General features: G+C 46.1%; 58 protein-coding genes and 1 tRNA gene (2 of these 59 running past the window's edge). 13 read left to right on the forward strand and 46 right to left on the reverse strand.

Features of this window, described 5'->3' with window-relative positions; all coding sequences use genetic code 11:
• The 10 genes from BUQ91_RS11595 to BUQ91_RS11640 all read right to left on the reverse strand — a co-directional run.
• A protein-coding gene (locus BUQ91_RS11595; RefSeq protein ID WP_074209397.1) for a DUF5131 family protein crosses the window boundary here: on the reverse strand, window positions 1–154 show its start. 575 nt of this gene lie to the left of the window's left edge; only the first 154 of its 729 coding nucleotides appear in the window; its start codon is at window positions 152–154; the stop codon falls past the left edge of the window.
• Window positions 155–1,255: a three-Cys-motif partner protein TcmP gene (gene tcmP, locus BUQ91_RS11600; RefSeq protein WP_074209398.1), complete on the reverse strand. Its 1,101-nt coding sequence runs from the start codon at window positions 1,253–1,255 to the stop codon at window positions 155–157. It lies immediately after the preceding gene.
• Between the two features lie 6 nt (window positions 1,256–1,261).
• Window positions 1,262–2,284 (reverse strand): HNH endonuclease family protein, encoded by a 1,023-nt coding sequence (locus BUQ91_RS11605; RefSeq protein ID WP_074209399.1) that lies wholly within the window; start codon window positions 2,282–2,284, stop codon window positions 1,262–1,264.
• A 4-nt stretch (window positions 2,285–2,288) separates the two neighbouring features.
• Window positions 2,289–4,127, reverse strand: a complete 1,839-nt coding sequence (locus tag BUQ91_RS11610) for an AAA family ATPase (RefSeq protein ID WP_074209400.1) — start codon at window positions 4,125–4,127, stop codon at window positions 2,289–2,291.
• Between the two features lie 17 nt (window positions 4,128–4,144).
• Window positions 4,145–7,846 (reverse strand): NACHT domain-containing protein, encoded by a 3,702-nt coding sequence (locus tag BUQ91_RS11615; RefSeq protein ID WP_074209401.1) that lies wholly within the window; start codon window positions 7,844–7,846, stop codon window positions 4,145–4,147.
• 14 nt (window positions 7,847–7,860) lie between these two features.
• On the reverse strand, window positions 7,861–9,051 hold the full coding sequence (locus BUQ91_RS15740) for a restriction endonuclease subunit S (RefSeq protein ID WP_175566634.1): 1,191 nt from the start codon (window positions 9,049–9,051) through the stop codon (window positions 7,861–7,863).
• A 95-nt stretch (window positions 9,052–9,146) separates the two neighbouring features.
• Window positions 9,147–9,458 (reverse strand): hypothetical protein, encoded by a 312-nt coding sequence (locus BUQ91_RS11625; protein ID WP_074209402.1) that lies wholly within the window; start codon window positions 9,456–9,458, stop codon window positions 9,147–9,149.
• Window positions 9,459–9,520: 62 nt separating this feature from the next.
• Window positions 9,521–9,754 carry a hypothetical protein gene (locus tag BUQ91_RS11630; protein WP_074209403.1) on the reverse strand — a complete coding sequence of 78 codons (234 nt, stop codon included), beginning with the start codon at window positions 9,752–9,754 and terminating at the stop codon, window positions 9,521–9,523.
• Window positions 9,755–9,775: 21 nt separating this feature from the next.
• Window positions 9,776–11,425: an HsdM family class I SAM-dependent methyltransferase gene (locus tag BUQ91_RS11635; protein ID WP_074209404.1), complete on the reverse strand. Its 1,650-nt coding sequence runs from the start codon at window positions 11,423–11,425 to the stop codon at window positions 9,776–9,778.
• On the reverse strand, window positions 11,426–14,605 hold the full coding sequence (locus BUQ91_RS11640) for a type I restriction endonuclease subunit R (protein WP_074209405.1): 3,180 nt from the start codon (window positions 14,603–14,605) through the stop codon (window positions 11,426–11,428). It lies immediately after the preceding gene.
• Window positions 14,606–14,817: 212 nt separating this feature from the next.
• Between BUQ91_RS11640 and BUQ91_RS15745 the strand changes: the two genes are divergently transcribed.
• The 3 genes from BUQ91_RS15745 to BUQ91_RS11650 all read left to right on the forward strand — a co-directional run bounded on the left by BUQ91_RS15745 (window position 14,818) and on the right by BUQ91_RS11650 (window position 15,659).
• The gene (locus BUQ91_RS15745) at window positions 14,818–14,982 is read left to right on the forward strand and encodes a hypothetical protein (RefSeq protein WP_175566635.1); all 165 of its coding nucleotides are present in this window, start codon (window positions 14,818–14,820) and stop codon (window positions 14,980–14,982) included.
• 72 nt (window positions 14,983–15,054) lie between these two features.
• Window positions 15,055–15,231 carry a type II toxin-antitoxin system HicA family toxin gene (locus tag BUQ91_RS11645; protein WP_083579805.1) on the forward strand — a complete coding sequence of 59 codons (177 nt, stop codon included), beginning with the start codon at window positions 15,055–15,057 and terminating at the stop codon, window positions 15,229–15,231.
• A gap of 8 nt (window positions 15,232–15,239) precedes the next feature.
• Window positions 15,240–15,659, forward strand: coding sequence for a type II toxin-antitoxin system HicB family antitoxin (locus BUQ91_RS11650; RefSeq protein ID WP_072830610.1), 420 nt, complete (start codon window positions 15,240–15,242; stop codon window positions 15,657–15,659).
• Between the two features lie 32 nt (window positions 15,660–15,691).
• Here the strand turns inward: BUQ91_RS11650 and BUQ91_RS11655 are convergent, their stop codons facing one another.
• Window positions 15,692–16,597 carry a LysR family transcriptional regulator gene (locus tag BUQ91_RS11655; protein ID WP_074209406.1) on the reverse strand — a complete coding sequence of 302 codons (906 nt, stop codon included), beginning with the start codon at window positions 16,595–16,597 and terminating at the stop codon, window positions 15,692–15,694.
• A 140-nt stretch (window positions 16,598–16,737) separates the two neighbouring features.
• On the opposite strand from BUQ91_RS11655, the gene metE reads away from it, so the two are divergent.
• The 4 genes from metE to BUQ91_RS11675 all read left to right on the forward strand — a co-directional run bounded on the left by metE (window position 16,738) and on the right by BUQ91_RS11675 (window position 22,200).
• The gene (gene metE / locus BUQ91_RS11660) at window positions 16,738–19,005 is read left to right on the forward strand and encodes a 5-methyltetrahydropteroyltriglutamate--homocysteine S-methyltransferase (RefSeq protein ID WP_175566636.1); all 2,268 of its coding nucleotides are present in this window, start codon (window positions 16,738–16,740) and stop codon (window positions 19,003–19,005) included.
• Window positions 19,006–19,470: 465 nt separating this feature from the next.
• Window positions 19,471–20,670, forward strand: coding sequence for a cytosine permease (locus tag BUQ91_RS11665; protein ID WP_074209407.1), 1,200 nt, complete (start codon window positions 19,471–19,473; stop codon window positions 20,668–20,670).
• A gap of 38 nt (window positions 20,671–20,708) precedes the next feature.
• Window positions 20,709–21,539 (forward strand): pyridoxamine kinase, encoded by an 831-nt coding sequence (locus BUQ91_RS11670; RefSeq protein ID WP_072830697.1) that lies wholly within the window; start codon window positions 20,709–20,711, stop codon window positions 21,537–21,539.
• A gap of 1 nt (window position 21,540) precedes the next feature.
• Entirely contained in the window at window positions 21,541–22,200 is a 660-nt protein-coding gene (locus BUQ91_RS11675) for a TatD family nuclease-associated radical SAM protein (protein WP_074209408.1), read from the forward strand.
• 58 nt (window positions 22,201–22,258) lie between these two features.
• Here BUQ91_RS11675 and BUQ91_RS11680 read toward each other — a convergent pair whose 3' ends face one another.
• From BUQ91_RS11680 to BUQ91_RS11695, 4 genes are all read right to left on the reverse strand, one after another.
• Window positions 22,259–23,080, reverse strand: a complete 822-nt coding sequence (locus tag BUQ91_RS11680) for a hypothetical protein (RefSeq protein WP_074209409.1) — start codon at window positions 23,078–23,080, stop codon at window positions 22,259–22,261.
• A gap of 3 nt (window positions 23,081–23,083) precedes the next feature.
• A complete protein-coding gene (locus BUQ91_RS11685; protein ID WP_072830600.1) occupies window positions 23,084–23,944 on the reverse strand; it encodes a hypothetical protein in 861 nt (286 codons plus the stop codon).
• 10 nt (window positions 23,945–23,954) lie between these two features.
• Complete coding sequence (locus tag BUQ91_RS11690; protein WP_072830598.1) at window positions 23,955–24,362, reverse strand: hypothetical protein; 408 nt, start codon at window positions 24,360–24,362, stop codon at window positions 23,955–23,957.
• A gap of 155 nt (window positions 24,363–24,517) precedes the next feature.
• Complete coding sequence (locus BUQ91_RS11695) at window positions 24,518–25,837, reverse strand: aspartate kinase (RefSeq protein ID WP_072830594.1); 1,320 nt, start codon at window positions 25,835–25,837, stop codon at window positions 24,518–24,520.
• A 353-nt stretch (window positions 25,838–26,190) separates the two neighbouring features.
• Between BUQ91_RS11695 and BUQ91_RS11705 the strand changes: the two genes are divergently transcribed.
• Entirely contained in the window at window positions 26,191–27,135 is a 945-nt protein-coding gene (locus tag BUQ91_RS11705; protein WP_072830592.1) for a sigma 54-interacting transcriptional regulator, read from the forward strand.
• On the opposite strand, the gene BUQ91_RS11710 is transcribed toward BUQ91_RS11705, so the two are convergent.
• The 3 genes from BUQ91_RS11710 to BUQ91_RS11720 all read right to left on the reverse strand — a co-directional run bounded on the left by BUQ91_RS11710 (window position 27,132) and on the right by BUQ91_RS11720 (window position 30,816).
• Window positions 27,132–28,046, reverse strand: coding sequence for a PorV/PorQ family protein (locus BUQ91_RS11710; protein WP_074209486.1), 915 nt, complete (start codon window positions 28,044–28,046; stop codon window positions 27,132–27,134). The two genes, BUQ91_RS11705 and BUQ91_RS11710, sit on opposite strands and share 4 nt — an antisense overlap.
• 41 nt (window positions 28,047–28,087) lie before the next feature.
• Entirely contained in the window at window positions 28,088–29,620 is a 1,533-nt protein-coding gene (locus BUQ91_RS11715) for a phosphomannomutase (protein WP_074209411.1), read from the reverse strand.
• 128 nt (window positions 29,621–29,748) lie between these two features.
• The gene (locus BUQ91_RS11720) at window positions 29,749–30,816 is read right to left on the reverse strand and encodes a sialate O-acetylesterase (RefSeq protein ID WP_074209412.1); all 1,068 of its coding nucleotides are present in this window, start codon (window positions 30,814–30,816) and stop codon (window positions 29,749–29,751) included.
• A gap of 93 nt (window positions 30,817–30,909) precedes the next feature.
• Here BUQ91_RS11720 and rsmA point away from each other — a divergent pair, with 93 nt between their 5' ends.
• The 3 genes from rsmA to BUQ91_RS11735 all read left to right on the forward strand — a co-directional run bounded on the left by rsmA (window position 30,910) and on the right by BUQ91_RS11735 (window position 33,206).
• A complete protein-coding gene (gene rsmA / locus BUQ91_RS11725; protein WP_074209413.1) occupies window positions 30,910–31,692 on the forward strand; it encodes a 16S rRNA (adenine(1518)-N(6)/adenine(1519)-N(6))-dimethyltransferase RsmA in 783 nt (260 codons plus the stop codon).
• A 62-nt stretch (window positions 31,693–31,754) separates the two neighbouring features.
• A complete protein-coding gene (locus tag BUQ91_RS11730; protein ID WP_074209414.1) occupies window positions 31,755–32,633 on the forward strand; it encodes an MBL fold metallo-hydrolase in 879 nt (292 codons plus the stop codon).
• Between the two features lie 162 nt (window positions 32,634–32,795).
• Window positions 32,796–33,206, forward strand: a complete 411-nt coding sequence (locus BUQ91_RS11735) for a hypothetical protein (RefSeq protein ID WP_254842343.1) — start codon at window positions 32,796–32,798, stop codon at window positions 33,204–33,206.
• 102 nt (window positions 33,207–33,308) lie between these two features.
• Here the strand turns inward: BUQ91_RS11735 and BUQ91_RS11740 are convergent, their stop codons facing one another.
• The 3 genes from BUQ91_RS11740 to BUQ91_RS11750 form a co-directional block, all read right to left on the reverse strand.
• On the reverse strand, window positions 33,309–34,100 hold the full coding sequence (locus BUQ91_RS11740; RefSeq protein WP_074209416.1) for a YggS family pyridoxal phosphate-dependent enzyme: 792 nt from the start codon (window positions 34,098–34,100) through the stop codon (window positions 33,309–33,311).
• A gap of 103 nt (window positions 34,101–34,203) precedes the next feature.
• Window positions 34,204–34,731, reverse strand: coding sequence for a hypothetical protein (locus tag BUQ91_RS11745; protein WP_074209417.1), 528 nt, complete (start codon window positions 34,729–34,731; stop codon window positions 34,204–34,206).
• A gap of 1 nt (window position 34,732) precedes the next feature.
• Window positions 34,733–35,191 carry a hypothetical protein gene (locus BUQ91_RS11750; protein WP_074209418.1) on the reverse strand — a complete coding sequence of 153 codons (459 nt, stop codon included), beginning with the start codon at window positions 35,189–35,191 and terminating at the stop codon, window positions 34,733–34,735.
• 95 nt (window positions 35,192–35,286) lie between these two features.
• On the opposite strand from BUQ91_RS11750, the gene BUQ91_RS11755 reads away from it, so the two are divergent.
• Window positions 35,287–35,901 (forward strand): hypothetical protein, encoded by a 615-nt coding sequence (locus BUQ91_RS11755; protein ID WP_074209419.1) that lies wholly within the window; start codon window positions 35,287–35,289, stop codon window positions 35,899–35,901.
• Between the two features lie 47 nt (window positions 35,902–35,948).
• Here the strand turns inward: BUQ91_RS11755 and lon are convergent, their stop codons facing one another.
• The 6 genes from lon to BUQ91_RS11785 form a co-directional block, all read right to left on the reverse strand.
• Window positions 35,949–38,291, reverse strand: coding sequence for an endopeptidase La (gene lon, locus BUQ91_RS11760; protein ID WP_074209420.1), 2,343 nt, complete (start codon window positions 38,289–38,291; stop codon window positions 35,949–35,951).
• 47 nt (window positions 38,292–38,338) lie between these two features.
• On the reverse strand, window positions 38,339–39,628 hold the full coding sequence (gene clpX / locus BUQ91_RS11765; RefSeq protein WP_072830577.1) for an ATP-dependent Clp protease ATP-binding subunit ClpX: 1,290 nt from the start codon (window positions 39,626–39,628) through the stop codon (window positions 38,339–38,341).
• Window positions 39,628–40,218, reverse strand: coding sequence for an ATP-dependent Clp protease proteolytic subunit (locus BUQ91_RS11770; protein WP_072830575.1), 591 nt, complete (start codon window positions 40,216–40,218; stop codon window positions 39,628–39,630). Before BUQ91_RS11770 ends, clpX begins: the two co-directional genes overlap by 1 nt.
• Before the next feature lie 12 nt (window positions 40,219–40,230).
• On the reverse strand, window positions 40,231–41,490 hold the full coding sequence (tig, locus tag BUQ91_RS11775; RefSeq protein ID WP_074209421.1) for a trigger factor: 1,260 nt from the start codon (window positions 41,488–41,490) through the stop codon (window positions 40,231–40,233).
• Window positions 41,491–41,535: 45 nt separating this feature from the next.
• Window positions 41,536–41,615: transfer RNA gene (locus BUQ91_RS11780), tRNA-Leu, on the reverse strand.
• Between the two features lie 81 nt (window positions 41,616–41,696).
• Window positions 41,697–42,386: a class I SAM-dependent methyltransferase gene (locus BUQ91_RS11785; protein WP_072830571.1), complete on the reverse strand. Its 690-nt coding sequence runs from the start codon at window positions 42,384–42,386 to the stop codon at window positions 41,697–41,699.
• On the opposite strand from BUQ91_RS11785, the gene BUQ91_RS11790 reads away from it, so the two are divergent.
• Window positions 42,385–43,665 carry an oligosaccharide flippase family protein gene (locus tag BUQ91_RS11790; RefSeq protein ID WP_083601253.1) on the forward strand — a complete coding sequence of 427 codons (1,281 nt, stop codon included), beginning with the start codon at window positions 42,385–42,387 and terminating at the stop codon, window positions 43,663–43,665. The two genes, BUQ91_RS11785 and BUQ91_RS11790, sit on opposite strands and share 2 nt — an antisense overlap.
• 151 nt (window positions 43,666–43,816) lie before the next feature.
• Here the strand turns inward: BUQ91_RS11790 and BUQ91_RS11795 are convergent, their stop codons facing one another.
• The 19 genes from BUQ91_RS11795 to rplX all read right to left on the reverse strand — a co-directional run.
• Window positions 43,817–45,178, reverse strand: a complete 1,362-nt coding sequence (locus tag BUQ91_RS11795; RefSeq protein ID WP_074209423.1) for an O-antigen polymerase — start codon at window positions 45,176–45,178, stop codon at window positions 43,817–43,819.
• Window positions 45,179–45,196: 18 nt separating this feature from the next.
• Window positions 45,197–46,396 carry a GumC family protein gene (locus BUQ91_RS11800; RefSeq protein WP_072830565.1) on the reverse strand — a complete coding sequence of 400 codons (1,200 nt, stop codon included), beginning with the start codon at window positions 46,394–46,396 and terminating at the stop codon, window positions 45,197–45,199.
• A 3-nt stretch (window positions 46,397–46,399) separates the two neighbouring features.
• Complete coding sequence (locus tag BUQ91_RS11805) at window positions 46,400–47,581, reverse strand: polysaccharide biosynthesis/export family protein (RefSeq protein WP_074209424.1); 1,182 nt, start codon at window positions 47,579–47,581, stop codon at window positions 46,400–46,402.
• Between the two features lie 80 nt (window positions 47,582–47,661).
• Window positions 47,662–48,135, reverse strand: a complete 474-nt coding sequence (gene rplQ, locus BUQ91_RS11810; protein ID WP_072830561.1) for a 50S ribosomal protein L17 — start codon at window positions 48,133–48,135, stop codon at window positions 47,662–47,664.
• Window positions 48,136–48,137: 2 nt separating this feature from the next.
• Window positions 48,138–49,112 carry a DNA-directed RNA polymerase subunit alpha gene (locus BUQ91_RS11815; protein WP_015732009.1) on the reverse strand — a complete coding sequence of 325 codons (975 nt, stop codon included), beginning with the start codon at window positions 49,110–49,112 and terminating at the stop codon, window positions 48,138–48,140.
• Window positions 49,113–49,130: 18 nt separating this feature from the next.
• Window positions 49,131–49,556 (reverse strand): 30S ribosomal protein S11, encoded by a 426-nt coding sequence (gene rpsK, locus BUQ91_RS11820; protein WP_072830693.1) that lies wholly within the window; start codon window positions 49,554–49,556, stop codon window positions 49,131–49,133.
• Window positions 49,557–49,582: 26 nt separating this feature from the next.
• Window positions 49,583–49,951 carry a 30S ribosomal protein S13 gene (gene rpsM / locus BUQ91_RS11825; protein WP_014546096.1) on the reverse strand — a complete coding sequence of 123 codons (369 nt, stop codon included), beginning with the start codon at window positions 49,949–49,951 and terminating at the stop codon, window positions 49,583–49,585.
• A gap of 9 nt (window positions 49,952–49,960) precedes the next feature.
• The gene (gene rpmJ, locus BUQ91_RS11830) at window positions 49,961–50,077 is read right to left on the reverse strand and encodes a 50S ribosomal protein L36 (RefSeq protein ID WP_014546097.1); all 117 of its coding nucleotides are present in this window, start codon (window positions 50,075–50,077) and stop codon (window positions 49,961–49,963) included.
• Between the two features lie 27 nt (window positions 50,078–50,104).
• Window positions 50,105–50,323: a translation initiation factor IF-1 gene (gene infA, locus BUQ91_RS11835; RefSeq protein ID WP_014546098.1), complete on the reverse strand. Its 219-nt coding sequence runs from the start codon at window positions 50,321–50,323 to the stop codon at window positions 50,105–50,107.
• Complete coding sequence (gene secY / locus BUQ91_RS11840) at window positions 50,323–51,684, reverse strand: preprotein translocase subunit SecY (RefSeq protein ID WP_072830559.1); 1,362 nt, start codon at window positions 51,682–51,684, stop codon at window positions 50,323–50,325. Before secY ends, infA begins: the two co-directional genes overlap by 1 nt.
• A complete protein-coding gene (rplO, locus tag BUQ91_RS11845) occupies window positions 51,684–52,124 on the reverse strand; it encodes a 50S ribosomal protein L15 (protein WP_072830557.1) in 441 nt (146 codons plus the stop codon). Before rplO ends, secY begins: the two co-directional genes overlap by 1 nt.
• A 1-nt stretch (window position 52,125) precedes the next feature.
• Window positions 52,126–52,305: a 50S ribosomal protein L30 gene (gene rpmD, locus BUQ91_RS11850; protein WP_073442653.1), complete on the reverse strand. Its 180-nt coding sequence runs from the start codon at window positions 52,303–52,305 to the stop codon at window positions 52,126–52,128.
• Between the two features lie 13 nt (window positions 52,306–52,318).
• Complete coding sequence (rpsE, locus tag BUQ91_RS11855; RefSeq protein WP_015732010.1) at window positions 52,319–52,801, reverse strand: 30S ribosomal protein S5; 483 nt, start codon at window positions 52,799–52,801, stop codon at window positions 52,319–52,321.
• An 11-nt stretch (window positions 52,802–52,812) separates the two neighbouring features.
• Complete coding sequence (gene rplR, locus BUQ91_RS11860) at window positions 52,813–53,184, reverse strand: 50S ribosomal protein L18 (protein ID WP_072830555.1); 372 nt, start codon at window positions 53,182–53,184, stop codon at window positions 52,813–52,815.
• A gap of 9 nt (window positions 53,185–53,193) precedes the next feature.
• A complete protein-coding gene (gene rplF / locus BUQ91_RS11865; RefSeq protein ID WP_072830691.1) occupies window positions 53,194–53,733 on the reverse strand; it encodes a 50S ribosomal protein L6 in 540 nt (179 codons plus the stop codon).
• Window positions 53,734–53,735: 2 nt separating this feature from the next.
• Entirely contained in the window at window positions 53,736–54,131 is a 396-nt protein-coding gene (rpsH, locus tag BUQ91_RS11870) for a 30S ribosomal protein S8 (protein WP_072830553.1), read from the reverse strand.
• Window positions 54,132–54,144: 13 nt separating this feature from the next.
• Window positions 54,145–54,330 carry a type Z 30S ribosomal protein S14 gene (locus BUQ91_RS11875; RefSeq protein ID WP_014546106.1) on the reverse strand — a complete coding sequence of 62 codons (186 nt, stop codon included), beginning with the start codon at window positions 54,328–54,330 and terminating at the stop codon, window positions 54,145–54,147.
• A 9-nt stretch (window positions 54,331–54,339) separates the two neighbouring features.
• Window positions 54,340–54,879 (reverse strand): 50S ribosomal protein L5, encoded by a 540-nt coding sequence (gene rplE, locus BUQ91_RS11880; RefSeq protein ID WP_014546107.1) that lies wholly within the window; start codon window positions 54,877–54,879, stop codon window positions 54,340–54,342.
• A 9-nt stretch (window positions 54,880–54,888) separates the two neighbouring features.
• Window positions 54,889–55,144, reverse strand: the 3' portion of a protein-coding gene (gene rplX, locus BUQ91_RS11885) for a 50S ribosomal protein L24 (protein ID WP_072830551.1). 41 nt of this gene lie beyond the right edge of the window; 256 of the gene's 297 nt are visible here — the last part of the coding sequence; its start codon lies off the right edge, out of view; its stop codon occupies window positions 54,889–54,891.

Raw genomic sequence — 55,144 nt, forward strand, 5'->3', positions numbered from 1 at the left:
CATCAAAGCCGTTTTTATATTTCACCAGCCCCATATTCTGCAAACGCAAAGACATGGTTGCCGCATAACAATTTGCACAACCTTCAGATAAGCGGTCACATCCAGTAACCGGATTCCAAGTCTGATCGGTCCATTCAATCTTTGTAGTTTTCATTTAAACAGCCTTAATATAAATTCTTTCGGTTTTATCATCATCAAGATAGAACGCGTTCTTTCTAGGTTGTTTCGTTTCATCGCATAAACGAACCTGAATTTTTCCCTGCTCACTAAATTTTTTCAATGCAGCATTACCATGCTTAGGCAAGGAACCATGTTCATAACAAAAATTGCGAACTTCTATATTCGTCTTATGCCCTGTTTCCAAAAAAGTCATTAACTTTTCTTCTAGAGACTCATAAAAAAAAGATTCAAGGAATGAAACCTGGTCGCCTTGGTTCTTGTTATATCCTGAACCTTCTTCCTTATCTATGTTCCATTTCGTTTCAACGAATTTTTCCAATCCTTTACGATTGCTGGAAAAATAAATCAAACAATTATGTCCTTTACCAGAATTGTCTTGAATGATAAAACTATCAACAAACAAGCCCAACTTTTCTCGAAGCGTATCAAGAATACTGCGAACAAACGCAACATCACTTCCTATCGTAGATGGATCTGGTACAGATATAAAATCATCTAAAAACATTCTTATAGCTTTATAATCTTCGTCCTTACTCTTAAAACGATAAATAAAGGATACTGGCAAAAAGAGCAAGAGTTCTGTATTTCCATCATTCAAAATGGCCTTTATGTCATCCAAATGAATACCTTTATAACCGAAGGGATCTATAAAGAAAAATCTCTTGAAATAATTATGATTTTTGTGTTTTGCTATTATTTTAGGAAGTATCTCCGAATAATCCTGATTTTGGACATTCACTTCTACCCAGGATTGTCTGGGAGCCTTATGTTCAGACACAAGCTGTTTGAGTTTTTGAAAATTTTCAGGATTCATTTCATTGAAGCATATCTTTACCTGCAAGTCATCCAAATATGTTTGGGAAAGATAGTCCAATAATATCAAGGGACTTCCGGGATTGCCCAATTCATCTTGTCCAGGACCAGCGAATAAATCTGCTATATAGACGGAATTCTTTGTATTCCACGATTGCTTATACGCCTTACTTAATACCTTAAGGTATTTTGTTATATAGGCCTTATAGATGCCAAGTTTAGCCTTGGTAGAATCGTTAAATTTGTCAAAGAATTCGGGCATATAAATCTATTTATGAAATTTCTTCCAAAAATCCTCTTTTAACTTTTTAAAAAGATAGTTTTTCATTTCTGCACCTAATGGAATACCTAAAATCAGACTTTTAAATTCCTTTTCTGTTCCTAATATTTTGCGATTATTTTGCACTTTGATTTTGTTATTCTTTTGAATTCTTTTTATCAAATCAATCAACTCAATTTGATAGCAGTTGTAAGAATCTTCCAATTTAAAAATCATTTTTGAATTTTTCACTTGATTTTTTATAGATGAGCTTTCTTTTGCTTTTAAACAAATTTCAATATCTTTATTTAAATCAACTTTTTCAACGTTAGATAATGTACGACTTCCCATCTTAATACCAAAAGTAGCATCATCATAAAAACCACGAACATAAGGACTTAAAATACTTTTTTCTTTATCGCTTTTTGTATGATTACAATTATAACAAGAAGGAACCATATTATAGATTGAGCATGAAAAAATAGGGTACTCGGCTTTAGGGAAAAAATGATCTATTTGCGGTTTAATTCCATCATCTCCTGAGGAGACATATATATATTGAGCATTACAATATGGGCAAACAGATTCGTGAAGCTTTAATAAAAATCGTCTTGCCCCCCAATTAGTTTCTTCCGATTTATTAAAGGTATCGTAGTCTAAGAATTTTCTAATTCTAACACCAAGGTCATACAAATCTTTTTCATATTTATTAAGATTACGTACTTTTTCATCTTTGTGAATGATTTGATATTTAATATGCAAACAAGAGTATTTTCTTTTCATTTTTAAAAGATCTGTAAATTCCCCACATGTAATAATTTCCAAATCATCAAAGAATGATTTTCCCAAATTTTTAGGAATCCGATATTGAGAGCTATATTGTTTTTCAAAAGCATCCAAATGATTAATTAAACATTGTTTTCTATTTTGTTTTCGTCCTCGTTCAATAGATGAACATCTATTTTGAATATAATTCCAATGGAGAGCTTTAATATCAACTTTAGTTTTTTGAGGAATGTCTATGTACATCATATCATTAATCTCTAAGATTGGAAACCAATTCTTTCAAAATAGGATCGCCAATTTGTGATATCAACATTTCTGCATATTCGCTATTTTTGTTCTCTTTTATCAAATCAATACATTCCTTTATTTTATTTTCAGCAAAATTTCCTATTGTATTTTCTACAAAAAAACCAGAATTTAATATATCAAACATATTGCCAGCAAAGAATGTTGATGGTTTATCTTCTACCAAATAATCCCTAACTTCCACATTTTGCCAAAAACCATTCTCTTCGTTATACACCCTTTTCAAAAAGACAACGTTATCACGCAGTAACTCCGTAAGAACAAATGGAGAATGTGTTGTCAGGAATATTTGACAATGCAGACCATTCGAAATATATCCATTCTCTCTAAGAGAGTCGCTTATCATTTTTAGTCCCGAAACAAATCTTTCAACCCAATGATATTGCCAGTCTGGATGTAAACAAGTGTCTGCTTCATCAATAAACAGGTATACATTTCCACAACAATCTTTTTTCAGCGCAGAATACAAACGGTAATAAAACTTCACCAAATATCTTTCTCCAGAACTAAACGGTCTAGATAAAGAAAACTCAAAAAATGGTGTATCCAGCAATAGGCTGTTGTAAAGCCTATTAATAATTTTCAACGAATCCTTGCTTCGAGCAACATTAAATTCATAGCCATCTTTTTGCGCCTTCCCAACTTTTTTACATTCATTAAGGATTTTTTTCATTTTATCACGTACTTCAAAAAATGAATCCCGATTCCATAATTTTAGATTGGATACATCGTCAAAATAAATCAATTCATTTAAATCCTCGTCCGATTCAAATTTTTCATGACAGCAGTAATTCAGCAACAATGAGTAACGAAATTTATCATCTAAACTTAAAGTTTCAAATTTGCTTGCAAAATCTGTTCTTGATTGTTCTAATATTTTTTGTTTTGAAATATGGTCTAAGGACTGATATCCTTTTGTTTCACCCTTATTTTGTAATTCAAAAATAAAATGCTGATTTATAAAAGCTTTTTCATTGCGCGACACAAGAATATTTATACATGCCAAAACATTTTCCAACATTGGTTTAAAGAACAACCTATTTGGAATATTAAAAAATTTTGAAATATATTCACCATTTTCAATTAAAAAATCATTCAATCTTTGATGTTCCATTTGAAGATATGCACTAAGTCGATCAAAGTCTTTGTACTTTTTATCCATCTCTTCACGGAGCATTGTTAAAGCACTCAAATCATAAGCCAATAAAGCATCTGTTGAAATGTTTTTCAAATTCAATGTCATAGGTGCATAAGACTTCGTTTCCCATCTATAATCCACATCATTGAAAATAGGCGAATAATACAGATATAATCCTTCAAGTAATGATTCTTCAGAAACATCCGCTAGATCATAACGTTTTTCGTTATATTCAACAAATGTATTTTCGGCTATGGAACATTTTATTTCAGATTCAACATTTGTAATATAACCATACTCTTTTTTCTCATCATCAACACATAACAACACATACTTCTCTTCACATTTATTATATCCAGCAGTAATCTTTGCTATTTTTTTTAAAAGTTGCGTTTTACCAGCACCATTATCACCGATAAATACTTTCAAATCAGAAATATTTTCCGAAAAGAATGATGAAGGATTATATCCTCCCTTTTTGCAAATACTTTTATTTATTGTAAATACAAGTTGTTGTTCATCTTTTTGAACACAATATTCAGATGAGAGATTAACAAAAAAATTTTCAAATAAACAGGAGCCACTAGAATCAAACTCGTCTAATGGAATATATTTATCAATCCAAAATGCAATATATTTTTTCATAATTACCGCTCTTTCTCTTATTGATTCATAAAATGGTTCATTTTAACATAAGGTTTCCCTGACCTCATATATCCAACTCCAGACAATGTCATCCAGTCATCACTTTCTTCTTCTTTTAAAGAAGAAACAGCAATCCTTTTTTCTCCAAGAATCGTCCATGCAATTTTAAGTCCACGTTTTTTTAACGCAATTAAAAATTCATTTTTTCTAACCATCAAACATGAGGGATGGTTTTCATTAACAGAAGGATCTTTACAAACAACATGACCTGTTTCATCAGCAAACTCACCATCTTTGATTCCCTGATGTAAACCCATTAATTCGCATAATTCTTTTGAGGGTTTCATAAATGAAAAAAGATCTTTTTTAGAATGATCATACTCATTTTCCCAATAATAACAGTAGGTTGTCAACGCAACTGATGCTACGTTTTTCTCATTCAAGTCACCAATCGTATCCCAATCATAATCATTACCATATTCAGCTTCATAAGCTCTAGACCAACAATACTCTCTAGAATAAGTCCTATAACATTGCTGTTTTTCAGGCAATTGCATTCCATAAAAATTACTTCCTTTTGACCAGTGCAAAAAAGAATTGAAATCGCGATCAGTCATAATGTAACTTTTTATCTCACACTCAAACTGTTTTCCGATATTAAATGTTTTACGCAATTGATTAGGCTGAATCAAAATTATTGATTGCTCTAAAATAATCCAATCATTATTGTTAGCATCTTTCTCTAAAAGAAAGTTTTCTATAGAAGGATAGTTATTTTTCTTTGAAATCCATTTTTTATTTTTTTGGTTCCAACGCCATTCTTTCTTGAACCGAGAATAAAATACGTCATCTGCATTATAAATAGATTTTGTTATAGTTGTCGGATCAAAATCTCTTACAAAGGGTTCAAAGCTCCCCTTATACGAACCTTTTTTCATTTGGCAATTATCAGACACTCTTGCAAGCAAATCATAGAAAGCAATCCACTGATATTTTTTTCCTATCCGTTCACATATATTTCCAAAACGTTCGCCATGAGACACACTCATATCAAATTCACCGTGAATATTATAGTCATACCCACTATCTTTTAGAATCCACATTATGGCGTAATTACTCAATAAATTGGTATCAATATTCCAATCATCAAAAGCACTATCCCAAACATATCTTCCAAAATCTCCATAATGCGATGTTCCTCGACCATATTCTGTTGTCATGGAATGTAGAATTATATTTATTGCATATTCTGGAGAACTAACAACCTTTTTTCCATAAGGAATCAAGTTTGCATCAACATCACTATTTGTGGGGAAATGCGTCGGCATTACACTTCTATATGGTGGATAAATTTTCCTTATGTCAAAATCAAATTTTATACCTAAATATTTCCCATATTCAATTGTATTCATTGCATAATCACGTAATAAAATATCAGGAATAACATTTACAGGCTCAAAAATATTTTTATACACGCATTCGCACAATCTTTTTATACAATCTCTATCAAAATTGTTTGTCACACATCCAAAAGCAACTGCGTACATTCTCTGCAAAACATATGGATCATTCACATTCTTAAACTTATCTAACAAGAAAATCAAAACATCTATTTTATTTTTCAGCAAATTTACAAGAGCTGCTGATGATTCATCTCGTACTTCTCTATTCATTGATGTCAAAAACCAAATCAACATTTGGCCTAATAACCGAGTTGATTCATCAGATAATAATTCTAAATCATCGTTATGCCAAGTCCAATCAATTATTCGTTTAACATTATTTATATCAGAGTCATCTTGTGTACTTATAAAAATAGACCATTCAGCATCCCGGTTTCCCATACTTAATGGGAATAAATATTCATGAAGATAATCGCTATTTAATGCACATTCAGGCTTTGAGCACAAAAGTAGAAGCGTGTCTAGCCATTTATTTTTATAATATTTTTCTGGCAAAATATATGTAATTATGTAATTATGAATTTTTCTTATATCTATTTTCTTACGCCACAACAGCCCTTCAATAAAAGGCTCTTGCGTTGCTATGATATCTTCATCCGCAATTATTTCGAAAAGTTCCAAATCATAATTATCTGGTAAAAGAATTGCCCACGCATTCAAAAGCCCAACATAATTGAAAAAACCAAATTCAGATGTAACATACTCATGCAATGAACCACCATCTTTAAACATTAATTTAATATTTTCAGGATTATGTTCTGTTCCGAGCAAAGCTTTCGCGACCAATAAATCATAATATCTTTCATAAGCAAACAATATACTTACTTTTTTTTCTTTATCATAAGATTTTATTAGAATTCCCTCAGACACTAATTCACTAAAAATATCTACAGCTCTAATTCCTGAACTACAGAATGATTCATCTAGTGATTTGAGAGCGCATTCGCTAGATATCAGTTCTTTTTTTTGTTTCAACATTTCTAAAGCAATATTTTCTATAGATGTTCTTATTAAATACAGTGAAGGATCTATATTATATTTTCTTGAAATTCTTTCATTAACATCTTCAATATAGTTTTTGAAAATATCAAGAAGACTATTGAACCCACTAGGAATTTCGTGCAATCCTCTTTTTTTTAACAATTCACAAAAAAGTTTTAAAAATAAAGGGTTAGAAAATTCAGGATTCAGCATGGGCGTATTTGGAAGATTTATTTCATAATATTCAAAAAAGTGTTTAACAGCCTCAAAAGAAGCCATGTTAAATCCTTTATGCGTAACAAGGCAAAGTAAAGATTGTACCCGCTCAGATATAACATAATCTTTATATTCTGAACGAACACTTAAAACAACCCCAACATTGGGATATTTGCGAATATCGTTCAGAAACATTTCCAAATTTTGCGCCCAGAAATTCGGAACATCACATTCATTTAACGCGTCTATAAAAATCAAACATCGACAACGCTTTAACCAACCATATAGATTAAGGCAACGCAAAAAGATTATCTCATCCCATTTTACCGACATCTTTTCTAAAAATTGTTTCCAAAGACTTCCCCTTTCAAAGGTATTCCCCAAAAAAAGACAAGTCCATTTTTTACACTGAAGTCTTTTCGTAGCTATATCAGCAAGCAAATGCGATTTGCCAGAACCAGCTTTACCTACAATTAACATTATTTGATTTTGTATGAAACGCCCTGATTCATTAAAAAATTTCTGCAGTTTCCTTAATTCGTTTCCAGCATCATTTATTTTTACTTCATTATATTGTATCTGATTTTTGATTTCTTTTGGTACCGTTTGTTTTTTTAGGTTCAATCCACACATATAAATATTCACCAACATTTTGTTGGCTTTTTCGATTTCGTTTTTTAAAGAATCAAGATCAACAGGCTTTCTTCTATTTTTTTCAAAAGAAAAATAAAAATTCGCTATAAAATCTACACTTTGTTTAAAATTATCAACTAAGTTATCGTATTGAGAATTTCCAACCAATCCTACACCATTGCTTTTTTCACTAAATCCCTTAAAATAGGGAAACATACAGCTAAGGCTATCTTCATCTTTAGCTAACATTTTAAAATTTTCTTCAATTGGCAAATTCACATGCAATTCAGGCGTATAACGAGGGCCTAACTTGAAAATACTATCATCAAGTTTTCTTTTTAAAACATCTAATGAAAAAATTTTCCGAAAATCCAATATTATAGGTATAATTTTTGGTATTGAATTCAGTATAGTTAAAATAGACATATATTGTACCTTTTTCAATGTACCACTACTTGGCCGTTCATGAGGAGTGGGAGGAGTTTGTCGCGGAGGGTGGTGAGTTTTTGATTTTCAGCAATCAACCTTTCTTTCTTTTTCATGAATGATTGATACATTTCATCAAATTTATACATCAACTCTTTTGGTGGATGAGCCCAAGGGGTTGCTATAAAAGAGTCTGTCTGAAAATTCTTTATACCACTTGTCTTTCCTTCAAAGTTGAAGAAAATATCACTTGCATAGAATTTCTGCCACATTTCAAAGAAATAAGAAGCGCATTTGGCATCTTTCAATCGAATAATTTGACAGAAATTTGAGCACGTCATGGGAGAATCAAAACGATTTAATGTATTCCGCGTTACAAAAGTGGCTCTTCCCGTAGATTGCGTTGGGCTACCTCCAGATATTTCAACAATGATGTCATTCGGATTCAGAATACGATCTTTCTTTTTTGTTGAAATATAACGGACGGGCATATCTACCATATCAACGATATCAGCTCCACGAACACAGTGTACACGAATGTCATCTTCGGAAGCCTCTTCTTTTCCCCATTCTCCATTAAAATTTTTCTCAATAAATTCAGATATAGGAGCAACATCCCACCCCACTGGTATTTCGCGTTTGAGGGTTGAGTTGTAGGTCATGGGGCCGCCGGTGGTTTTGTAGGGGTGGCCGTTTTTGTCGGGGAAGTCGTATTGAACGAACCAGTAGTCGTATAGGCGTTTTGCCATTGCTTCGAGTTTCTGGTTCATCTTTTTGTTCAGGGCGATTTTATCATCTAATGCGGAAAGGACGGAAGCAATTTTCTTTTGGTCATCATATTTAGGCAAATAAACGACTAAATTTGAGATTATTTCTTGAGTTAGTAGAGGCTGAGCAGCCCCTACATGCTTTTTATTCAAATCAAGAAGTTTTAATAAATAATAAACGCAATCCTTACTGAATCCATCTTTAACAGTAACAGATATCGCATTATCAGAGACCCAACACTTACCATCATATTTTTGAACACTTCCACAATTAGCACCAACACGACCAACGATGATGTTGTTTTCATAATTATATTCAGCAACATAATCTATAATCCCATTTCCACCAAAAACAGGAAAGGGACCTTTAGAATTCGGTCTTAATCTACCATTATAAAAGTTTAAAACATCACCCAATTTGTATTTCGTCATTTCCATATTCGTTTTTCTCAAACTCTCATTTAGATTGCTTCCCATTCGCTACGCTCAGGGCTGGCTTGCTATCGCTCCTCGCAACGACTTTCTCTCGAATACTAATTTCTCCCGCGAAGAATTCTTTCCGAGCGTATCTTTCTGAACTCTTCTTCTATACGATCTTTCATAGTTCCTTCAATTATGGGAAACCGAGAATTACGAGCTCTTCTTTCCGCTTCCTGCCAATCAAGCTGTTCTTGGCGTTTTTCGCTTTTGCGCTTTCCTTCTGCTAACCGTTCTTTTTCTTCTCTTCTTTTTTCTGCATTTTCCTCATATTCCAATTGCATCTTAGCAATATCTTTTGAAACTCTAATAGCCCTTATCGCAACAATAAGAGACGCTAAACTAATAACTATTGCGATTATTTCCATAAAAACATTCCTTAGATTCTTAAACTACGATTACGATCTACCCAGAAAGACACAATCCAAAGCTAATCTTTTCCTAACTGTTTTTGTAAATAGTTGATTTTTGCATGTTTTGCACGCATGCCATCACTCATTGGAAATGGTGTAGAGTCCATCTCTTTGATAGCATCAAGTTCATCTTGCATCGATCGCATTTCATCTTTTCGTTGCTTTTTATAAATGACAATAGGAACTATGACAGATGCAACTACTGCCAAAAGTGAAAACAATCCAGAATTTTGATTTATCCATTCCAACATTTCTTTATTCCTTTACTAGACCTAATTGAATTTCAAGTTGCTCAGTTGTTTCTGTATTTCCTTCTCGAGTTTGTGGCTTTCGGCGAACATGGCGGCGAGTTCTTCGGTGTCGGCTTTCATCTGGGCGTTGAATTCGTCCTCGGTAATATCCACGTAGTCTATCTTGATGTCGAAATACTGGCCGGCGCTCAGGCTGTAGCCTTTTTCCTTGACTTCGCCGTAGGTCACGACTACGCTGAAGTCTTCGACGGCTTTGGCCTTGCGAAAGGTGGTCACGATTTTCTCGATTTCGTCGTCTTCGAGGCGGACTTTCTTGAGGCCGTTCGCGTCCTTGTATTCCTTGCCGAGTTTGCTTGCGTCAACGAGGGTGACTTTGTCGTTGTCGGTCTTTTTGCGGGTCTTGTCGAAGAAGAGCACGCTCACGTTGGTGCCGGTGTTCGCGAACACGTTGCTCGGCATGCTGACCACGCCATAGACGATGTGTTCGTCAACGATGCGTTCGAGGATTTTGTGCTCGATGCCGGATTTCGCGGTGATGAACCCGGTGGGGATAACGATGGCGCCCTTGCCGCCTGCCTTGATGCTGTTTACCACGTGCTGGATAAAGCAGGTGTAGATGGCCATGCTTTCCTTTTTCTTGTTCGGGACTTTCGGCACGCCTGCCCAGAAGCGGGCGTTCCATTTCTTTTCGATGTCGTCGCGGGTGTCGCTGAAGTCCATCTTGAAGGGCGGATTACTCACTACGTAATCGAACTGCTTGAGGCTCTTGCCGTCGTCGCTCTTGTGGTAGGGTTCCAGGAGGGTGTCGCCCTGCACGGCGTGATCGAGGCTCGAAACGAGTCCGTTCAAGAGCAGGTTCAGCTTGAGCATTTTGTTACTGCGCTGCGAGATGTCTTGCGCAAAGATGGTGCAGCGGTCTTCGCCAATCTGGTGGCTGAGCGCCATGAGCAAGGTGCCGGTGCCTGCGCTGGGGTCGTAGCATTCTACGTTGTGCAGGTCGGCGTTATCGCCCACCAAGAGGCGGGCCATGATTTTCGCGATGGCCTTGGGGGTGTAATATTCGGCGTACTTGCCGCCGCCTGCGGTGTTGTAGTCCTTGAGCAGGTATTCGAAGATGTCAGAGAAAAAGTCGTAGTGTTCGGCGAAGGCGTCTTCGAAGCTGAAGTTCACGAGTTTATCGACAAGGGCGCGGGCGAAGTTTGCACGCTGGGCGTCGTCGGTCACGAAGATGGTGAGCTTTTCAAAGATGGGGATTTTCGTTTCTTGTGCGGTCTTGGTGTAGAATACGTCCAGGTTGTCCTTCGCGATGGCGACCATGGTCTCGTCAAAAATGACGTCGAAGTCGCCCTTGGCCTGCTTGTTCCAGAGGTTTGCAATCAGGTAGTCGGGCTTGAACACCGGGACTTCGGGCGGCAAGAAGAGGCTCACCTTTTCGCGGTCGGCCTTGGAGAGTTTCGCGTATTCCTCTTCCCACTTGTCAGATTTTTTGAGTGCCTTCAGGCAAGGGTCATTAATTTTCTTGAGTTCGTAGCCGAACTTGTCGGCCATAAACTTATACAAAAACACCTGGGTGATAATCTTGTATTCGTTGCCGTCATTGCCCATGCCGTACGTTTGGCAAGTGGCCTTGAGAGAGTCGATAAGGGCAATGGTCTTGTCTTTGATGTTCATTTAATTTCCGTAGTAGGCGTTATACTGGTTAATATACTGCTTGGCGACGCGCTGCTGGATAAACAGGTAATCGGGCATTTCGGGCTTGATTTGCGGGAAGTGCGCAAGTCCGTCTGCAATTTCTTTCATCACGGTCTTGCCGAAGTAAGCGTCCTGCTTGAGGATGTCGTTGCGATCGAAAACTTTCGCGTCAATCGTTCCCTTGATGGTCAAGAGAGCCTGCACGATATCTTCGTCGAACTTCGAGATAATCGGTGCTTGGCGCTTGGGTTCGCGTGCCTTGTTCTCTTCGCGAATGCGCTTGTGAACGTAGGCGAATTTCGTGTCGCCGTTGTACTTGCGCAAGAGGGCGTCGTTTGATTTGCGGAGTTCTTCAAGGCGTTTCAGAATGTCGTTCATCGCCTGGTTCTGCTCGTTATAAACGGCAAGGTTTTCCGGGGTAAAGCCGTGCTTGTCAAAAATGCGTTTGAACTCCTGTTCCAATTCAACAAACACAGGGTCTTCGTGGTCGAAGTTATCCAGAAATCCGCGAAGAGCACGTTTATACTTTTCACGCAGTTCCGTGCCGTTGTCGATGATTTTCAGTTCTTCCGTGCCAATGCAGCTAAAGTTGAACTCGATGTTCATCATAGCTTCGTTCACGGCAAACTGCGTCGCCTCGCTGTTGGTCCACGTCTCTTTCTGGTTAATCATCGCAATGCGGTGGTTCACTTCCGAAAGCATGAGCGGCAACTTTTCGATGTTCAGCTTTTCAAAGTCCTTTTTAAGGGCCTCGTCACCGAAAGTACGCACAAGGTTCATCGCATCCTTGGCGAGTTCCAAGGCCTTACGGAGTTCAATCAAAACCTTCTTGTCTTCAAGGCTAGAAATCTCGGTAGAGAAAACTTCCGCGTTGTCGGTGGTATAACTGAACAGAGCCTGACGTGCCACCTTCATGTGATTGATAAGGGCGTCCTTATCTTCCATGACTTGATTGTACATGTCGGGCAAGTTATCGTCTGGGTCAGTATCGGCATCATTATAGCGGTTCAGTTCCTGCAAATATGCGGCATTGGTCTCGTCAAAATTCTTCTTGATGTTGGCAAAGTCAATCAGGAACCCGCGTTTCATATTCTTGTACGGGCGATTCACGCGTGTAATCGCCTGCAACAAATTATGATCTTCGATTTTGCGACCGAAATACAATCGCTTAAGACGCGGTGCATCAAAGCCCGTCAGCAACATGTTGTAAACAATCAGAATATCAATCGTGTAGTTCTTCTTGAAATCGTTGATAATCTGCTTGCGGGTTTCCTTGTCGTCGCTATCGAAGAGAATTAGGCCCGCTTTCAAGTTGATTTTCTGGATGCGGCTTTCATTGAGTTCGTCCTGAATCTCGTTGAAGAACTTGTACAAGTTTCGCGCCTGTTCCGAAGATTCAGCAATAATCATGCCGCCAAGGTCGTTGTCGCCCTGCATGGCACGGAACTTCGCCAAATCGTTGATGATGTAGCGGAGCAACGCCTTAACGTATGTGGGGTGCCGAATAATCATATCCTTCGAGACAGAACCCTTCTCCACCAGTTTCTGCACGCTTTCGTAAGCATCGTTCAGTTTTTTGCGGTAACTTGTTTCGATATCTTCGCGGATAATCTTTAACGTATAGCCGTCTTGAATGGAACGGTCGTAATAATACGTGTGGAAGTAATCGCCAAAGACCTTGCAACTCGCCTTTTCACTCCCAATGAGCGGTGTGCCGGTAAGTGCAATCTTGATGGCGTTCTTATCGGCATTGAAAAGGTTCGAAAGGAAACATCCGCCCGGTTTGTAGCCGCGATGCGCTTCGTCCATAATGAACACGCGTTGCAAATTCGTGGCGTAATTCGGGATTTCCACTTTCTCGGTATCGTTTTCAAATTTTTGGATGTTCACCACGGTAATTTCATCGACACCGGCGTTGCCCTGCAAGGCCTGCTGCGTGCGGAACTGCTCCATGAGTTCCGTGCGGGAATTTGCCGTTGTCACCTTGAGGCCGCGATTGCTCAATTCTTCGGTTGCCTGCTCCAGCAAATCCAGGCGGTCCACAATAAAGTAGAATTTCGCGACTTTGTTCTGCTTGGCGTAATAGTCCTTGAGGACTTTGCTCAAGTGGAAAGAAAGTGCTGTCTTGCCCGAACCCTGCGTATGCCACACAATGCCGGATGTCGCACCCGCTGCCAGTTTTTCACGGATAATCATGGCCGCAAAAAATTGCTGGTACCGCATGATGTGCTTTTCGTGGCGGCTCTCGATTTGACCGTCCTTCTCTTTTTCGACATGCAAGTAAGCGATGCCGTACTTGAGCAAAAAGAGCAAGCGCTCCGGGCTCACCATAGAAGTAAGCACGCGATTCGTGGGCGTGTTGATATCGAGATTCGTCTTGTATTCCGGATTCTCTTTCAAGACCGGAACATTGAAATCCATCAGGACTCTCTTTTCGAGATCCGCAGGAATCGGCAAATAAGGATAATTGGCGTGGAACGGCGCGATTGCCGCACGCTTGGGGTTCTCTTCCCTGAAGCAGTTGAAACGCGCTTCGTTTTTCGCAGCTGTGCAATAGAATACGCCTTCAATCGGGACAACGCCGCCCTTGGCATCGTACTCCATGTTGTTGGAGAAAATCATCAACTGCGTGATGTTGATAAAACGGCGGAACTTTTTCTTCGGAAAGCGCTCATCGTTCATCCGCTTGCTTTCGGCCACCATGCCGCCTACGTTATTCGGCTTCTTGACCTCGATAAACACGAGCGGAAGCCCGTTGACGAACAACGTAATGTCGGGGCGAAAACTTTCATCGCCATTCTTGCAAGTAAATTCCGCCGTGCAATGGTACGTGTTGTTTTCCGGGTGTTCAAAATCGACTAGGCGAAGTGGAGAATAGCTAGTAAGGCGCTTGTAGAACTGCTGGCCCAAATCGTCGTCATCCAGTTCCTTCTGGATATCCGATAGCACGCTCTGTGCAGAAACAGTCGCAGCCGGATTCAGCTTCTTGAACTGCTCCGCAAAAATGTCCACAAGGATGTTCGTTTCCGGGTCAAACGCGATGTTCGCCGGTGTTGCGCCAGACTCTGAAATTTTGCCCAAATACGTATAGCCGATGCGAGCCAAATGCTGAATCGCAGTCAGTTGAACGCGCGTCGCTTCCGTAAAAAGATTAGGCATAAAAACAATATCGCTTGTGTGTATAAAACGCTCTTCGTGAATATAAGTTTTTAAGCTGTCAGTAAAGTGTCACGGCAAAAAAATTATTGACTTTCGGCGCATTTGAAAAATTCAATTTCACCTCTTGACAAATACTGCACAAAAGTGTAGTTTTAGATAGTCGTTTAAAAACATCTGCGTTTATAAAGCTTGTACGCAGAAAGGAGAAAATAATGTACAATACCGCCAATGGCACCGTCACCGACGCCGAAGCCGCCGAAATCGATTCCCTCAACAACGAAATCTGGAAAAACTTCTGGAACATCCCCCGCGAAAAGCGCACCAAAGCAGACTGGGAAAAGCTGCTCGATATTCAAATTTTGGTGAAAAAGGGGTGAAAATAAGGCGACATCCTCTATTTTTATAAATAAATATATTGACAATTAAACAAATATATTGTATTTTAAACAATGAAGTTTAAAGATATCTGCGACTATGCACGTAAAAAAGGCTGGGAGCTAGGGCGAATCAACGGTGACCACCACATATTCGTGAAGCAAGGCAAGCGCCCCGTTCCAATACAACGAAACAAGCACGAGATAGAAGGCGTCTATCTCAAGCGCATCTTGAAACAATTTGACCAGTAGAGGCATCCATGAATTACGCAGCAAAAATAGAGAAAGACAAGGACATGGGCTTCGTGGTTTCGTTCCCTGACCTGCCCAACGTGAACGCGTTCGGCGACACGCAGGAGGAAGCACTCAAGCAGGCGAAGGACGCGCTCGACGGTGCGATGGAATGCGACTTGGATCTCGGCAACACAATGATTCTTCCTAAGACGATGCCTGATTCCGACAAGGGGCTCTACCCGGTCGAACTCTCCCCGCGAATCGAAATCGCATACAAACTTTTTGAAGCGCGCAGGGGTCAAAAGAAAAGCGATGTGGCACGACGCGCAAACATCACCCCGCAAGCATACCAACGTTTCGAAACTCCGAAAGGATCACCTTCCATCGAGACGCTCTACAAGCTGGCACATGCCCTCGGCAAACAACTTGTAATTGAGTTCGTGTAATATCGGGCTTTGCCCTCCAGGAAGACAGCCCCCTACCGACAATGTTTCTTTAACGCTGCGATGTACGCTTCGGCATATCTTGATTTCGTGATGCCTTTGCGCATAACATAACCGACGGTCATTTTGTCGTGGACATCGAGGCGTTTTGCGATGATGTTCTTGCCGTTGAGTTTGTGGCTAATGACGCCGGAGCAAATGGTGTAGCCGTCAAGGCCGATGAGCAAGTTGAAAAGTGTAGCGCGGTCACGGACTTTGATGTTTCGCGGACAGTCGAAATCGATGGCAGTGAGCGGTTCTTCGGCAAAGTAGAACGAGTTGAAATCGCCCTGTTCGTAAGTCAAGTACGGAAACGGTTTGAGATCCGCAAGTGTGATTTTTTCTTTTTTCGCAAGCGGATTCTTCGATGACATGAACACGTGAAGCGGTGTTGCAAAAAGCGGTTCAAACACAAGATTGTTCTTTTGAATGAGCTTGGTGATGACCTTTTCGTTTTTATCGCTGAGGTAAAGCACGCCCATTTCACTTTTCATTTTGGCTACATCGTCAATGATTTCGTTTGTTTGCGTTTCACGGAGCGTAAAATCGTAGCTCGGGCCGCCGAACTTGCGAATAACATCGACAAACGCATTCACGGCAAAAGAATAGTGCTGGCAGCTGACGGAGAAAATCATATTGCCGCCCTTGCCACCTTTATAGCGGTCTTCCAAAAGCGTCGCCTGTTCCAGAACCTGCCTTGCGTACGAAAGGAATTCATCGCCTTCGTTTGTGATGGTCACGCCTTTGTTGGAGCGGTTGAAAATCGTGACACCCATTTCTTCTTCAAGTTCGTGGATAGCAGCGGTAAGGCTCGGTTGCGAGATAAAAACGCGCTTGGAGGCTTCAGTAATGTTTCGCGTGTCCGCAATAGCAATGGCGTATTTAAGTTGTTGTAGAGTCATAAGTTTTCCTTATCGCTAGTTATAAATCACCATAGGAAAAATCTATGGTGAACGTATAAAAAATAGTATTTTACCGATGATAAAAAGTGAGGTATATTTGGAGCGTTCAAAAAACAAAGTAAAAAGGTAGGTAAAACACTATGAGCATTAAAACATCTGTAATTGGTTTCCCGCGTATCGGTAAGAATCGTGAACTTAAGTTTGCAAGCGAAAAGTTCTTCAAGGGCGAAATCTCTGAAGCAGAACTCCAGAAGGTCGCCGCAGAAATCCGCCAGTACGGTTGGCAGAAGCAGAAGGCCGCAGGTATCGACTTCATCCCGTCCAACGACTTCTCGTTCTACGATAATGTTCTCGACACTGCATTTTTGCTGAACGTCATTCCGGAACGCTACAGCAGCCTCGAATTGAGCACGCTCGAAAAGTATTTCGCCGCCGCCCACGGTTACCAGGGTGCAAAGGGCGATGTGAAGGCCCTCCCGATGAAGAAATGGTTCAATACGAACTATCATTACATTGTTCCTGAAATTGACGATGCCACCGAACTCAAGCTCGTCGGCAAGAAGCCGGTTGAAGAATTCAACGAAGCCAAATCGGCCGGAATTGAATCCGTTCCGACGCTCATCGGCGCATACACATTCCTCCGCCTCGCCCGCTACAACGGCAACAAGAAGGCCAAGGACTTCGCCGCAGCAGCTGTCAACGCTTACGCAGAACTCGCTGAAAAGCTCGCCGCAGCAGGCGCCAAGTGGATTTCTTTCGCAGAACCGGCTCTCGTATTCGACGTAACTGCAGAAGAACGCGAACTCTTCAAGACGATTTACGCTGAACTCTTGAGAAAGATCGGCGAAAAGAAGAACCTCAAGATTGCATTGCAGACTTACTTCGGCGACATCCGCGATGTTTATCAGGATGTGGCCGCACTCGGCTTTGACGCTATCGGTTTGGATTTCGTCGAAGGGCTTAAGTCTCTTGAACTTTTGAAGACGGGTTTCCCAAAGAACACGCTCCTCTTAGCAGGCGTTGTAAACGGCAAGAACATCTGGCGCGCCGATTACGCACAGAAGAATGCAATTCTCGACGAAATCAAGAAGTATGTCGCTGCAGAAAACGTTGTGGTTGGCACTTCTTGCTCTCTCTTGCACGTGCCCTACACGGTTGCCGCAGAACAGAAGCTCTCGGCTGACATTCTCAAGCACTTCGCATTCGCCGAAGAAAAGCTCGTGGAAATTGCAGAACTCGCAAGCGCTGACGCAGATGCACTCGCCAAGAACAAGGCTTTGTTCGCAACTGCTCGCGTGCAGGCAAACGCAAAGGTTCAGGCTGAGCTCGCCGCCCTCGGCGCTGCTGATTTCGAACGCAAGCCGAGCCGCCTCGAACGTCGCGAAGTGCAGAAGGCAGAATTCAAGTTGCCGGCATTCCCGACAACGACAATCGGCTCCTTCCCGCAGACTGCCGAAGTTCGCGCCAACCGCGCTGCATTCCGCAAGGGTGAAATTTCCAAGGAACAGTACGTCGCATTCAACCAGAAGAAGATTGCCGAATGCATCAAGTTGCAGGAAGAAATTGGCCTCGACGTGATTGTCCACGGTGAATTTGAACGCAATGACATGGTGGAATATTTCGGTTCCAAGATTGACGGTTTTGTGTTCACGCAGAACGCCTGGGTGCAGAGCTACGGTACCCGTTGCGTGAAGCCGCCTGTCGTTTGGGGTGACGTGAGCCGCAGCGCTCCGATTACGGTTGAATGGTCCGTTTTCGCACAAAGTTGCACCAAGAAGCCGGTGAAGGGCATGCTTACGGGCCCTGTCACGATTCTCAACTGGTCCTTCCCGCGTGAAGATGTTTCCTTGAAGACGCAGGCTCAGGAAATCGGCCTTGCCATCCGTGATGAAGTTTTGGACCTCGAAAAGAACGGCATCAGAATCATCCAGATTGACGAAGCCGCACTCCGCGAAAAGCTGCCGCTCCGCAAGAGCGACTGGCACAAGGAATACCTCGACTGGGCAATCCCAGCATTCCGCTTGGTGCATGCCAAGGTCAAGCCCGAAACGCAAATCCACACGCACATGTGCTATAGCGAATTCAACGACATCGTCCGCGACATCGACAACATGGACGCCGACGTGATTACGTTCGAAGCTAGCCGTTCCGACCTCAAGCTGCTCGACGCCTTGAACGACGCCAAGTTCGAAACGCAGGTGGGCCCGGGTGTTTACGACATCCACTCTCCGCGCGTTCCGTCCGAACAGGAAATCGTTGACGCCCTCCACAAGATCATCGCGAAGGTCCCGCAGCAAAACGTGTGGGTGAACCCGGATTGCGGCCTCAAGACTCGTGGCGAAACCGAAACGACGGCAAGCCTCAAGAACCTCGTCGCCGCCGCCAAGAAACTCCGCGAAGAAAAGTAAAGCAAGAACGCACTGGATCCTATCGGCCTATGGCCTCCAGGATGACAGTGCGCCATTCGCAAAAAACTTACACCTCTACTGTCGTTGCAAGGAACACCTCTCTTTACTGATAGACAGATTCTAAGTTCGCTCTAGTCTATCGCTCATCCCCTTGCGATGGCGGTAAACGAACTAATCCCCGTGTGCGTAATGCCGCGGGGATTTCCATTTATACACAAATTTCATCAAAAACAATTTCTAACCAAATTCTATCACCACAGCGTTTCTATAGCAAAAATCTATAACAAAGCATAAAAAAGTAGTATATATAATAGGTCTTGCGACCACCCCACCCCATTGCTATCTTTGTGCCGCATTTGAAAGAAGCATCAAAAAACAAATGCAAGAAATAATGGATCCTATCGCCTTCGGCTTCAGGATGACGAAAGCGAAGCGACAAGCGAAAGAGACAACAGGAGGTGCAACATGGAAAAACGCACAGGACTTTTTGCAAATGGAATTATATGGTTTGGCGTTGCCATCTCCGTTTCTGAAATTGAAGCGGGTATAGAAATTGGCGCTGCCGCAGCCAGGGATTCGCTCTGGCTCCCGCTCGTGCTCGGACACATTCTGGGCGGCATCTTGCTCTTTTTCGTAGGCCTCATCGGCGCGCGCGTTCGCCTGAACGCCATGGAAACGACCAAAACCTCATTCGGCAAATACGGTTCCAAGTTTTTCGCCGCGCTGAACACATTCCAGTTGCTCGCCTGGGTCGCCGTCTTGAACGCTCAGGGCGCTTCGGCCTTGGCAGGGCTCAACTTGCCGATTTCATTCCCCTTGACTTGCGTGATTCTCGCAGCTCTCATTGGAGCTTGGGTCTATGTGGGCATCCGCCGTTCTGCAAACGTGACGACCGTCGTGATGGCCGCTCTTACTATTTTGCTCGCAATTTTATCCGTTAAGTTATTCGGTCTCGGCAGCAGTTCAAGTGCCGCCGCTAATGTTGCAGGTGCCGCCGGAAACGCTGCAACCGCGCTCAAGTTCTGGAACATTTTCGAGATTTCTATCGCCATGCCGATTTCATGGTTGCCCGTAATTTCGGACTACACGAAGGATGCCGAAAAACCTGTAAAGGCAACATCAATTTCTGCAATCGCTTACACATTTGCAAGCCTCTGGATGTACATTATCGGTATCGAAATTTCGGGCATTGGCGCAAGCAACAACATCGCGCAAGCCATTCTACTTGCAGGCCTCGGCATCCCGGGAATCATCATCGTGGTACTTTCGACAGTAACAACAAACTTCCTTGCAGCAAACTCCGCAGGCGAATCTTCCAAAGCAATTTACAGTAAAATAAATCCCAAAATTGCAGGTGTCGTCGTGAGTTTCTTGAGCGCCGCTCTCGCCATTTCGGGAATCATGGAACACTATATCAGCTTCCTTTACCTGATCGCCTCCGTGTTTGCCCCGATGGCCGCTGTTCTTTTGGTTTCGTTCTACTTCTCCAAGGATCGCACCGAATCGCTCGGCGTTTGGCTCTGGAATATTTTCGCTTGGCTCGCGGGCTTCATCGCCTACCAGGTGGCAGAACGTTTCGACTCTGTTTTCCTCGGCCCCACACTCCTTGCAGTTATCGTTTCGGCAGCATTCGCATCCGTGCGCGTACTCTCCGAAAGAAAATAACGCGCTAACGTTTGTCTTTTTCTATTTTTTCAATCGCCATGTCACAGAAGAAAATCGCGTTAATTAATGATGTTACAGGATTTGGTCGGTGCTCCATCGCTGTCATGGCACCGATTGTTTCCGCAATGAAAATTCAAGCGGTAACAGTACCAACCGCAGTTCTTTCGGCGCACACGCAATTCCCCGAATATTACTTCGATGATTACACTTCAAAAATGCGCGATTACATTCAAACCTACAAGGATTTGAATTTATCATTCGACGCCATTGCTTCCGGATTCCTCGGCTCCGAAGAGCAAGTCGATATCGTGATTGACTTTTTCAAGACATTCAAGAAAAACGGCACATTCACATTGGTAGACCCGGTGATGGGCGACTACGGCAGGCTTTACGAAACATACACGCCTAGTTTGTGCGAAAAGATGAAAGCACTTGTTCATTATGCCGATATCTTGACGCCTAACCTCACCGAACTTTGCACCTTGACGGATGTCAAGTACCGCACCGAAGGATTCAGCGACGTAGAACTTGCCGACATGTGCCGCAAGCTTGCAGAACAGGGCCCCGAACACATCGTAGTCACCGGAATTCCCTACAATTCCAAGCAAATCATGAACTTTGTTTACAGCAAAGGCGAAGAACCGCGTATTGTCATGGTCGACCGCATCGGTGGTGACCGCAGCGGAACCGGCGATGTCATCAGTTCAATTATCGCAGGCATGTACATGAACGGCCACGACTTTTACGAGTCAGTCAAAAAGGCCGCTGACTTTGTCTCTAAATGCCTACGCTATTGCGAAGACAACAATGTTCCCACGCATTGGGGGCTCTGCTTTGAAATGTACCTTCGCGACTTGATGGAGGATTAAAATGGTTGTATATACAGTGACAGGAAATGTCGGCGAAGCCGGCTATTTGGACATTGCAAACAGCGGCGATATCACAGGCAAGAACATTTATGTGAACATGACTAACCGCTGCCCTTGCAGCTGCGTTTTTTGCTTGCGCCAGACAAAGAAAATGATGGAAGGCAATTCGCTTTGGCTCAAAGGTGGCGAGCCGAGCGTTGAAACCGTCTTGGACATTTTCGCAAAGTACGATCTTTCCGTCATTAACGAACTCGTGTTTTGCGGCTACGGTGAACCGCTCGAACGCTTGCACGATGTATGCAAAGTTATCGATGAATTAAAAACAAAGTACCCGAAATTAAAAGTCCGCCTCAACACAAACGGACTTGCCAACTTGATTCACGGCGAAGACATCACACCGCAACTTGAAGGACGTTTCGATACCGTTTCCATCTCGATGAACGCCCCGGACGCCGAAGAATTCCTCGAACTCACAAGATCAAGATTCGGCATCAAGTCTTTTGACGCCATGAAGGAATTTGCAGCACTCGCAAAATTCCATGTGCCAAACGTCGTGATGACCGTTGTCGAAAAAGTCATGCCCGAAGAAAAAATCGAGCAGTGCCGCAAGATCTGCAACGAACTCGGCGTCACGCTGAGAGTCCGACCGTTCGAAAATTAAGGAATAAAGCTAAGAAATGCTGCCGCCGACAAAATCGGCGGCATTTTTTCGTAACTCCCTACGTCATCTCTTTCCACTTGATAAACAAACTTTTCACTTTCTGGAAATAGGCGCGGGTTTTCTCAGGTTCGATAAAGAATGTCGCTACACAAACAACAAGGAATGTGCTGAATATCAGTCCAATAAAAACGCCAGCCACATAATAGCCGCCATACATGTTTTCGCGCATATACCCTAGCGAGCCCCATAACATTTGGACAAACGCTATCACGGCATAAATTTTCAATACCAAAGAATTTCTTTTTACGATGGCGAACACGCCTACTGCAATAGGTAATAAAATCAACGCCGCATTCATAATGGAAAATGATTCTACAAAATTTTCCGGACCTTTACTAAACAAACTCATAACAGATTTAATGACGTCATTTGCCCCATCGACCATGAAAAATGCCGCGCAAAATTGAAGCAAACCAAATTGCGTAGCCGTTTTAGGTTTAATGAAAAATACAGCAGCAACAAAAACTGTCAGGGGGGTCACAATGCGTTCAAGCAGACGATTAAAGAGATAAGCATTATCAACACCAAGTGGCAAATAAATGCGGTTAAAATTCACAATATCTACTATTATTCCGCTCAAAATGGAAATAATTATAAACACGGCGTAGATTTTCAGAATCAACACATTCTTTTTAACAAGCGCAACTATTCCTAACGCAAAAACAACCACATACAAAAGAACTGTTACAATATAAAATCCTATAGGGTTGACATCCCCCGTCATTTCTGCGGTAAACTTATTGAAAAGCAGACTCGCAATGTTATATAGCGAGTTCATAATCATGATAGCCGCACAAATTCTAAACAATTGCAAATTCATAAATTATCCTTTAATTTTCTGTAAGCAAGTTTTCACCCACTCGGGCTTAATGAAGAATACCGCAATAGCAATCACAGTAGATGTATTAAAAATGGCATAGGAAACAAGCGAGGTCACAATATAAGGGTCAAATCCAGAGGTACGAATAGAACTGAGTAAATTCAACAAAATTTGAACAAATGTCATTAAAGACCCTACTACCAAAACAGGCACATTTTTTTTAACAAGGGCAAATATACCGACCGCCAAACAAACAACACCAAAGAAAGCAAGTTGAAAAACGGGAGGTTGCGTAAAAACAAAATGTATCAAGCCATTTAATCCACTTACAACAAAACAAATGGCACAAAGTCGGAAGAGACCTAAATTAAAGTTTTCATTCACAATAGCAATCTCGTTTTCTTCGACACGCTTTTTGGATGCAACAAAGAACGCGGCCACAGCAACGACTACGTTCACGTTAAAAATCAAGCTAACGAATTTCTGGCCAAGATGCTCTTTTACCATTTCATTCCCTAACAAGGCGCTTATAAAATTAACAGCAAATGCTCCCAACACAATCCAGATGAGGAACAGCACAGCCGATATTTTTAAGGCCGTTACATTATTTTTGACAAGCGTAATTATCCCCAGCGTTAAAAAAACGACGACGGTCAAAACACCTAATACAAATGGGAAGAAAACCCCTGACGCAATCAACAGTCCGACCGTTCCAAGCAAATCTTCAAATGACGAATTCGTAAGCGCGCTCCACAGCGAACTGAAAAATCCACCATGCCTAGCCATAACAGACAAATTGGCAACTAGGTTCAACAAGTTCACAATGAACACAATAGCGCAAACCCTGAGTAAAGCCAGATTCATAACCCCTCTATTATTGGATTAAATACTTTTCCAGTTCCGGGAACGCATCGGAAGTAAAGAACATCCAGCGTCCCTTAGCCATCAACCAGCCAGCCCATCCATTTTTAGGATTTCTCTGTTGGGTTAATTTAAAAACATCCTGTTTTATCGTAATGCTATTACCAAGCAAAAAGGTAATCCGCACAAGTTCATTTTCAAGGAATTCGACTTTCTGCGGAGCTATATGTAGGGCAACAAAGCAATAATAAAGCAAGAACAATTCCTTGAAAACCCACATAAAATTTATAGTATCATACGCTCCGGTATTTACCATAACAACAATGGATTTCACAAGCCAAAAAGCACCGAAAAAGAACAACGCCACCGATCCCCAAGTCATGCTTTTGCTTTTAGAAACATATACTTTATTTTCTTCCATTCTATTACCTCGTTCTAAAAATAAAAAACGGCCCAGATTTCATTCCGAGTCGTCTTTAATTTCTAGTTCCTTCGACGTGACACCTCGCGGCATCTTGCTCAGGATGACGCCGTTAGCGAGTTTAATGATTTGCGCGGTATTACCCGCGCAACATTTTACTTCACGAAGGCGGCGTAGATGGCCTTGATAGCCTTTTCAGTATCGGCTTCGTCAACACCAGTGATGATGTTAATCTGGGAAGAACCCTGGTCGATAATGCGGACGTTCACCTTGCTTTCTGCGAGAGCCGTAAAGAGCTTTGCAGCAACACCGATCTTGTTCGTCATGCCGTGACCCACGGTAGCGATAAGAGCGATGCCCGGGAAAATCTTGATACGGTCCGGACGCATCTGCTGCGTGATGTCTTCAAGAACAACGTCCTGAACGGCGTCGAGAGCCTTGGAATCCACGACGATGCTCATGGAGTCAATTGCACTCGGGCAAAGTTCGTAGGAGAGTCCTTCGCTTTCGAGAACGGCGAGCACGCGGCGGCCAAAGCCAACTTCCTTGTTCATCATGGACTTTTCGATGTAGATCATCGAGAAGCCCTTGCGGCCTGCAACACCCGTAATCGGGAGCTTTGCGCTTTCCGGAGTCGGGCCAATGATGGTGCCGGCGTCTTCCGGGCGGTTCGTGTTGCGGATGTTGATAGGAATCTTCTTGGCGCGGCACGGAGCGATGGATTCGTCGTGGAGTACGCTTGCACCGGAGTAAGCGAGTTCGCGGATTTCGCGGTAGCTCACGTATTCGATCGGGAGCGGATTTTCGACGATGCGCGGGTCAGCCATGAGCATGCCCGAAACGTCGGTCCAGTTTTCGTACTTGGCAGCGTCAATGCCGTTGGCAAGGATTGCGCCAGTGATGTCGGAACCGCCACGGCTGAAGGTCTTTACTTCGCCACGGAGGTTAGAGCCATAGAAGCCCGGCAATACGTACAACTGATTTTCGTCACCGAGAGCCTTTGCAATTTCTTCGTAGGTCTTCGGAGCAATGCGGTACTTGTCATCGAAAGTGATGAGCGGGTAGCTATCGACGAAGTTTGCACCGAGATACTTTGCCATGAGGCGAGCGCAGAGGAATTCGCCACGGCTCACGAGGAAGTCCGTGCTCACGGATTCCGGATGGTTCTTGAGCTTGTCTTCGAGACTGTCGAGGTCTTCGGTAAGCTTGTCTTCAAGACCCAGGTCCTTGCAGATTTCATCATAGCGCTGGCGGATGAGGTTCCACGGCGTGGAGAAATCGAGGCCTTTGGAGGCGAGATCATAGGTGCTGTAGAGGAGGTCGGTCAGTTTGGTTTCTTTCGGGTTACGCTTGCCCGGAGCAGAAACGACGATGACTTTGCGGTTCTTGTCGCTTTCGACAATGGCCTTGATTTTCTTAAACTGACCTGCATCGGCAACGGAAGAGCCGCCGAACTTACAAACGATTCTAGACATTTTGTTCCTTTGGGCCACCAAACCTCTCAGCTTCGAGCGCAACCGCTTTCCTCGCGATTGTCGTGCCCAAGCCTACCCATCTGGCCAGCCACTTGGTTTTTGTGCAATGTAGCAGCGGCACTTTACCGCCGCGCGGGCAAATATAGTTAAAGACGAGTGTCGCGGCAATGGGGCTTGCACCAATTGACATGACCGAGCCGACTATATTCGCTCCGAAGGAGCGCCAATATAGCTAAAGGAGGACACAGCTGCAATGGTGCACACTCAAATAATTAACAAAAATTTACAGGACAAACGGGCGAAAAAAGCGTGTTTATATAGTAGAGCCACCTCAAATAAAATTTTGAAGGTCTATGAAAAAACACGAACAATTGATGATCATCGCAGCAAAATCAAACATACCCGTACTGCTGCAAGGGGAATCCGGGGTCGGTAAAGAAATCGCCGCACGATTTATTCACGAACACAGCCCACGAAACGCGGGGCCTTTCATCGCGCTCAACTGCGGCGCCATCGCCAGGAACCTCGCCGAAAGCCTACTGGAAGGAGCCAAGAAAGGTTCTTACACCGGAGCCGCAAGCGACCACCAAGGTATTGTGCAGGCGGCCAACGGAGGCACACTTTTTCTCGACGAAATCGGGGAAATGCCGTTCGACATGCAAAGCAAACTTTTGCGTATTCTTCAGGAACATTCCGTACTTCCACTGGGAGCAACGCAAAACGAGCCTGTCGACTTCAGACTGGTATGCGCAACAAACAGGGACTTGCAAAACGAAATACGGGACGGAAATTTCCGCAAGGACTTGTACTTTAGGCTAAGCGCCTTCCCCATCGTAATTCCGCCACTCCGCAACAGGGAGGACTTTCCCGAAATTGCAGCAACACTATGGAACGAAATCACCGCTAAAACTTTCGCAGAACAATTCCCTCTCCGCAACCGAGAAATCAAGGCTCTATCCAAATACAAGTGGCCGGGCAATATCCGCCAGCTGAAAAACGTTCTCCAGCGCTACGCGCTTCTGATGCAGCACAACATTTCGCTCGAAGAAATCCTCGCCGAAGAATTTTCGCGCAAGACAATAAACGATATTGACGACCGTTTCGCATACCAAACAGCGCGGGCATCGGCACCGCAATGGTCATTTATTCAAAAAGCGCTCTACGAAAATGACGGAAACAAGAGCAGGGCCGCCAAGTCCCTAAAAATCAGCCGCGGATGTCTCTGCTACCAAATAAAAAAACACAAGCTCCAACAATGGAGCTCGTGCAAAAATCTAGCGGAATGTGCGTCAGCCTAGAACTTCACGCCGACAGCAATGTAATGGTTGCCGCCTTCGAAAGCAGGGCGCGGGCTATAAGCGTAATCGAACACGATCATGCCAAACTTAACACCGAGACCGCCACTGACAGCATCTTCGGTATCCGGGCGGAACGCATAGCCCATGCGGAACGAAAGCATGTCAAAGTAAACGACTTCACCGCCAATCAAAAGTTGCGCCTTTGTATCGGCACGGCGATATCCATCTACAGACAAATGAATCATCCAGCGATCCAGAACCGGGATAAATCCCGATACGCCTGCCTGAAGCGCAAGCGGAGCCGCTTCTTTTTCGGACTCGTACTTACTTGCAAAACCAAGATTCGTAAAGTTCGCGCCAAAGGCAAAATACTGGTTCACACGGAAAGAACCGCCAGCATCGACCGAGAACAAGAAACCTGTTTCGTCATCGATGGTCTGCGTTGCAAAACGTGCCGAAGCTGCCCAATTGAAAATCTTGGAATGGCTACCGAAACCGGCCAAAAGCGACCAGGCATAAGAGCCATATTCCGAAGTCTTGAGACCATTCTCGTCACGACCTTCGATGTCATCGTAACCTAAAAAGTCCACCGCGAATGCAAGAGTAAACTTGTCCGCAATAGGAAGTCCGTAATAAGCAGAAACGAAATTATCCGCACCGCCCGTGCCAAAAATCACCTGACTCAAGCCAAATTCCGCTTCGTTTGCGACACTCATCGCGAGCGGATTGCGCGAAACTTCCGAAACACGGCCAGGGTCAGCAACACCGGCACCCGAAAGTGCGGCTGCACGCGGCGAGACCTGCATCGAAAGGAACTTCATCGTCACGCCACCCGGGTCCAAATGCCAATACTCCCCGGCAAACGCGAGAGAACCTACGGTAAGCGCAAACGAAAGTAACTTTTTGAACATACGATTAATAAGATACAAAAAAGTAGGAAGCCAGAGTTCGTCTAAACGCGCCAGCCTTCCATAATCTTGAGGCAGTCCGCGAGGAGTTCTGCACTGCGGTCCTTGCCTTCGGTTTCCACGTAGCAGCGGAATTCCGGGGCGTTTCCGCTCGGGCGCAAGTGAATGATATCGCCAGAATCAAATTCCATGCGATAGCCATCGACTTCGTTCAAGGAAACAATCTTGCCCTGGAATGTCTTGTCCTTTGCAAACTTGGAGGGCTTTGCAGCAAGAGCGCCGAACAACTTTTCGCCGAGATTCTTTTCGCGGATTTCGGCAAGCTTAGCCTTGGACTTTTCAGTCGGAAATTCCTTGAGGCGGTCGCTCACGGTAAAGCGCTTGGGCAACTTGCGGAGAATGTCCACAACGCACATGCGTTCTTCGCGAACCATCACCATCACGGCAATCATCGGGAGGAGCGCGTCACGCGTCGGGAGAGCCTTGAGCGTACGAGATTCACGCTTGTCGCCCTTCACAAATTCACGAGTTAAATCCGTTTCAAGCAAAAAGCCGCCGTTTGCTTCGTAACCGGCAACGCTTACGTTCTTGTCGTTTGCATCGACCAAGCTTTCCATGCCCGCAATTACATAAGGGCTACCAATGCGGGTGCGGCAAATCTTTTCGAAACTGCCAGATTTTTCGAGCGACGTATTGCAACTCACCGGAGTTGCAATGCGCTTGATACCAAGCGCCTGGGCAGCGAGGATGCCCAGCACGTCGCCACGCAGCCACATGCCCACATCGTCTGCCAAAAGCGGACGGTCTGAATCACCATCCGTGCTGAACACGGCATCCACGTAATACTTGTGCGTAAATTCGCGAGCAAGTTCTTCGTCTTCCTTGCGGATTGCTTCGGTATCGACCGGAACAAACACATCGCTACGGCCAAACGGCTTGACCGTCGCACCGAGGCTTTCGAGAACCTTCACCACGATGTCACGGCCCACAGCGGAATGCTGGTAAACGCCAATCGTGAGTCCGTGCAGAGCATCGCTACCGAAAAAGTCCGGATAGCGCTTGCAGTAATTTGCTTCGGCTTCCGCCTCGACCGCCGGGAGTTCCGGCGCAGCCTTCAGCATGCCCTTGTCGTCAAAAAGCGCTTCGTCGAAATCCACCGACTGCGAAACAATTCCCTGTTCGTCAGCCTTCGTGATTTCGCCATTCGGGTGGTTAAACTTGATACCGTTACGGTCTGCCGGGATGTGGCTGCCCGTCACCATGATAGTCGGCAAATGCTTGTCGATACCGTACATCGCAATAGCCGGGCTCGGAATGCGGCCGCAGTAAATGACCTTCCAATTTGCATCGACGCCAGCCTGCACGAGCGACTTCAAGATACGTTCCGTGCTCGGACGCAAATCACCCGCAATCGCAATCGTATGTTCGCACTTGTAAGACGTTTCGCAATACTTGATAAAAGAACGTGCATACACATAGCACACACGGTCGGTCATAGCGCTCACGAGACCGCGGGCACCGCTCGTACCAAACGCCACCCCGGACTGTTTCATAACATCTTGCATAGCAACGGACATAGAAAACCTCTGTTTAATAGACGGCAAAAAGTAGACAGTAAAAATCCACTAAAACCGCCAAATGATTTTACAAAACACAAGATAGAAAAAGCAAGGAGATGCCTAGAGGCGTTCTACCGATAATTGCATTACCTAGCGGCTTTACCCGTCACGCGATAGCGAACAACTTTTCCTTTGCGTTCCGTGCGGATAAACAGAGACTGTTCTTTCGCATCAAAATACAATTGCGGTTCGTGGGAATGTATAGCTCGCACAGCCGGCAGCGATCTAATCGCGTTCGTCGAATCGCTTGGCACCGAATCTTTCACGGTAGAATCGCTCACCACCACGGAATCTTTTTTCGTTGTATCCGGAGCCGGTTCCGACGCCTTTAAAAGTTCCAACATCTTTTCGGCATAGCGCTTGCCAAACGTTTCGTAACCATCACGCGTAAAATGCAACGTGTAATTAGGTTCCTTGAGTGCAGGGCACCCCGCCGCCGAAATCAAGTGGCCATTCGGAATCAAGTCCGCGGCTTCCTTCACGGCGGTATTTCTCCAGCCGAGATCGCCGCCAGCAGCTGTTGTCGCAAGTTCGCCGATTAAAATCGGAGTTTTTTCTGGGTCAAGTTCCAAAGCCGCAATCAAGTCCTCATAAACTTTTTTCACACGCTTGGGCCAATCATTCATCTGGTAGTCCGCTTCGCCCTGATGGAATAGGAACCCCTTGATAACGCCCTTCTGCTTTGCAATTTTTCCCATCTCTACAATTCGTTTGTACAAATCACCGCCATATTCATCGTAATACTTTAACCACCAAGTATCACCTTTATTTTTTGCACTTTGTACATAAGCCTTATTGCGATCTTTATCAAAAAGGTCAATACTTTGTCCGCCAATGGCAACATTTGCAACCGCCACCGTGATGCTATCAGGGAGGTTTTCAATCATGGTGCGTCCAAAAATATCGACGATACCGACCTTGGATTCGCTATGGCCCATCGGAGGCGCCGCTGGATAAAACTCGCCCACTTTTTGATTTGAATGGTTTGCCGCTCGCAACACAAGGAATCTAGGATTCGTCTCCTTATCCTTGCTAGTGACCGTAGCCTGTCCTGACATATTGGATTGCCCGTAAGCTAAATAGATGTGCAAATTAGGGTCTTGCGCAAAGCAAATCGAAGACGCAAGCATAGTCAAAAAAAAGAATTTCCGCATGGGAGTTCTCCAAAAAATACCAACCGCTATTTAAAATAAAATCTTTATCAACAAGCAAATGTCAAAAAGTGTAAAAAAACTATTTTTTACCCCATGGATAGAGCACGCCGCCGTAAATTCGGACAAAATTTTTTGGATGTCGAAACCGCCACCGCCATCGCAGGCGATTTACCCGCCGATGCTGGTGAATTCGTTCTTGAAATCGGGCCAGGTCACGGCGCGCTCACGGAACACCTGCTCAACCGCGGGCTGGAACTTACCGCTGTCGAAATTGACGAGCAGTGCGTCGAAGTCTTGAAAGAAAAATTCAAGGACTACAAGAACTTCAACATTGTCAACATTGACTTTTTGAAATTCGACTTGCAAGCATTCTTGGATGCTCACGAAAAGCCGTGGGTTACCGGCAACTTGCCGTACAACGTAAGTACAGCAATTATCGCAGGACTTATGCCGCGATTGCATTTGACCAAAGGCTTTATGGGAATGGTCCAGCTCGAAGTCGCCGAACGCATTTGCGCTGAGCCCTGCTCCAGCAATTACGGGAGTCTTTCCGTACTCGTTTCCGCATTCGCAAACACGCAAATTTTGCGCAAGATCGGTCCAGAACATTTTACGCCAAAGCCGAATGTCGATAGCGCCACGATGCTTTTGACACCGCGCGAAGATGCGCTCCAGGCACCCGACGGATTCTTTGACTTTGTCCGTACTGCATTCACGCAAAAACGCAAAACGCTCGCCAATTCCTTCGGACGTAATTACGACAAGAAGAAAATCCAGGCGACAATTGAACTTTTGGACTGGCCCACGACCATCCGCGCCGAAGAACTCAGCCCTGAGCAATTCCTGAATTTCTATAAGGCGTTTAAAGGTGAATAAGGAGATGCCCGCAAAAGGCATTGTCATCCTGGAGCCGAAGGCGATAGGAACCATAAGAGAAAATGAAAATTAAGATTCTCATAGACAACATCAGCGGTTTTGCAAATAGCAGTTACACTTGTGATTCCTGCACAGCCGAAGCTCCACAAAAACAATTAAAGGGTGAATGGGGGCTTTGCGTCTACACCGAATTCAACGGCAAACGCATCTTGCTCGATACGGGAGCGTCCACGCAGTTCGCGAAGAACGCCGCACTCATGGGGATTGACATTTCCAAAATCGATGCAGGCGTCTTGAGCCACGCGCATTATGACCATGCGAACGGCATGCAAGAATTTTTCAACAAGAATAACCACGCCAAATTCTACTTACGCGATGCCGCTCGCGAAAACTGCTATCACACGCACAAATTCTTAAAGTTTTTCACGTATCAAGAATACATCGGCATCCGCAAAGGCACGATCAAAAAGAACGCTGACCGAATCGTATTCGCAAAAGGGGATTGCGAAATTTTTCCGGGAGTCACGCTCGTCGGTCACAAGACTCCACACCTCGATGAAATTGGCAAGCGCACCCACATGAGCGTCAAGGAAAACGGCAAATACCGCCCCGACAGTTTCGACCACGAACAAAGTCTAGTCTTTGACACGCCCAAGGGACTATTCATCATGAATAGTTGCAGTCACGGTGGTGCAGACAATATCGTCAAAGAAATCGAAGCGACATTCTCCGGCAAACAAATTTATGCCATCCTCGGCGGATTCCATCTATTCCGCACACCTGACGACCGCGTAAATGCATTCGCTGAACGCCTCCGCGAATTAAACGTCCAAAAAATTTATACAGGGCATTGCACTGGCCAGCGCGCCTACGACATTTTGCACGATATACTCGGCGATAAAGTCGAACAAATGCACACCGGCATGGAAATCGAAGTGTAAAACGCAATAAATTACACATACCATCTTTTATTTATTCTAATTTATCATTTAAAACAGATTTCTATTAACAAGGTATTACCTATGAAAAAACTATTTGCAGTTTTACTCGTCCTGTTCGCCGCAACACTTTCCTTTGCACAGGGTCAAGTACACAAACTTACCATGGACAGAGGATTCTTTACAACAGACTACACCATTGATGGTCAAGAAGTCGATAGCGATGCTTTTGAAAGAGAACTCACCAATGTTCCAGAAGCTATCAGCAAGTGGAACACAGGTAACACGATGAGATATATTTCATGGGGAGCAGCATTCGGTGGTGGATTTCTCTTAGGCTACGGAATTGCAGAAGGTTCCGGCTACCAAGCTCCAGAAAGCTATAAAATGAAAGTACTTGCGGGTGGAGTAATCATTGTTGCAGCATTAATTGTCGAACACATCGGCAACTGCAAAAAAGACGATGCCGTCGATATCTACAACCAAAAAATCGGCACCATCACAAGCAATAATTCGTTTAGCATGGGAATCATTCCGACTGAACAAGGCGGCATCGCTCTAGCATTCAATTTCTAAATAAAATAACAATTAAAATAATTGCGCAAAAAATTTTGATGCAAAATGACAAGCCCTATCGCAACAACGATAGGGTTTTAAATTTGTATTAAAGCAAATAAATTACACTGGATCGTTCACCGGTTTGCTGTAATCGCGTTCGCCAAACAAGGCTGTTCCCACGCGAATCATCGTAGAGCCTTCTTCAATTGCAACTTCCAAATCAAGCGTCATGCCCATCGAAAGTTGATCGAACTTTGCAAAGGCGCCACCTTTCGCAAGGAACTTGTCGCGCAATCCACGCAAGAACGCAAAGCATTCGCGGCTGTCTTCAGGAACGCCCGTATTCTTGCCAATCGTCATGAGACCGCGGAAACGCAAATGCGGGAAGTTTTCGCTCTTGCCATCGGCAGCTGCGCCTGCGCGCTTTTCTAAATCTTCAAGGAAAGCTTCGGCTTCGTGAACATCCAAGCCGCTCTTCGTTTCTTCTTCGCCAGCATTCACCTGGAATAAAATATCAAGAACTTTGCCCTGACCATTTGCAGCTGCCGCACAAACCTTCTCCAACTTTTCCACTGCTTCGATACTTGCAATGGAATGGATGCAGTCGGCCACAAGTGCCGCCTTCTTGAGCTTGTTACTTTGCACCGGGCCAATCACGTGGCAACGCACGCGGCTTCCGTCCTTTGCCGTGCGCGGTTCAGAAAATTTGAGTTCCGCTTCTTGCACGCGGTTTTCGCCAAAGTCCGTTGCACCCAAAGCAATCGCATTTTCCACAGCTTCTGCCGGGTGGAACTTGCTCACCCACACAAGCTTAACCGAATCACGGCTGCGGCCCGCAATCTTGCAAGCCTCGCCAATCCTTGCTTCGAGAGCTGCAAGGTGCTCGCGCATTTCATCAAGAGTAAATTCCATAGAGCATTAAGGTCGGCCGCTTGCACGACCTTTGAGTTGCGGGGTCGCACCGGCGGCGCTTTGAGGTTAATTATTAAGCAGAAATTAGAAATTTTTCAACCCATCATAAAAACCAAGGCAATGCAATCAACGTACCAATCGCAAATACGACTGTATAACCGACTAGTAAAAATTTAGGCGATCTTTTCTTAAGTCCATCACCGCAACAATAAGTCAAAAGTTCCATATTTAAAAATGCGTACGCCACAATTGCCATATTCAATATAATCAAAGGAATCAGTATAATCCACACTATATTTCCCAATACAGCTGTAACTACTAATGGCCAAAAAGGTGTTGTCGCCAAAAAACATATTATAGATTTACTTTTCTGACGCTTCAAACAAAACAAATACAACAATGACAGTGGAATTCCAGCAAGGAATGGAAGATATAAGCTCGCAGCAAACTCGCCTATATAGTTAAAACTATCCAAATTCTCTCTGCCATAGGCATCATTAATGGCAACTTCCTTTTGATACCAAAACCACGGCAAACTAAACAGAACCATATTCATCAACATACAAATGATGACCGGCCATTTCTTTACCACAAATTTTTGTTCAATTTCAGGAGTTTCCGTATCAATCATTTCATTCCTCATTCATCGTTAAATCATCCTTAACTTCAATCGCGCAATCAGATATTGCATTCATGCTTCCTAAAACAATCACCAACGCCAACGGCCCAAAAATAACTACGATAATATTAAAAATCCACAATACAGCACTTAACAATAAAGGAATAGAAGGAATCATCGCCACCATAAGATATTTCATTTTGCTTATTGGACGTTTCCAAAGTCTGCGATAGAAAAGCACCAATGGCGCCCCAAACGATATCGGTAAAAAAGGACACAATACAATCGCCATCATAAAATCAGGTCCAATATCAGATTGACTCGGATCTTCTAAACCCATAAATCTTATATAACTATACGCAAAAGCAACTGCAAAAACAATCGCAGGCAAAAGTAAAAAAAACGCCTCCACAATCATAATGTGAATAACTTTCTTTTTTTCAAAAAAATATAAAGGCTTAGATTTTTGCATATTTTCCAAAATACAAAAATTACAACCCCCATTTCATCTAATTTGATTATATTACTTGTATAAATTATAATTGCGTTTTAAGGAGGATCTCAAACATGCGAAAAATTTTTTTGCTCCTACTCTTTTTCGCCTCGTTTGCTTCGGCCGGATTTTATTTTGACTTTACATTATCGCCAGTTATTCGGCATTTAGATGCAATCCACACAACTTCACAATCACAGTACCCAAATTACAACGATGAATACCTTGGATACAATGGCATAGGCGGTCTTGTTTCAACGCGTTTCGGCGGTTTAATCAAGGGTGTTGTCGCCATTTACGGGAATATCGAACTTGAAATAACAAAAGGTGATGTCAACGGCTGGAACAAGAAAGAACGCAGCCTTTCCGTGTCTGGCAAGCGTCCTGGTTCTGCTTTCTTCGGAATGGGCCCAGGAGTAACCGTTTATCCATTTTTCAAATCAACTGAAAGTATTCAAAACTTTTATATATCAACCTCAATGAATATCGAAATCGGATCTGGCGGCGACATCGGTCTTCTAGGTGGCAACTATAGATTTGAAACGGGCTATTTGTGGCAATCATCCGAACTGTTCTATTCAGGTATCGCGATAGGCGCCGATATTCTCACTACAACTGACTTAGATACTCATATAAAAGACGAAAAAGGTTATTCCATCTGGATTGGTTTTAAATTTATTCGCAAATAGCAAAAAGGCCCGCTCACATCTCTGTGGCGGGCTCATTTTTCACTTAATTATGCTTTCTTCGCAGCCTTCGGCACTTTGAACAAAATCTTCACGATTTCGTCGATGTGCTTGTGCGGATAAATCTTGAGGCCTTTCTTTGCCGGTTCCGGGAGTTCAGCCACATCCTTCTTGTTGCCTTCGGGCAAGCGGAGTGTCTTTACGCCAGCAGCAAGTGCAGCAAGCGCCTTCTCGTTAAGGCCGCCAATCGGGAGGCAGGCGCCCGTGAGGCTCACTTCACCCGTAAACGCAATGTCCGGTGCAATCGGCTGCTTTGTAAACGCACTGAGCAAGCAGAGCGTAAGCGCGATACCTGCAGAGGGGCCATCCTTCGGCACGGCACCTTCCGGCACGTGAATATGGATGTCGGTCTTTTTCACAATCGCGGGATCAATGCCAAAGCGCTGCAAGCGTTCACGGACAAGTGAAACGGCAATCTGTGCCGATTCCTTCATCACGTCGCCAAGCTTACCGGTCAAAATCAATTGACCCTTGCCGCTCAAGAGCATACATTCAATAGGCAAAATTTCGCCACCGACACTTGTCCAGGCAAGGCCAGTCACAACGCCCGGGCGACCCGGTTCCGGCAACTGGTTGTCAAGGAAACGCGGAGCTCCAAGGTAATCGTGGAGAACCTTTTCCGTCATTTCCGGCTTGAATTTCTTGCCCATCACAATGTCTTTTGCACGATGACGCACCGCATTTTCAAGCACACGTTCAAGCTCGCGAACGCCGGCTTCGCGCGTCCAGCCGCGCATCACGGAACTAATCATTTCGTCGCTAAAGCTAATTTGTTCATCAAGCTTCACGCCGGTGCGTTCGCAAATGCGCGGGAGCAAATACTTGCCTGCAATCTGCAACTTTTCATGCGGATAGTAGCCCGGCAAGCGCACAATTTCCAAACGGTCGCGCAAGGCTTCGGGAATTTCGCTTTCACTGTTTGCAGTCGCAATGAACAAAACACGACTCAAGTCAAGCCCCACTTCCATAAAGTGGTCCGTAAAATCGTGATTCTGTTCAGGGTCCAAAACTTCGAGCATGGCACTTGCGGGATCACCTCTAAAGTCACTTGCCATCTTGTCGATTTCGTCAAGCAAAATGACAGGGTTCATGCACTTTGCACGGCGCAACGCATGAATGAATCGACCCGGCATGGCACCGATATAGGTACGGCGATGTCCGCGAATTTCGGCTTCGTCACGCACGCCACCAAGCGTAATGCGGACAAAGTTACGCTGCATGGCCGCAGCAATAGATTCCACGAGCGTCGTCTTGCCCACGCCTGGAGGGCCCACAAGGCAAAGAATCGGAGCGCGGCGTTCCGTACCGGTAAGCTTCAGCACGGCCACGTATTCCATAATGCGTTCCTTGACCTTGTCCAAACCAAAATGCTTGGAGTCGAGTTCCGCCTTTACCTTCTTCATGTTGAGAACGGTATCGGTGTAAACGCCATAAGGCATGGAAAGGAACCAGTCCACATAATTGCGGCTCACCGCATATTCCGGTGACGTCGGCTGCATCATGCGCATGCGGCTGATTTCGTCTTCGAGCTTTTCTTCAATCGCCTGGCTAAACTTCTTGGCCTTGATTTTCTTGAGCAACTGATCCGGTTCCGAAGAGTTACCGTTTTCGCCATCCAGTTCATCTTGCAGCTGGCGGATCTGTTCCGAAATAAACCATTCCTTCTGCTGTTGCGCCATCTTCTGGCGAACATTCTGCTGCACGCGAATCAGTACATTCTCATTTTCTTGAGCCACCTGCATCAAGCTAATCAAACGCTCTGCAAGCGCATCAATCGTTTCCATCTCCAAAAGCGCCTGCTTCTCAGAAAGCGAAATCGAGAGGAACGGAATCATCCCGTAAAAAGCGTTGATGTGGCTATCCATCGTAAAGAGCGCTTCGACCATGCCCTCGGCGATATTCCTATGCATCGCGTATTCGCGGAACATGTTCAGCACATCTTCAAACTTTTCGCACTTATCTTCGGCCTTAACAAAACGTTCCCTGGCAGAAACAGTCACCTGCAAAAATCCATCGCGCAAAATAATCGAACGGAGATCCACCACCGCATCGCCTTCCAAGACGACCTTTACACAGCCGTTCGGGAACGGGGTCACATTCGCCACGCGAGCAATCACGCCCACCGTATAAAGGTCGAGCATCGGATTGTCGAGCGATTCCTGTTCCACGTTTTTCTGTGCAACCAAGATAATTTCATTGTTATGGTTCTCAGCAAATTCCAAGGCGCGAAGAGACATCTCGCGACCTACCAAAATGCGTCTCGTCGTCAGCGGAAAAACAACAGCATCCCTCAGCGGGAGCAACGGATACGTTTTATTAAAGTCAAAAGCCATATTATAAAATTAGTAAACCTCGCAAAGTTGCGAGGTAATGAGGTTGTCTAGGCGACGCTAGTCTTTGATTTCTTGGAAGCCCCGCCACCCGAGGTAGGTTTAGAATAAAGGCTTTCCTTTACCATCTCGACTGTTACGGTAAACGTTTTTTCACCAGAACCCGGCATCTTGAACATAGCCTGCTGCAATACACGCTCCATCACGGAACGCAGCCCACGGGCACCCGTCTTGCGGGTCATCGTCTCGCGGACAATTTCCTTGAGGGCTTCGTCTTCGAATTCGAGCTTGATGTTGTCCATAGCGAACAAGCTCTTGTACTGCTTGACAAGCGCATTCTTCGGCTGAGTCAAAATGTTCATGAGAGCATTTTCGTCGAGTTCTTCGAGCGCAACAGCAATCGGCAAACGACCGACAATTTCCGGGATAAGACCGAACTTGATCAAGTCTTCCGGTTCGAGCTGCTTAAAGAGTTCGCTCAAGCTGTTTTCGCTAGCCGTGTGGATTTCGGCACCAAAGCCCATACCACCCTGGTTCACGCGCTGGGAAATAATCTTGTCCAAGGTTTCAAAGGCGCCACCGCAAATGAACAAGATGTTTCTCGTGTTCACCTGCACAAGCGGCTGTTCCGGATGCTTACGGCCACCCTTCGGCGGCACAGACGCAACTGTACCTTCCAAAAGCTTCAAGAGACCCTGCTGCACACCTTCACCGCTCACGTCGCGGGTAATAGAAGGGTTAGCAGTCTTACGCGCAATCTTGTCGATTTCATCGATAAAGATAATGCCGCGTTCAGCCTTTGCCACATCGTAATCGGCAGCCTGCAACAAGCGCACGATAATGCTATCAACGTCTTCGCCCACATAGCCTGCTTCAGTCAAAACGGTAGCATCGGCAATCGTGAACGGCACGTCCAAGAAACGGGCCATCGTCTGGGCCAACAAGGTCTTTCCCGAACCGGTCGGGCCAACCAAGAGCAAGTTCGACTTTTCAACATCGACATCGTCCTTGGACTTATGAGTCTGCTTGTAGCGAAGACGCTTGTAATGGTTGTAAACGGCAACAGAAAGCGCCATCTTTGCACGGTCCTGTCCAATGACAAAATCGTCCAGGTGCGCCTTAATTTCGGTCGGGAGCGGAAGCGGCTTCGAGGAAATTTCCTTAGCTTCCTGTTCCTGTTTCGTACGTGCAAGGTCTTCTTCCAAGATACGGCTGCACATGCGTATGCAATCGCTGCAAATATACGCACCGGCACCGGTAATCATCTTTTCGACCTGTTCTGCCGGCTTTCCGCAAAAACTGCAACTCACCGCCGGGTGGTTTTTCCCACTACGATACATTAAATACCCTCTTTACGCGGCACAAAAATTTCGTCGATAACACCAAAAGCCTTTGCTTCTTCGGGGCCCATGTAAAAGTCGCGGTCCGTCTTTTCGCGGACTTCGTCGACAGCCCTGCCGGTGTGCTTAGCGACAATTTCGGTAAGGGTATCCTTTGTACGGATAATTTCCTTTGCGGTAATCTGAATATCTGTAGATTGACCGGTAGCAGCACCCGACGGCTGGTGCAACATGATGCGGGAATGCGGGAGCGCATAACGCTTGCCCTTCGTACCTGCAGCAAGGAGCACGGCGGCCATCGAAGCACAACTACCAATGCAGATGGTCGCGATATTCGGACGAACATGCTGCATGGTATCATAAATGGCAAGCCCTGCCGACACGTAACCGCCCGGGCTGTTAATATACAGCGTGATATCCTTTTCCGGATTCTCGTATTCTAGGAAAATCAACTGGGCCATGACATTATTTGCCACTTCGTCGTTAATCGGAGTGCCCAAAAAAATGATACGTTCCTTGAGAAGTCTGGAATAGATATCGTAAGCGCGTTCGCCGCGCCCGGTAGTTTCAATGACGGTAGGGATGAGCATTTATTCCTCTTATTACTTTGTTTCTTCAGCAGCCGGACGGATACCGACGATGAAGTCAGCGGCCATCTGGAAGCGAAGTTCGTCGCGCAGCTGGTTGATACGGCCAGACTGACGGAAGTGGTTCTTCAAGTTTTCGAATTCCACGTGGTAAGCGTTAGCCATCTGCTGGAGGCGTTCGTCAACGAGAGCCTGCGTCGGCTTGATCTTTTCCTTCGTGGCAACGAATTCGAGAATGCGGTGCTTCTTGATTTCGCGGACTGCTTCGCCGGAGAGTTCATTTATCTGTTCTTCGGTCGGTTCCACAACGTCCTTTTCGCTCTGGGCATTGCGGTTGAGCGTCCACTTGATGAGGTCGTAAATACGAGCCTTCGGCACTTCGAACGGGTTAGCTTCGATGAGCTTGTCGATAGCTTCGTTGATGGACTTGTTCTTTGCAGCGTCCTTCTTCTGGGCAGCGAGGCTTTCAGCGAGGTTGTTTCTCAAATCAGCTTCGTCCTTCACGCCAATCTGCTTGCAGAATTCTTCGTCCAAAGTCGGCGGAACGATTTCGCGAACGTCCTTGATTTCGACGTTGAACTGAGCGGTCTTGCCGCGGTAGCGTTCGTCCTTGTGGTCATCCGGATACTTGAAGTTGATTTCCTTCTTGTCGCCGGCCTTAGAACCCATGAGGCCTTCGTCGAATCCCGGAGAAGCGGATTCACCGAGGAGAGAACGGAATTCCTTGTTTTCCGGAAGTTCCTGCTTTTCACCGTCGATAACAACTTCGATATAGTCACCAACAACAACGTCACCCTTCTTGGCTTCGCGGTCAACGTGTTCGTCCTTGCTCCACATCTGCATGAGGCGGTCGAATTCAGCCTGGACTTCTTCTTCGTGAACGGCAGTAGCCGGAACGGTGATACCCGTGTCTGCGTAACCCTTGATATCGATTTCCGGATCAACTTCGACTTCGACCTTCAGTGTGATGTCGCTCTTTTCGTCGTCGTTGAATTCCTTCACGACCATCTTGCCAACCGGAATGATATTTGCGCCCTTGAGCGTTTCCTGAACGATAGAGTTCACGATATCATCGACAGCTTCGTGACGGATGGAAGGTCCGAACTGCTTCAAGATCATGGACTTCGGCACTTGACCCTGGCGGAAGCCCTTCAAGGCGACCTGCTTCTTGTACTGAGAAAGCTTCTTTTCGAACGGAACCTTGAGATCACCCTGCGGGATTGTAATTTCAAGGGTGCGCACGGTTGCGCTTGTTTCTTTGATTTCAGCGGACATATAGACTCCGGTATACGGTTGTTAAAAAGGTGATAAAAAAAGAACTGCGAGGGGTGGGAGTCGAACCCACACACCGAAGTACCAGATCCTAAGTCTGGCGCGTCTGCCAATTCCGCCACTCTCGCGATTTCAAGACCAAAGATACAAAAAATTGCAAAAAGTTATTCTGTTTTTTTCCGTAAATAGCCTTTTGCAACAGCCAAGAATCACCTTTTTTCTATAACACCGTAAAAACGGGACGGGTAACGCTTCGGAATAAGGCCCAGCTTGTTGAGCACGCGGAACGGGAGCATTAGGAGGAATCCGAGCGGCCCCGTAAAGCAGTTGCGTAAAAGCTTGATGCCCGCCCCCGGGAACAAGTAGTCGCCCATCGTAAGGCTATACTCCACACCGAGGCCATCCAAAAGCAGCTTCATTTCATCGTACGAAAAATGCGACAGGTGGTCCGATACTGCGATATGCGCATACGTGAGTCCGCTTTCAAACAAAGTGTCAAAATCGTTCGTGCACGGGAGCGAAAAAAGCACACGCTTTTTTGCCGCCCCGATTGCAGCCTTCAAGAACTCCACCGGATGCGGAACATGTTCCAAAACCTCAATCATCATGACCGTATCGGCCAGATTTTCCTGAAGTGGCTCACCCGGTTCAAGCAATTTTGTCTTGAGCCCATTCTTGTCGGCAACAGCAAGCGATTCTTCGTTGATATCGGCAACCGTCGTATCAAAGCCAGCCTTCTTCAATTCGAGCGAGTAAGCGCCTCTGCCACCACCGAGATCGAGCACCGTTTCCCCGCGAACCTCGCGGAGCAAAAACTCGACCAGCGGCTTGTGAGCCTCCCCCGGCATAGCCGGCGGACCCGGAACGAAGAAAGAACTTTGACCTTGCAATTTACCCATGGCTGGAAATATAGTAACTAAGTTCTTTTTTATCTTTACATCAATGTTTCAGGCGTTCCGCAATATCAAAATCGGCGTATTTATCGCGTTCGTGAATCTCCTTATCCAAGGAATTTCATTTTTTGTACAGAATTTCATTGCACGGAACCTCGGAACCGCCTCCTACGGGCACTTTGGACTCCTCCAGACCGACTATTCGATTTTCTGCGCCATCGCCGACTTCGGCATGACCACCCTCATCCTCGCTTTTTTTGCAGGACGCGCCACAAAAGGGACGCTTTTCAGGAGCATCCTGCAACTGCGGCTTTTTTCAGCCGTGGCAGCAGCTCTCCTCATGATCGCATTCGCGTTCTCGTTCCGCTACAACCATCCGATTTTTTACGGCGAACTGATTTTCACATTTGGGCTCGTGTTCCAGCATGCATTTTTCGACTGGTACTTCATCTGCGGAAAATTCTGGAAACGCCTCTTTGTCTCGAAACTCCTGCACACGATTTCGTATTCCGTGGTCATGGGCATCACACTGCTCTACTTCAAAGCAGAACGCATTGAACTGATTGCGCTTGCAATGGTCCTTGCCGCCCTCCCCGCATTCTTCTACGGCGTCACGCAGGCGTTCCACGCGCACCTCCTGAAAATCACGCGCCGTACGTTCCGCTTTATCGCACTCATGGTCAAAGCGGGCATTCCGTATGCCATTTCGAGTTTTGCCGCATTCGCCTACTTGCCCATCGGGCTTTATGTCGCCGACAAGTTCGCCAGTGCCGAATTCCTCGGCTGCTACAATTTCGGGCACAAGATTCTCGTGCTCTGCTCGGGCATCATGGTGCACTTCATCTCGTCAAACCTCATCACACTCCACGCCTCGCACGACAAAGACCTTCACCTCAAAGACATCGCGGTATTCACGCTGTTCATCGCAATTTGCTCTTCGCCCCTGTGGCTACTTCCATCGTGGATTTTAAAGATTCTCTTCTTTGCCGCCCCGTGGACCGAAACTACGCTACAAACAAGCGCAAGTATTTTACAGATACTTTCGTTCTCGCTCATTTTCCAGGCTGCACGTACCACGCTCATCTCGACACTCCTCAAGGAACATGCCACACGCGCCTACGCCATCATGGTGAGCATCGGCGGAGCTTCGAACGTCATCGCCTGCGGCCTTGCCGGAATGTATCTCGAAAATGCAATGATTCCGCTATTCGCCCTCACAGGCGATCTTGTGATTACCGCAATCTTGTTCGGGTATTTTATCCGCAACAGCAGAATCCGCTGGTAAGGCAAGCATCAGGCCTAGCCAAACAACGGCAACAAAAATTCATAAATACAGTAGCCTAAAGCAACGATAAATAACAATATCACAAAATGCCGCCAATTGAGCAGCATAGACAATAGGTCTGTCAAAACATCTATAAAAAAGCTCATAAGCTCTACGTTCTGCTTACCGCTACTTCACATTCAGTGCTTGTCGATTTTGTGTCTACCTCGTTACCCACAACATCAGGGTCTGCCGGCAAAATAGTGCGGCCGCTGCTGACAGTACAGACAAAGAAAAAGAACGACATCCACACCCAATACATACTTTGTTTATAACCGGTCGTAAAGTTCCACAGGATAATCCACATCATGAACGTTGCCGAGAGCAACAGCATAAACGGATTTTTCGCCACAGCCATCTTGTGGTAACAGAACGTAAAGAGCACGCCAAAGAAGAACGGCAACAAGAATATTCCGGGCAGCCCAAAATCCTTGTAGGCGTCCCACAAATAAGGAATCGTGTTGAGGCCCGGGTATTTCACGATACTCTCGTTAAACGGAGTATCCCATCCAAAGCTCTGCTGCAAGCCATCGCCAATGTGCATCAAGTGTGTCACGCCAAAGAACGCATCGATACCGTACGTCCAATCATGTTCAGGGATATCGCTCATGCGGTTGAACGCGTAATCCAGATTCCAGTAGTTGTTCGCCACATACTTGTACGGGAGCAGCGCCACTTCCTTTGCAATCTTGCTATCGGTAATGTCGGAGTTCCCATATTGCCCCTTGAGCGATGCAACCCCCACAAAAAAGATGACAACAAATACAGTCACCACCGCAAGCGAGCGCCACGAAAACCGCCCGCGCAAGTAGTTGAACAAAATCATGAACATGCCAAGGCAGAGCATGTTGATACCGCGGCTCGGGTACGTCGCAAACGAAAGAAGAATTGTGAACAGCACCATAAAGCGCGACGCGTAGCGTACCCAGCGCACCGGGTTCATGGACTTGAACGACGCCACTGCAAAAAGCCCGACCACCATCGCACCCGACGTAAAGAAGTCTGCGTACTTGAGCACGTCGTTATCCTTACCCGTGAGCCACTGCGACGGATTATCCGTCAATAGCACAAGGTTCCCGGTCACAGAAATCACGCCAAGCACACCCACAAAGAAATATGCGAACGCCGAAAAACTCAAGAAGAAATGACAGACCCAATTGTACTCGCCGTGAACTTCAAGCTTTTTCTGCAACGGAGGTCCACCAGCCGATTTCCACGCGAAATCCGTCACATAGCAACCGACCAAAAAGCAGAACATGCCGCCGCCCCACACGAGCCACGTCGAATAATAGAAATCCGACATCATCGGCAGGAACTGTAAATACGAGACGCCAAGCATCACCATCTGCACCAAGAAGTACAGAGTCGACGGACGGAAAAAATCTTCCTTGAAAATGGAGATAAGCACCAGGGCAACGATGGCAAGCGCAAACATCACGCTCGACTCTGGATAAGCAAACAGCATCTCCATCATGCCCAGACGCTCCAAAAACTATTTATGCCAAAAGCAGACTTTCTTGACGAAAAAATCCCACTCGGCTGCAGTACGGCCATTCGTGCGACTTTCCGAACGCATGTATTCGACAAAGTTACAGAGAAGCGTTGCCAAGAAAAACGAGAAGAACACCGTGAACACAAGGATAAGCCCGCGCTTCGGAGAAATCTTCTTGTCGTTTTCCCAAGGCGGTTCAAGCACATGCAAGTTCGTGAGCATCTTTGCTTCTTCCAAGCGCATCTGCTCGCTCTGCTGGCGCAGCACCTTGTACATTGCTTCCTGAATGCGAATTTCCGCTTCGCGTCTCAGGTATTCCGAATAAAGTTCCGGAGATCTCTTGAGTTCCAAAAGACCGATGTTGCTGTGCTTACCCTTGAGCGCTCCGCCAAGAGCAGAATTCACACCCTTGGAACGCTTCAAAAGTTCCTGGTAACGCTTGCTGTTTTCGCCGCGGTCGAGCTTTTCAAAATTCATCTCAATGCCGACTTCTTCGCGCATGGCCTGCAATTCGCTCAAGTACTTGATCGTAGCCTCGAGTTGCACACTCGGTTCATAAACATTGTTCTTCACCTGGAAATCGACAAAATTGGCAATTAAGGAGTCAAGCACGTGTTCGCAAGAATCCAACCTTGACTGGAAATATTCCCTAGACTGGCGGGCCTGCTTCGTCTTGAACGCATTGAATGCCGAATCAGCCTTTACGAGCATAAAGTTCACGACATCGACCGCAAGCTTTGCATCCGTGTCCTTAAAATAGATGGAAAGCATGTCTTCCTTGTTCATCTCAAGGCCAAAGTTCTTGCGGAACTCCTTCAGCAAGTCAGCATGGAACTTACTCTTGAACTTGTAGTGTTTCGCAAGGTCATACTTCGCAATCACCTGGTCGTGCAATTCCCATGAATTGAGAATCGTCCACACGGCGTTCACATCTTCGTTATCCATAGATAAACCGAGAAGCGAACTCATACCCGAACCACCCATAAGCCCGCTAAGCGCACCCGCCATAGGCTGCGTCGATGCAGGAGGCGTCACAATTGCCGAAGCAGCATACTTAGGTTTCACGACCCACATGACCATGACAAAAGCGACAATGGTCGGGATAAGTACAAACGCAGCAACAAACTTGAAATGCTTCAAGTCGTTATTCAGAATCCGCAAGCAGATTTCAACAAAACCGATAGAATCTTGCTTTTCCATAAATTACTTGTTGTAGGTGACGTAAATGATGAATGCAGACGAAATCACGCTCAAGAGAGATGCCATGAACAACGTAAAGTCCTTGAACGATTCGTAATGGCTCTTGGGAATTTCGATATAGTCTCCCGGCAAAATCGGGTCAGTCGCTACGTTAACCGAAATAGCCTTGGGCTTTTCACCACGCCAAACCTTGACCTGGTCCCACGAACCTGTATTTGTATTGACACCGCCCGAAGCAATGTAATCAATCGCATGCCATGTCGGGTTGTAAGCGTAACGCCCGATATAGTTCACGGCACCACCGATATACACGAAAAGTTCCTTCACAAAAAACTCGACTTCCGTATTCGGCGCGACCGTAGTCGTCTTCATGTCGGCAAGCGTAATCCAGCGCGGTTCCTTATCCGGTTCACGCACGCACACTGCCTTGTAGCCGTAATTATGCATCCTGTTTGCACCGGCAAGGTCAAAGTAATCCGCAAGGGTCCTTTCCGGGCTATAAGCAACACTAGTCCTGTACCCAGGGAACATCAAGCTCACGTTATCGCCCATCGGAACAAAAGGAATAAACACCTTGTCGCCCTGTTCCAGCATAATGTCATTGTTAAAGTCGCCATTCGTGGTCATCGCGGTATAATCCACATGAATCGTATCCTTGCCGCGAATCACCTGGACATCCTGGGTATTTGCATTCGGGAGCGGATTTCCGATAGAGCGGATGAACAAACTAAGCCTTGTCTGGGGTTCCACAATATGCTGGCCAACAAGCCCTACAGCGCCCATAGCGTTCACGCGGAACTTCTTGAGGGCTGCAAGCTGGACAAAGCAATATTCGCGCTTGTAGCGCTTGGAAACAAGGTCCAAAATAAGCTTCTGCGCCTCGCCGAATGTCTTTCCGCCCACATTGACGGCACCACATTCTTCGATAGCCACGCTTCCATCCGGGTATATCTGGATAGAAAGATACTTGTCCTCGAGCATCAGGTCCAGAAAGTCGCCAGGACCAAGCACATAGCTAGAGTCCACCGCCATTTCGGCGTACATCGGAGTCAGGGATGCTGCACCACGTGTAGATGAACCTTCACCAAGAACGAGACTTCTTGCAGACGCAGAATTTCCGAACATGGAATCAGAAGCGAATGCACACACACACGCCAAAAACAGATAGACAAAAAAAGAACGCATAGGTAGTATAATAATACAAAAAAAAAGGGCACTCAGCATTAACCGAGTCCCTTTTTAAAAGCGGTTGACCGTTTTTGATCTTAGTTAGCGGACTTGCCTTCGCCTTCGACCATGTCAACAGCAGCGTCAGCCTTAGCAGCCGGAGCAGCCTTCTTGGCCTTTGCAACGATTTCGTCTTCGACGAGACCGATCAAAGCCATTTCAGCAGCGTCACCAGCGCGGTTCGGGCCGAGCTTCAGCACGCGAGTGTAACCACCGTTGCGGTTAGCATAACGCGGACCGATCGTGTTGAACAAATCCTGGAGAACCTTCGGGTCCATAATGAAGCGAGCAGCTTCACGACGTGCAGAAAGGTCACCCTTCTTTGCGTAGGTAATCATGCGTTCGACAGCACCACGGACAAGCTTAGCCTTGTGGAGAGTGGTACGCACATAGCGCTTGTTCTGATCCGATTCCATGCCCTTACCGATGATGGAAGTAGTGAGGGCGCGGAGGATGGCACGCTTGTGTTGGGCGTTAACACCCAGTTTCTTGTTTTTTACACCGTGTCTCATGTTTAATCCTTCAAGTAATCATCGACGTCCATGCCAAACGAAAGGCCCATCGACGTCAACACCTCGTTAAGTTCAACCAAGGACTTCCTACCGAAGTTCTTGTATTTGAGCATATCGTTTTCCTTGTTGCGAACAAGCTCGCCAATAGTATGGATATTTGCCATACGGAGGCAGTTGCTGGAGCGAACGGAAAGTTCCAGATCGTCCACGCGCATACGGAGGAGGTTAGCGATACGCTGACGTTCTTCATCCATTTCGAGTTCTTCAGGAGATTCGAGATCGCCTTCGAAGTTGATGAAGATTTCCAAGTGATCCACAAGAAGCTTTGCAGCATATGCAAGAGCGTCTTCCGGGTCAATGGAACCGTCTGTTGTAATTTCAAGTTCCAGACGGTTGTAGTCCGTCTTCTGACCAACGCGGGTATCGCTGATGTGCATTGCGACTTTCTGAACCGGGTTGAAGTTCGCATCCATGGCGATAACGCCAATCGGAGCGTCCTTATCCTTGAGTTCGTCGGCAACAACATAACCACGACCGCAGGAGATCTTCACGTCCATCGACAACGAAGCGTTACCGTTCAATGTCGCAATGTGAACATCCGGAGTCAGGATAGTGACATTTGGATTGTCCATAAAGTCCTTGGCCGTGACTTCGCCATCACCGGACATGTCCAGGTGAAGGGTTTCGTCGTGATCAGACAGGAGCTTTACACGGATGCTCTTGAGGTTGAGGATAATGTCAGTGACATCTTCCTTCACACCCGGAATCGTCGAAAATTCCTTGTCAACGCCTTCGATTTTCACGGAGACAATAGCCGCACCCTGCAGAGAGGAGAGGAGAACGCGACGGAGAGCGTTACCGAGGGTGATACCCCAGCCACGTTCCAAGGCTTCTACGACAAACTTGGCGTAGCGGCCATCTTCGCCGGTTTCCACTTTCTGGAAGCTGCGCGGCATCTGAAGTGATTTCCACATCATTGGCGATACCTCTTTGGATTAAATTCTTCTCTTCTTTTTAGGACGGCAACCATTGTGCGGGATGCCCGTCACGTCTCGAATAGAGAGAACTTCGAGGCCCGCATTCTTGAGAGCGCGGACGGCAGATTCACGGCCGCCACCAGCACCCTTAACGCGAACGTCCACCTTGCGCATGCCGAGATCGAATGCCTTGTGGGCAGCGGTTTCAGCGGCAAGCTGGGCTGCAAACGGCGTGCTCTTGCGGGAGCCCTTGAAACCGGAGTTACCCGGAGAACCCCAAGCGACCACGTTGCCGCGAGCGTCGGTGATAGAAACGATTGTATTGTTGAAGGAAGCGAACACGCAGGCGATACCCTGGATGTCAATGCGCTTCTTGCCCTTCTTAACCTTGACTTCTTCAGCAGCAGCCGGAGCTTCAGCAGCGGCAGCAGCAGTTTCCTTGATTTCTTCTTCAGCCACGATGATACTCCTTACTTCTTCTTGTTAGCCACAGTCTTCTTGGGGCCCTTACGTGTGCGGGCGTTGGTGCGGGAACGCTGACCGCGGACCGGGAGGCCCTTGCGGTGGCGGATGCCGCGATAGCAGCCAATATCCTGCAAACGCTTGATGTTCAAGGTAACTTCTGCGCGGAGCTGACCTTCCACAGAGTATTCATCTTCCAAAAGATGACGAATCTTACCTTGTTCTTCTTCAGTCAGGTCGTCACACTTCTTGTTCTTGTCAATGCCCAGCTGAGCACAGACCTTGTTAGCGGTGAACAGACCGACACCATAGATTGCCGTCAGACCGTATTCAACAGTCTTGTTTTTCGGTAAATCGACACCAGCGATACGTGCCATACGATCTCCTTATCCCTGCTTCTGCTTGTGACGGGGGTTCTTCGAACAGATGATGCGCAATACACCCTTGCGACGGATGATCTTGCAGTTTTCACATCTGGGTTTGATGGAGGCTTTGATTTTCATAGGTTTGACCTTCTTTTGTAATACCTATTACTTGTAACGGTAAGTAATTCGCCCGCGATTTAAATCGTACGGGGAAATCTCGACCAACACTTTGTCGTCCGGCAAAATTCTAATAAAATGCCGGCGCATTTTTCCTGAAACATGGGCCAGGATTTCGTGACCATTTCCAAGTTGAACACGGAAGAAAGCGTTGGGAAGAGCTTCCAACACAACGCCTTCTACTTGTATACCTTCTTCTTTAGCCACTAGGATGCCATCCTGCCGCGAATGCGGCCACGTTTCAAGAAACCTTCATAGTTTTTGGTATGCAACTGGGCTTCGAGCTGACGAAGAGTATCCAGAGCAACACCTACCACGATTAGGACCGAGGTACCCCCAATATAGAAACTCATATTGAGAGCGTCTTTCAAGTGCAGGGGAACAACGCTGATTAAAGCGAGGTAGAGGGACCCTGGCAATGAAATTCTGGTCAAAACATGGTCAATGTATTCTGCTGTCTGCTTACCCGGACGGACTCCCGGAATAAACCCACCAGACCTCTTGAGATTTTCGGCAATGTCGTTCGGGTTGTACTGGATTGCCGTGTAGAAGTAGGTGAAGAATATGATGAGGAGTGCATCTACTACGCTGTAGGAGATGTGACCCGGAATAAATGCAGAAGCAAAAGCCTGCATCGCAGATACGTTCGGGAACCAAGATGCAACCATTGCTGGAATGAACATGATGCAGCTTGCGAAGATCACGGGAATCACGTTAGCGGTGTTCACCTTGAAAGGCAAATAGCTAGCCTGACCACCCAAGACCTTGTTTCCGACGGTCCTGCGAGGACTTTGGAGTGGAATGCGACGGGTCGCCTGCTCGACGAAAACGATAAACCCGACAATCACAACCACGATGGCCAAGATAAAGACCTCGATCGCAAGGGGCTGGATGCCTTCGCTAAACATTTCCCATTCGGCTAAGATGGCTCTCGGAAGGCCACCGACGATACCGGCGAAAATTATAAGAGAAATACCGTTACCCACACCGTGCGAGGTAATCTGCTCGCCAAGGTACATCAAGAAGATGGTACCTACGGTGAAGGTTAACGTAGCAAGGAGACGAAAGCCGAAATTACCGAGTCCGGACGAGAAGTTATCGGAGAGAACCGAGATTCCCGTACCAGCGGCTGTCGTCACCTTGAGGTTAGAAAGCCACATAGAAATGCCCCATCCCTGCAAGGCAGAAAGAACTACCGTGAAGTATCGGGTATACTGATTCAGCTTTGCGCGACCTTCCTGACCCTCTTTCTGGAGCATCTGGATGGCAGGAATCACCGAACCCATTAACTGGATGATGATGCTTGCGCTGATGTACGGCATGATACCGAGGGCAAATACAGTTGCTTTCGCAAATGCACCGCCGGTAAACGAGTCGTACAGGCCAAACAAGTTATTCGAATTTTTGAAGTATTCTGCGAGAACCGCAGCGTTTACTCCGGGGATGGAGATGTGAGCGCCAATACGGTAGACGATCAGGAGACCGAGCGTGAAGAGAATCTTCTTGCGCAGATCCGGAATCTTAAACGCATTGACGAACGCATCGATGGCTTTCTTGAGTGCTTCCATTAGATGATCTCAACTTTGCCGCCAGCAGCTTCAATAGCAGACTTTGCCTTTTCGCTGATAGCGTTAACCTTTACGTTGATAGCCTTGTCGATAGAACCAAAAGCGAGGACCTTGACCGGCAGTTCGACGCTCTTGATGAAGCCGAGGTCGAAAAGGACCTTGGCGTCAAATTCAACAGCGCTGACAGCGGCGAGCTTCTTCAGGTTCACGATCTGGAATTCAACACCAGCGTGCTTGAAGCCGCGCTTCGGGATACGACGGTGAATCGGCATCTGGCCGCCTTCGAAAGCGACGCGACCGGCCTTAGCGCTCTTACGAGCACCAGCACCCTTCTGACCACGACCGGCAGTAGTGCCCCAGCCAGAGCCCGGACCACGACCAATGCGCTTGCGGCTCTTGCCCTTGGCAGCCTTGCCAGGATTGAGAGTATTGAGTTCCATCTTAGATCTCCTCGACCTTGACCATGTCCTTCACGGCATTGATCATGCCAGCGATGGACGGAGTCAGATTGTGTTCAACAGTTTGTCCGATCTTGCGGAGGCCGAGTGCAGCCACGTTAGCGCGGTGCACCGGAAGGCGACGGACGATACCCTTGATCAAAGTAATACGAACTTTCTTCATTAGGTATTACTCCTTAGGCTTCAAAACCACGCAACTTGGCGCAGTCCTGTTTGTTCTTCTGAGAAAGCAGGCCTTCCAAGCAAGCACTTACGACAGTGCTCGGATTAGAAGAACCGTGAATCTTCGTGAGGATGTTGCGGACACCGGCGAGTTCGAGAACAGCACGGGCAGCAGCACCGGCGATAACACCAGTACCCGGAGCAGCCGGCATGAGGAGGATGCGGGTAGAACCGCTCTTCACTTCGATGTCGTGCGGGATAGTGCCATCAAGGAGCTGGACTTCCACGATGTTTCTCTGAGCGGCTTCGGTACCCTTACGGATAGCTTCGGAAACTTCCTTAGCCTTGCCGAGACCGACACCGACCTTGCCGTTCTTGTTGCCAACGACAACGAGAGCGGAGAAGGACATGCGACGGCCGCCCTTAACGGTCTTAGCGCAACGGTTGATGTGTACAACCTTGTCTTCAAATTCAGAAACTTGAGCTTCGCGTTCCAAAGTGTACCTCACTAGAATTTGAGTCCGCCTTCACGAGCTCCCTCAGCGAGAGCCTGAACGCGACCGTGATAGATGTAACCGCCGCGGTCAAAGACCACGGATTCAACGCCCTTGGACTTGGCGACTTCAGCAATCTGGAGACCGAGCTGCTTAGCCTGTTCGGTCTTCGTCATTTCACCAAACTTGCCCTGGAATTCCTTGGAAGCTGTAGTGACCTGAGCGACAGACTTGTTGTTTTCGTCATCAAAAATCTGGGCGACCATGTGAGACAAGGAACGGCGAACAGCCAAACGAGGGCATTCTGCAGTTCCGACAACAGACTTACGTACGCGTTCGTGGCGTGCGATTCTGGACTGGATTCTTTTTTTAGCAATTGCAGTCATAGTTTACCCTTATTTACCTGTCTTCTTACCTTGCTTGCGACGGACAATTTCGCCAGCGTACTTGATGCCCTTGCCCTTATACGGTTCAGGCTTGCGGTACTTGCGAATTTCTGCTGCAGCTTGGCCGACCTTCTGCTTGTCGATGCCGGAGATCGTAATCTTCAGCGGATCAACAGCCTTCAGTTCAACGCCTTCCGGAGCCTTGAAGATCACCGGATGAGAGAAACCGAGGACGAGGTTCAAATCCTTACCCTTCTGTTCTACGCGGTAGCCCACGCCAACGATTTCGAGAGTCTTCTGGAAACCCTTGGTGACGCCTTCGACCATGTTATTGACGAGAGCGCGAGTGGTGCCGTGCATAGCGCGGGTGAACTTTTCATCGTTCGGGCGGGTGAAGGAGAGCTTATCGCCATCGAGATTGATGGAAATGAGTTCGTGAACGTTAGTTTCGAGCTTACCCTTCGGGCCTTCAACCTTGATGTTCTGACCATTGACGGCGACTTTAACGCCAGCCGGGATAGTGATAATAGCTTTACCGATACGGGACATCTTTACCATACCTTTGCGATGACTTCGCCACCCACCTTCTGTTCGCGGGCTTCGTGGTCAGTCATGACACCTTTAGATGTGGAGATGATTGCATAGCCGAGGCCATTGCGAACGCGCGGAAGCTTGGCCACGTCAACGTAGTGACGAAGACCCGGCGTAGAAACGCGCTGGAGGCCCTGGATAGCGGATTCGCCCTTCGTGTAACGGAGGAGGACCTTGAGGATGCCCTGCTTACCGTCATCAACGACGACGAACTTTTTAATGAAACCTTTTTCCTGCAACACACGTGCAATATCACGCTTCAGATTGCTGGCAGGAATGTCCACCACGGGGAGCTTTGCCGTAGAGGCATTGCGGATACGGGTGAGCATATCGGCGATAGGATCTGTCATTGCCATGAGTATACTCTCCTTACCAAGACGACTTTGTGATACCGGGGATTTCGCCGGCGAGTGCCATTTCGCGGAAGCAAATACGGCAAAGGCCAAAGCGGCGCATAAAGGCGTGCGGCCTACCGCAACGCTTGCAACGGTTGTACCCACGAACGGTATACTTCGGAGTACGCTTGCATTTTTCAATCATTCTTCTGCTTGCCATGGTATTACCTTACTTCCTGAAGGGGAGTCCAAGTTCTTCGAGAAGGGCGCGACCTTCATCGTCCGTCTTAGCGGAGGTGACGAAGGAGATGTCCATACCGAAAGTACGGGAAATCTTGTCGATATCGATTTCAACGAAGATCGTCTGTTCCTTGATGCCGAGGGTGAAGTTACCCATGCCATCAAAGCCACGGCGTGCGAGACCACGGAAGTCACGGACACGCGGAAGGTCGATGTTGATGAAACGATAGAGGAAGTCCCACATGTTGTCGCCATGAAGGGTGACCTTAGCACCGATGCCGATACCTTCACGGAGGTGGAAGTTAGCGACAGCCTTCTTAGCGTTAGTGACAATAGCCTTCTGACCGGTGATAGCAGTGAGAGTGTCAGCAGCTTCGTCGAGAATCTTGCGGTTCTGGGAAGCGGCGCCCACGCCCATGTTGAGCACGATCTTTTCGAGACGCGGAATCTGCATCACGTTCTTGTAGGCAAACTTTTGCTGCAAGGCCGGAACGACCTTTTCGAGATAGAATTGCTTCATCTGGTTCATTACGTTACCTTACACAGCCTTTCCAGTTTTAACACTGGTACGAACGCCCTTCTTACCCTTTTCGCGAACGATGCGGGTACGAACGGGAGTGTTGCCTTCGAGAAGCATCACGTTGGAAATGTGAATCGGCATTTCCTTTTCAACGATGCCACCAGTCTGATTGGTCTGGGACGGCTTTTCGTGACGCTTGCGGACGTTAACACCCGAAACGGTCACCTTGTCGCCCTTGACACTGATCACGGTGCCGGTCTTTTTATTAGCACCG

It is taken from the genome of Fibrobacter sp. UWB11 (assembly GCF_900143015.1).
Lineage (GTDB): Bacteria > Fibrobacterota > Fibrobacteria > Fibrobacterales > Fibrobacteraceae > Fibrobacter.

What these genes read in the sequence shown, in the direction of transcription:
- BUQ91_RS11715 (WP_074209411.1), bottom strand. Translation starts at nt 29,620, where the DNA reads ATGTCCGTTGCTATGCAAGATGTTATGAAACAGTCCGGGGTGGCGTTT.
- rplO (WP_072830557.1), bottom strand. Translation starts at nt 52,124, where the DNA reads ATGGAACTCAATACTCTCAATCCTGGCAAGGCTGCCAAGGGCAAGAGC.
- BUQ91_RS11635 (WP_074209404.1), bottom strand. Translation starts at nt 11,425, where the DNA reads ATGAACATCAAAGACAAGACCATTGCCCTTATCGACTCTCTCAAGGCC.
- tcmP (WP_074209398.1), bottom strand. Translation starts at nt 1,255, where the DNA reads ATGCCCGAATTCTTTGACAAATTTAACGATTCTACCAAGGCTAAACTT.
- tig (WP_074209421.1), bottom strand. Translation starts at nt 41,490, where the DNA reads ATGTCCGCTGAAATCAAAGAAACAAGCGCAACCGTGCGCACCCTTGAA.
- BUQ91_RS11650 (WP_072830610.1), top strand. Translation starts at nt 15,240, where the DNA reads ATGAATTACGCAGCAAAAATAGAGAAAGACAAGGACATGGGCTTCGTG.
- BUQ91_RS11680 (WP_074209409.1), bottom strand. Translation starts at nt 23,080, where the DNA reads ATGAATTTGCAATTGTTTAGAATTTGTGCGGCTATCATGATTATGAAC.
- BUQ91_RS11720 (WP_074209412.1), bottom strand. Translation starts at nt 30,816, where the DNA reads ATGCGGAAATTCTTTTTTTTGACTATGCTTGCGTCTTCGATTTGCTTT.
- BUQ91_RS11630 (WP_074209403.1), bottom strand. Translation starts at nt 9,754, where the DNA reads ATGTTGGAATGGATAAATCAAAATTCTGGATTGTTTTCACTTTTGGCA.
- BUQ91_RS11645 (WP_083579805.1), top strand. Translation starts at nt 15,055, where the DNA reads ATGAAGTTTAAAGATATCTGCGACTATGCACGTAAAAAAGGCTGGGAG.
- BUQ91_RS11610 (WP_074209400.1), bottom strand. Translation starts at nt 4,127, where the DNA reads ATGAAAAAATATATTGCATTTTGGATTGATAAATATATTCCATTAGAC.
- rpsH (WP_072830553.1), bottom strand. Translation starts at nt 54,131, where the DNA reads ATGGCAATGACAGATCCTATCGCCGATATGCTCACCCGTATCCGCAAT.
- clpX (WP_072830577.1), bottom strand. Translation starts at nt 39,628, where the DNA reads ATGTATCGTAGTGGGAAAAACCACCCGGCGGTGAGTTGCAGTTTTTGC.
- BUQ91_RS11695 (WP_072830594.1), bottom strand. Translation starts at nt 25,837, where the DNA reads ATGTCTAGAATCGTTTGTAAGTTCGGCGGCTCTTCCGTTGCCGATGCA.
- BUQ91_RS11815 (WP_015732009.1), bottom strand. Translation starts at nt 49,112, where the DNA reads ATGATGTGGAAATCACTTCAGATGCCGCGCAGCTTCCAGAAAGTGGAA.
- BUQ91_RS11795 (WP_074209423.1), bottom strand. Translation starts at nt 45,178, where the DNA reads ATGATGGAGATGCTGTTTGCTTATCCAGAGTCGAGCGTGATGTTTGCG.
- BUQ91_RS11665 (WP_074209407.1), top strand. Translation starts at nt 19,471, where the DNA reads ATGGAAAAACGCACAGGACTTTTTGCAAATGGAATTATATGGTTTGGC.
- rplE (WP_014546107.1), bottom strand. Translation starts at nt 54,879, where the DNA reads ATGAACCAGATGAAGCAATTCTATCTCGAAAAGGTCGTTCCGGCCTTG.
- BUQ91_RS11625 (WP_074209402.1), bottom strand. Translation starts at nt 9,458, where the DNA reads ATGGAAATAATCGCAATAGTTATTAGTTTAGCGTCTCTTATTGTTGCG.
- rpmD (WP_073442653.1), bottom strand. Translation starts at nt 52,305, where the DNA reads ATGAAGAAAGTTCGTATTACTTTGATCAAGGGTATCGTCCGTCGCCTT.
- BUQ91_RS11875 (WP_014546106.1), bottom strand. Translation starts at nt 54,330, where the DNA reads ATGGCAAGCAGAAGAATGATTGAAAAATGCAAGCGTACTCCGAAGTAT.
- rpsM (WP_014546096.1), bottom strand. Translation starts at nt 49,951, where the DNA reads ATGGCACGTATCGCTGGTGTCGATTTACCGAAAAACAAGACTGTTGAA.
- BUQ91_RS11640 (WP_074209405.1), bottom strand. Translation starts at nt 14,605, where the DNA reads ATGCCTAATCTTTTTACGGAAGCGACGCGCGTTCAACTGACTGCGATT.
- BUQ91_RS11755 (WP_074209419.1), top strand. Translation starts at nt 35,287, where the DNA reads ATGCGAAAAATTTTTTTGCTCCTACTCTTTTTCGCCTCGTTTGCTTCG.
- BUQ91_RS11730 (WP_074209414.1), top strand. Translation starts at nt 31,755, where the DNA reads ATGAAAATTAAGATTCTCATAGACAACATCAGCGGTTTTGCAAATAGC.
- BUQ91_RS11745 (WP_074209417.1), bottom strand. Translation starts at nt 34,731, where the DNA reads ATGATTGATACGGAAACTCCTGAAATTGAACAAAAATTTGTGGTAAAG.
- BUQ91_RS11705 (WP_072830592.1), top strand. Translation starts at nt 26,191, where the DNA reads ATGAAAAAACACGAACAATTGATGATCATCGCAGCAAAATCAAACATA.
- BUQ91_RS11800 (WP_072830565.1), bottom strand. Translation starts at nt 46,396, where the DNA reads ATGGAAAAGCAAGATTCTATCGGTTTTGTTGAAATCTGCTTGCGGATT.
- BUQ91_RS11770 (WP_072830575.1), bottom strand. Translation starts at nt 40,218, where the DNA reads ATGCTCATCCCTACCGTCATTGAAACTACCGGGCGCGGCGAACGCGCT.
- BUQ91_RS11605 (WP_074209399.1), bottom strand. Translation starts at nt 2,284, where the DNA reads ATGATGTACATAGACATTCCTCAAAAAACTAAAGTTGATATTAAAGCT.
- BUQ91_RS11805 (WP_074209424.1), bottom strand. Translation starts at nt 47,581, where the DNA reads ATGCGTTCTTTTTTTGTCTATCTGTTTTTGGCGTGTGTGTGTGCATTC.
- rpmJ (WP_014546097.1), bottom strand. Translation starts at nt 50,077, where the DNA reads ATGAAAATCAAAGCCTCCATCAAACCCAGATGTGAAAACTGCAAGATC.
- BUQ91_RS11785 (WP_072830571.1), bottom strand. Translation starts at nt 42,386, where the DNA reads ATGGGTAAATTGCAAGGTCAAAGTTCTTTCTTCGTTCCGGGTCCGCCG.
- BUQ91_RS11675 (WP_074209408.1), top strand. Translation starts at nt 21,541, where the DNA reads ATGGTTGTATATACAGTGACAGGAAATGTCGGCGAAGCCGGCTATTTG.
- lon (WP_074209420.1), bottom strand. Translation starts at nt 38,291, where the DNA reads ATGGCTTTTGACTTTAATAAAACGTATCCGTTGCTCCCGCTGAGGGAT.
- BUQ91_RS11790 (WP_083601253.1), top strand. Translation starts at nt 42,385, where the DNA reads ATGGCTGGAAATATAGTAACTAAGTTCTTTTTTATCTTTACATCAATG.
- rplR (WP_072830555.1), bottom strand. Translation starts at nt 53,184, where the DNA reads ATGACTGCAATTGCTAAAAAAAGAATCCAGTCCAGAATCGCACGCCAC.
- rplQ (WP_072830561.1), bottom strand. Translation starts at nt 48,135, where the DNA reads ATGAGACACGGTGTAAAAAACAAGAAACTGGGTGTTAACGCCCAACAC.
- BUQ91_RS11690 (WP_072830598.1), bottom strand. Translation starts at nt 24,362, where the DNA reads ATGGAAGAAAATAAAGTATATGTTTCTAAAAGCAAAAGCATGACTTGG.
- BUQ91_RS11670 (WP_072830697.1), top strand. Translation starts at nt 20,709, where the DNA reads ATGTCACAGAAGAAAATCGCGTTAATTAATGATGTTACAGGATTTGGT.
- BUQ91_RS11655 (WP_074209406.1), bottom strand. Translation starts at nt 16,597, where the DNA reads ATGACTCTACAACAACTTAAATACGCCATTGCTATTGCGGACACGCGA.
- BUQ91_RS11710 (WP_074209486.1), bottom strand. Translation starts at nt 28,046, where the DNA reads ATGTTCAAAAAGTTACTTTCGTTTGCGCTTACCGTAGGTTCTCTCGCG.
- rsmA (WP_074209413.1), top strand. Translation starts at nt 30,910, where the DNA reads ATGGATAGAGCACGCCGCCGTAAATTCGGACAAAATTTTTTGGATGTC.
- BUQ91_RS15740 (WP_175566634.1), bottom strand. Translation starts at nt 9,051, where the DNA reads ATGGAAATGACGAAATACAAATTGGGTGATGTTTTAAACTTTTATAAT.
- BUQ91_RS15745 (WP_175566635.1), top strand. Translation starts at nt 14,818, where the DNA reads ATGTACAATACCGCCAATGGCACCGTCACCGACGCCGAAGCCGCCGAA.
- BUQ91_RS11740 (WP_074209416.1), bottom strand. Translation starts at nt 34,100, where the DNA reads ATGGAATTTACTCTTGATGAAATGCGCGAGCACCTTGCAGCTCTCGAA.
- BUQ91_RS11615 (WP_074209401.1), bottom strand. Translation starts at nt 7,846, where the DNA reads ATGTCTATTTTAACTATACTGAATTCAATACCAAAAATTATACCTATA.
- secY (WP_072830559.1), bottom strand. Translation starts at nt 51,684, where the DNA reads ATGGAAGCACTCAAGAAAGCCATCGATGCGTTCGTCAATGCGTTTAAG.
- metE (WP_175566636.1), top strand. Translation starts at nt 16,738, where the DNA reads ATGAGCATTAAAACATCTGTAATTGGTTTCCCGCGTATCGGTAAGAAT.
- BUQ91_RS11685 (WP_072830600.1), bottom strand. Translation starts at nt 23,944, where the DNA reads ATGAATCTGGCTTTACTCAGGGTTTGCGCTATTGTGTTCATTGTGAAC.
- BUQ91_RS11750 (WP_074209418.1), bottom strand. Translation starts at nt 35,191, where the DNA reads ATGCAAAAATCTAAGCCTTTATATTTTTTTGAAAAAAAGAAAGTTATT.
- rplF (WP_072830691.1), bottom strand. Translation starts at nt 53,733, where the DNA reads ATGTCCCGTATCGGTAAAGCTATTATCACTATCCCGGCTGGCGTTAAA.
- BUQ91_RS11735 (WP_254842343.1), top strand. Translation starts at nt 32,796, where the DNA reads ATGGACAGAGGATTCTTTACAACAGACTACACCATTGATGGTCAAGAA.